The organism is Paraburkholderia sp. SSBN10T, from assembly GCF_056619545.1.
In genome coordinates this window covers 1-57,671 of the sequence record NZ_JBWQQI010000017.1, presented here as the reverse complement: position 1 = coordinate 57,671, position 57,671 = coordinate 1, and the positions used below count along the sequence as shown (strand labels likewise).

Here is a 57,671-nt window from a genome sequence, read left to right as displayed (position 1 = left end):
GCTGTGCCGAGTTGATCAGCTTCTCGAGACCGTAGCGGCCCGGCTCGTTGACGAGCTGGATCGTGCGGCCGTCGAAGGTCGTCGCGGACAGCGTCGCACCCGGCGAGCCGGACGGGTTCGGCCAGACGAAATTGGTCCACTGCGGCGGCGTATTGCGGTAGCGCAGTTGCTGGCCGTCGATTGCCAGCGTGTATTCGGTCGTGCCGCTGCTCGGTTGCGGCAGGATCTGGAACACCGTCTGCGGTTCCGACGAGCCGCCCTGCGCCGCGCCCGCGGCGCCGCCCGACAGCGGGGCCACCCAGCGTGCGAAGCCGCTCGTGAAGTCGGGTGTCAGCGCCAGCCCCATATCGCCCCACGTGCGTGCCGTCAGCGTATCGCCGCGGCGCACGGCGAGCGGCCCGAGCGTGGTGCCGACAAACTTCGCGACCGAGCCGTCCGGGCCGAACACCTGGGCGATCTCGTTGGCCCCGGCTTCGACCTTCGCGTCGCCCGCGAACGGATACTTGCTGGCGAGCGAGCTCTGGAACGGTTGGTACACCTGCGCATTCCACACCTTGTTGACTTCGACGCTGGCCGGCTGGATCACCACCGCGAACGCCTGCATCAGCGGGCGCACCAGCAGCGGGCGCAAGCCCTTGCGTTGCGAGTCGGTCAGGCCCGTCAGCATCTGCTCGTCGACGTACTTCAGCGAATCCGCGAGTTCGGAGCCGTTGCCGTCGAGCGTCTGCTGCATCAGTGCGCGTGCGCCCGGTCCCGGGTCGCCCTGGTTCTTGATCACGTTAAAGCGCGTGCGGACCTTCGACAGCGTGTCCATATAGCCTTGCAGCATCGAGCCGTTGTCCTGCTTGGCGACGATCCGGCCGAGCCCCGCGAACTCCTGGCCGATCGGCCCCATCGGCAGGTCGACCGGGTTGCCGTTGATGTCGATGTTCGCGGTGACCGGCGCGGCCGGCGTATGCGAGAACCATTGCTTGACCCAGTTCGTCACGCCGCCTTGCACGCCCTTGGCGGCCGCGCCGGCGAGCGACGGGTTGTCCCACGATGTCTGGTCGTAAGCGGTTTCCAGCACCTTGCGGATCGGCGAGTCCTGCGGGTCGCCGAGGCGGTTCATGGCATCCACCGCCTGGTTGAAGGTGCCGAAGTTCTGCACCGCAATGCCTTGCATGAACTTCTGCCAGTGCATCGCGTACTCGGTCTTGTACATCGTCACCAGCGCTTTCTGGATCTGTTCGGGGCTGCCCTCGAGCGTCAGGTCGTCATGCGCCGACGTGTTGAGCACCCAGTCCTTCGCCTGCAGCTCCTTGGTCGCGGCATCGCGGATCGCCGGCTGCACGTACTGGAACCATGCGTCGCGCGTGAACGTGCCGGGGATCGCGTAGCTGCCCGCAATCAGGCCGGTGTTGTTGTCGCCGACAATCCGGGCGATCGTCATCGGCGCGAAGCGGGTCGAGGCGCGTGCCTTGATTTCTTCGTAGACGCGTTGGCGAGCCGGCATGCCGCGCACCACGCGGCGCAGATTCTCGCGGGTCTGGTCGACCAGCGCGAGGTTCTGGTCGATCATCGGCCAGTCGTCGTCCGAGACGCGCGACAGGTAGAACGTGATCATGCGCTCGGCGCTGCGAATCATCTCGTCGCGCGGCATGTTGCCCCGGTTGGTCTCGAGCCAGCCGCGCCAGAAGCGGGCCACCTGATCGGTCAGGTGGGCCGTTTCGACGTGGCGCTTGTCGCCGAGCATCAGGTAGGTCTTGAGCGCGTTGTAGGCGTCTTCCACGTTGGTGGGGGAGGCGTCGCTATACAGGCCGCCCTGGCTCGTGGCGACCATCGCGGACGGTCGCGAAGACACCGGAATTGCGCCCGAGTCCGGCGTGCGCGTCATCGGCGCGAGCTGCTCCGGATGCGTGTTGACGTCTTTCAGGAAGCCTTCGAGATTCTGCGCGACCGGGTCCAGCATGATCTGGCGCACGCCGTTGTAATACTCGGTCAGCAAATGCTGCTCGAGACGGTCGCCCTGATAGAGACCGAGCGAAACCGCCAGCGGCCGCTCGCGGCGGAACTGCTCGAGCTGGTCGATGCGGTCTTCGAGAATATCCATGGCCTGCAGGCGCGATTGCAGGTCGTTGCGGTTCTGCTGCAGACGCACCACGTTGTCGAGGTCGGCCTGCACGTTCGAGGTGAGCTGCTGATTGTTGACTGTCGACCAGGTCCAGCCGCCGAGCGCCAGCGCGAGCGCGGCGACGAAGCCGAAGAACGTCGCATAGCGCATGCGCGTCTTGGCCGGGCTGGCGAACTGCTTGACGGTTTGCCGGTCGGCAAAAATGACCTTGGAGAACAGGTCGCGCAGGAAGAAGCCGTTCTTCGAGAACGCGCTTTGCGGCTGGGGAAGGCTCGCACCGTCGAGGCCGAAGCGGGTGGCGATGCGCTGCGCCGCGGCGCTGCTGGTTTCGCCTTCCTGCAGCGCGCTCGTGAAGTAGAAGCCGCGGAAGATCGGCTTGTACTGGAACGGATTGGTTTCGAACAGCGTGGCGAGGAACGAGCGCAGCGCGGGCTTGATGGTCGAGAATTCGAGCGGGAAGCTCAGTTGCCCCGGCGACAGTTTGTTGCCGCGGCTGATCGACATCTGCGCGACGCTGATTTCCTTCAGGCCGTCATACAGCTCCTCGAAGCGTTCGTCGAACAACGCCACCACGTCGCGCTTCTCGTCGGGCTCGTAGGGCAGGGTGGCGCCCCACACGCGGTCGTACTCGTGGCGCTCGCCGCCGCTGAAAAATTCGGTGAAGCCCGTGATCAGGTCGGTCTTCGTGAACATCACGTACACCGGCGCGAATACTTCGAGCTTTTCGGTCAGCTCCTGGACCCGCTGGCGCAGGTTCTTCGCCAGATTGATGGCGAACTCGGGGCGGCTGCCGGTCAGCTCGGCAATGCTTGCCGTGACGATGATGCCGTTGATCGGCGCCTTCGGACGGTGGCGCTTGAGCAGGCTCAGGAAGCCCAGCCATTCGGTGCGGTCTTCCTCGTGCACCGAGTAGCGGCCTGCGGTGTCGAGCAGAATGCCTTCGGTGGTGAAGAACCAGTCGCAGTTGCGCGTACCGCCAATGCCGTGAATCACCGCGTTGTTCTTGTCCGCGAAGGGGAACTGCAAGCCTGAGTTCAGCACCGCGCTGCTCTTGCCGGCCGCCGGGTTGCCGATCACGATGTACCACGGCAGCTCGTAGAGTGCCGCGCCGCCCGAGACCTGGCCGATCTTCGAGGTCTTGATGGTCTTCACCGCGTCGACCAGACGGGTACGCAGCGCGTCCAGCTCCGCCTGGCGGGCCGGCGTGGCAGTGCTCGCCGCCTCGGTTTGCTTTTCGGCCTGCTGTTCGAGCATCTCGCCGAGCTTGCGGTTGGCGCGCCGCGCGGCGAGCCTGCGTACCAGCCAGATCAGGAACCACAAGACCAGCACTGCGCCCAGCGCGACCGCGGCCCAGATCGGATCGATCCGCAAGGTGTCGGCCGCGATGAACAGCACGGCGGCTAGCGCGATCAGCCCGATGATCGAGAGCGTGCGAGAGTGGGTCAACCCGTTGAGGAAGCGTTGCATAGGCCGTTCAGGTCTGGATGTTATGGGTAGCGTGTGGAAGGACGATCAGCGCTGCGCGTGCGCGGATGCCGGCAAGCGTGGGGAGATTCGGTTCGATTGGGAGTGGGGCGAAGCGCTGCGCCGCGGGCTGTGACGAAAGGCCCGCGCAGCCATGATCGGTCTTGTCGCCGTGAAGATTATATGAATGCGCCATGCAAACCCCATTATTTGCCGCTTTGTGCCGCTTAATGCCGCCCGAGTACGAAACCGGGTTTGTGATATTCGACGTGCCCAAGATCCATCAATTTCCAGCGGCCTCCCCACACCAGGCCGCACTGTTCGGCGACCTGGCCGTATAACTGATAGCCTCGCATGGCCCACGGATCTTTTTCTGTAATCACAAGCTTGCCGTCACGCAAAAACGCATTGTCCGCCGCTAGCCCGTATTGGTGATAGCTCTGAAAGGCTGCGGCATTGGTGACACCCCCCAATTGCGCCAGCCGGTTTTGCCGCTCCGGGCTGCGATAGCCTTCCAGTAAAGCCATGTCATAGCCGTATTGTTCGTGCATGATTTTGTAGACGAGCAATAAACGGGTTCTGAAGTCGGCATCGAGCAAATTCCAGTCGCGGCTCGCATCCTGTAGCGCGGGGCGAACCTGCTCCACTTCCTGCGTTGCAAATACCTCGGGCGGCAATGAGGGCGGTGGGACGAGCTGCTCGCCGTTCAATAGCGCGGCAATTTTCTCGTCGGGCACCCGTACTGTATCGTCGTATTGGAAAAACTGACGACCGCGCAATGCGATCGCCACCAATGGCGGCGTCGCAAGAATACCTGTGGTAGTTAAAATCAGCAAGCGCCGCTTTACCAGTAAATTTTGCATATCGACTACTGTCGATTGCGAAATTTTTGCCGAGCGACTTAATTGATCGCGCGCACGTGTTGCACCATAAGATGCATTGCGCATAAATCGGCCTTGTAAATCCTGCACAATGGCCAGTATTGAAGCGCGTACCGGCGGCAATAGCAGCATGGCCGCGATCAGCACCGCGATGGCGAAATAAGCGACGAGTACGATGGCAATCAATGGTAAGTCCGGAAAATTGGAAACAATTGTATTTTGTAATGCTTGCTCTTAGAATCAGGCCTGCTCGAAGACGAGCCGAAACGGTATTATCACGGCGAAATAAACCAGGATTCAATGAGACAGTGAATGAGTGCGCCGGACAGCTCGAATTCCAAAGCCCCACCTAGCCTGCTAGCCGATACGGCACAAGGCTCACAAGCCAACGGCTCGCGGATTCTCGCGAACCTCGAAGGCCGCGTTGCCCCGCCTACCGACAAGCCGCGCCGCTCGAAGGCGCCTGCCGTGCTGGTGGCATTGCTGGTGCTCGCCGCAGGCAGCTGGGGTGCGTGGCACCTGCAGCAGCGCGCCCGTAGCGAACACACCGAGGTGGCCGCGGCGTCGGCTCCCGCGGCGGTGCCGGCGGCCGCTTCGGCAGCAGGCGCCAGTTCTGCTCTGGCGACGGCCAAAGCCGCGCCTGCGGCGGGCGCCTCCACGCCGCAACCGGCAACCATCGTGGCGGACGACACCGATAACAAGGATGCCAAACCATCTGCGGGAGCGGCCGCCTCGGCGGCTGGTGGGATCGACGACAATCGCCTCTCGCGGGCGCTCGCGAATGGCGCCGAGGTGAGCGGTGCGTCGGCGCCAGCAACGGAAGCGACCAGCAACGAGAAGCCGGCTGCAACGGCAGCCAACCATGCGCATCACGAGCGTGAGACAGCGGCGGCACGCGCGAAGCACGATGCAGCCGGCAATCGTCATGCGAGTGCCACGGAAGTTGCGCAGGAGAAGAAAGACAAGCAACGCCCCACGGCGCATAACGCCGCTGCAACGAAGGATGATCCGGATGCCGACCTGCTGGCGGCGCTGGTGGCGCGCACCAAGCCGGCAAATCCGAAGGCGGGCGTCAACGGCGATACGACCAAGGTCAGCGCCGCCGCGAACCCGGGCAATCCGAAGCTGGCCGAGCGGGTGAAGGAGTGCGGCACGCGTGGCTTCTTCGAAGACCAGTTGTGCCGCTGGCGTGTGTGCGACGGTCATTGGGGCAAGGATCCCGCCTGCCCGGGTGCGGCCACGCCGCCTAAGGAACCGTAAAGCTGCGGGCGGCGGCGGGTTGGGGGCTGTTAAGTGCGCCACAGTCCTCCAACCCGCTTGCTACCAGTGTGGCTGGCTCATCGCCTCAAGCCGGATGCAAGCCGCGCAGCAACTGCCGCACTCGCGACAGATCCTGGTCGACGTGCTCGGCCTGTTCGAACAGCACCGCCAGCCAGTCGACGAAAGCCCGCACACGCGGCGAGACGACGCGGTTCTTCACGTACGCCACGGAAACGGTCATCGGCACTGGCTTCCATTGCGGCAGGATTTCGCGCAACTGGCCCGAATCGAGGTACGGTTGCGCCGCGATGCGCGCCGGCTGGATCAGCCCGAGTCCTTGCAGGCCGCAGGTCAGATAGGCCTGCTCGTCGCTGACCTTGACGAAGCCATCCACCTTGACGTTGAGCGCACTGCCGCCGACTTCGAAATCGAAGTCCACCGCGCGTCCGTTGTGCGGCGACATGCAGTTGACGGCGACGTGCCGCGCCAGATCGTCCAGATCGGCAGGCATCCCATAACGTTCCAGATAATCCGGGCTCGCGCACGTCACGTGTTCGAGCGTGCCGAGCCGGCGCGCCGCGAGACCCGAATCGGGCAGCTCGCCGAGCTGGATGCTGCAGTCCACCGCTTCGCCGACCAGATCGACCGCGCGATTGCTGACGCCAATCGCGAGATCGATGTTCGGATACAGCTCATGAAAATCGTCGAGTGCCGGCAACACCAGCGCAGTCGCCACCGCGCCCGGCATCTCTACACGCAGGCGGCCGCTCAGGTTGTCGGTGGAATGGCGCAGGCTCGCTTCCATCTCGTCGATGTCGGCGAGAATCTGTGAGCAACGTTCGTAATACGCGGCGCCTTCCGGCGTCAGGCTGAGGCGGCGCGTGGTGCGCACCAGCAGCGCCGTGCCGAGCAGGGCTTCGAGATTCTGAACCAGCGTCGTCGCCGTGGCGCGCGGCATGTCGAGCGATTGCGCGGCGCGTGTGAAGCTATTGGTATCGACGATACGGATAAAAGTGCGCATCGCCTGAATACGGTCAATCACGGGCAATCTCCTGTACAAACGGGACAATCCGAATAAAGGACGTACAGCCAACGTGCCTCGTCCCGTTGGGGACGCCCCGTTTGGGGAGGCGCGTCGGCATGACGATGCAAGGCGGGAGCAGGGCAGGCCGCCGCAGCGGGCGCGGCCTGTGCATCACGCGTAGCGGGCGTTGAGCCCGCCGGCGTGACGACCTGTGGAACTACCGGGGTGAAGCCTGGAGTAAAGCGACCGGCAGTTACTTCCGGAGCGAGTCGAGATCGATCACAAAGCGATACTTCACATCGCTCTTCAACATCCGCTCATACGCATCGTTAATCTTTTGCATCGGAATCAGTTCGATATCCGATGTAATGCCGTGCTCGCCGCAGAAATCGAGCATTTCCTGGGTTTCAGCAATGCCGCCGATCAGCGAGCCCGCCAGACGGCGGCGCTTGAAGATCAGGTTGAACACCTGCGGCGACGGGTGATCGTGTTCCGGCGCGCCGACCAGCGTCATCGTGCCGTCCCGGCGCAGCAGGTTCAGGAACGGGTTGAGGTCGTGCTGGGCCGCCACTGTGTTGATGATCAGATCGAAGCTGTTCGCATGCGCTTCCATCTCTTGCGGATTCTTCGAAATCACCACCTCATGTGCGCCGAGACGCTTCGCATCTTCGATCTTCGATTGCGAGGTCGTGAACAGTACGACGTGCGCACCCATCGCACGCGCGAGCTTCACGCCCATGTGGCCGAGGCCGCCCAGGCCGACGATGCCGACCTTCTTGCCGGGACCGGCGCCCCATTGGCGCAGCGGCGAGTAGGTGGTGATGCCGGCGCACAGCAGCGGCGCCACGCCGGCCGGATCGAGATTCTCCGGTACGCGCAGGACGAACGCTTCGTCGACGACCAGTTGGGTCGAATAGCCGCCGAACGTGATGTCGCCGCTCACGCGGTCCACGCCGTTATAGGTGCCGACCCAGCCGTTTTCGCAATACTGTTCGAGGCCTTCCGCGCAGCTCGGGCAGGTGCGGCACGAGTCGACGAGGCACCCCACGCCGACGAGGTCGCCGGTCTTGTAGTGCGTCACGTCGGGCCCGACCGCCGTGACGCGGCCGACGATTTCGTGGCCCGGCACCACCGGATAGATCGAGTTTTTCCATTCGTTGCGGGCCTGATGCAGATCCGAATGGCAGACGCCGCAAAACAGCACTTCCATTTGCACGTCATGGTCGCGCAGTTCGCGGCGCTGGAATTCGAATGGGGCGAGCTTCGACTGCGCATCGCTCGCTGCATAGGCATAAGTCGTGGTCATGAGTGCTCCTGCAAATAGAGGGGTTGCTTCAGGCGTCGACGCAAGCGGGACTTCGCTCGGCCTTGCGGGCGTCGGTGCGGGAATGGGATGGTCCGGCAGGGTTCCCATCGTAGGCGGCGGCCCTTACCTGGGGAATACCTGAATATCTCGAAGGTTTGCCTATTTCTACTGAGGGCGAGCGCTATAGGCGGTTTGGTGCTAGATTTCAAGCCTTATTCTCTGCCGAATAGATAGGCATTGTCATGCAAACGACTCATTCATCCCGTCCACCCGTCAGCGCGGCTCAGCAGCGCATGGTCGAACTGTTCGACATTCTTGCGCCGTGCGAAGGCTTTACGCCGTCGTGTCTGGAGGGTGTCAAGCTGATGCGCGCGAGCCGGCCCATGCCGCGCATGCCGGTGCTCTACGAGCCGAGCATCGTGATTGTTTGCCAGGGCCGCAAGCGCGGATATCTGGGCGAGCAGACCTACCTGTACGACGCTCAGCAGTATCTGGTGTTGTCCGTGCCGCTGCCGTTCGAGTGCGAAACCGAGGCGAGTGCGGAGGAGCCGTTTCTGGGCCTCTCCGTGCAGGTCGACCTGTCGGTGGTCGCGGAGTTGCTGATGACACTGAACGAAACCCATGGCGCCGCGCATACCGTGCCGCGCGGCATTTATTCCACGCCGCTCGATCCGGTCATGAGCAACGCGGTGCAGCGCCTGCTCGAGGCGCTCGCTGCGCCGGTCGATGCGCGGATTCTCGCGCCGGGCATCATGCGCGAGATCTGCTATCGCGTGCTGACCGGCGAGCAGGGCGATGCGATTCGCGCGGCGCTCACGCATCAGCATCACTTCGGCCGCATTGCCAAGGCGCTGCGGCGCATTCATGCGGATTACCACGGCGATCTCGACGTCGATACGCTCGCACGCGAAGCCGGCATGAGCCTCGCGGTGTTTCACTCGCAGTTCAAGGGCGTGACGTCGACCTCGCCGATGCAATACGTGAAAACCACCCGGCTGCATCATGCGCGGCTTCTGATGGTGCAGGACGGTTTGAGTGCGGGCGCGGCGGCGGCGCGAGTCGGTTATGAAAGCGCCTCGCAGTTCAGCCGCGAGTTCAAGCGCCTGTTCGGGCTGAGTCCGGTGGACGAGGTCAAGCGCATGCGCGCGGCGTTCGATTCGCCGCCGCGCGTGGCGCCGCCCGCGCCGAAGTATGTGACTGCCGGTTGACGGCGCTGGGGCGACGCGGTTTGCATGGCGGTTCGCGAGCGGTCGCCGCGTGCCGCGGTTTAAACGCGCGCCGGTCTATTCCGGCTCGTGACAGCACACGCAGAGCTTGTTGCCGTCCGGATCGCGGAAGTAGGCGCCGTAATAGTGCTCGTGATATTGCGGCCGCAAGCCCGGCGGCCCTTCGCACGAACCGCCGTGGGCAAGCGCCGTGGCATGTGCGCGCTCGACACTCGCGCGGTCCGGCGCCAGCAGGGCGAGCATCTGCCCGTTGCCGGCGCTTGCCGGATTGCCGTCGTAGGGCCGGCCGATCAAAAAGAGCGGCCGCGGCTGCCCGGGCGTCATCCAGCCGGCCCAGCCCGTCTGCCCATCGCGGAACTTGAGCTTGAGGTTCAAGCCGTCCAGCAGCGCGGCATAGAAGCCGAAGGCGCGTTCGAAGTCGGTAATGCCGACGAATACATGGGAAAGCATCTGCTCGCTTGCTCCTGTAGAGATACTTCATTCACTGCAAGACCGGTAATGGCGATACCGGGATCGCCGGGCAACTGGTTAGCCTTCAGGCACAAGACTAGGATGGTGCCACTTACCCCTTGTCGAGACATAAAACATGAAGCGCTTCCACATTGCTCTTGCCGTTGCCGACCTCAACGCATCGATTGCCGACTATAGCGAGCGTCTCGGCCAGCCGCCCACCGCGCTCGTGCACGGCCTCTATGCCATGTGGCGCACCGATCTGCTCAACTTCTCGATCAACGAAACGCCGGACAAGGCGGGGCAGCTCCGGCATGTCGGTTTCGAGGACGATACCGCTGAAGGCTATTCCAGCAGCGTGGACGTCAACGGTCTCGAATGGGAGCTGTTCTCGAGGCAGGAACAGGATCGCCGGATCGCCAGCACCTATGGCGAGGCGGTGTTCACAAAAGATTGACCTTGCCGGTGGCCAGGTCGTAAATCCCGCCGATCACTTTTACTTTGCCTTCCTTAACATAGTGGCCGATGATGGGCTTCGATACGCTCAGGCGGTTGGCATTGAGCCGCACGTTCTCGACGGTGGCGCGGGCTTTCAGGTCGGCGTCGCCGTGCAAGCGGGCGATCGCCACCGCAGGCTTGATCGAGCGCACGAGGTCGGGCAGATGACCGGGCAGCGCGACGCCTTTCTGAATCGCGTCGACGCTGGCGCTGACCGCGCCGCAGTTGGTATGGCCGAGCACCATGATGAGCGGCACCTGCAGAAACTTCACGCCGTATTCGAGACTCGCGAGTCCGTCCTCATTGACGAAGTTGCCGGCTACCCGCACCACGAAGAGATCGCCTGGCCCCTGATCGAACGCCAGTTCCGGAGCGACGCGCGAGTCCGCGCAACTGACGATCGCCGCGATCGGATATTGCGCCGCGACGCGGCTCGCCCGGCCGGCCGAATAGTCCTTGTTGGCCGGCGCATTGGCCGCGTAGCGCGCGTTGCCGTCCATGAGGCGCGTCAGCGCCTCGGCTGGAGCGATGGCGTTGGGGGCGTTGGCGTCGGCGGGCTCGGCGGCATCCGCAGCGTCCGCCGCGAAGCGAGCCAGTGTCAACGACGCAGCACCCGCGAGCAGCAACTGGCGGCGCGCTGCGGACGGCAGAAGGGGGGCGCACATGATTCGTCTCCTTGCAGGAAGGACTACGGTGTTCAGGCGGCAGATGGAACCGGAGTGCGGGTGAGCCGTCGCGCGAGCTCACCCGCCGCGCTACGTGTCAGTCGTTCGGGCCGGCCGGCCCCTCGCTCGCATAGTGTGCGCGTTTTTCCTCGTACATGAGCAGGTCGGCACGTTGTACGGCGGCTTCGAGCCGCTCGCCCTGCTGGCAGGTCGCCGCGCCCATCGCAAAGCTCAGCAGCGAGCCTGGGTAGAACTGATTGTTGAGTTCGACCAGTTGGCGGACCGTGTCGATCATCGCCGCGCCGCCGCGTTCGTCGGTGCTGGGCATCAGGATGGCGAATTCGTCGCCGCCGATCCGCGCCGCGTGAAACGGCGATTCCATCGCCTTCGCGAGGACTTCGCCGGCGCGCCGCAACAGCGCATCGCCGGCTGCATGGCCGAGCTGGTCGTTAATGCGTTTCAGGCCGTTCAGATCCGCCATGATGACCGTGACCGGAAACGGGCCCTTGCGTTCGAGGCGGTTCAGCTCGTCCACGTAGAACGAGCGGTTGCGCAGCTTGGTCAGCACATCGTGCTTGCCGAGAAACTCCAGATAAGCCTCGGCTTTCTTGCGCGCGGTGATGTCGGTGAGCGCCACCAGCACCAGGTCCCAGTCGCGCTCATGTTCCGGCAGCACGGAAAACTGCAGATGCACGTGCACCTCGTTGCCGTCCAGCGAGTAATTGAGGACCTCGCGTTGCTGGAACAGCTTGCCGTCCCACAGATCGATGAGCTGCTCGCGGAAATGCGGCCGCATGTCGTCGCGGAATACTTCCGGCAAGCGGGCCAGCAAGGTCGGCTTGTCCGGTGCCGCGAACAGATCGAGCGTGTGCCGGTTCACGTCGAGGACATGAATTTCCTGCATGCAGCGTTCGACGAACTCGGGATGCACGTCGGTAAACGTGCGGAAATCCACGATGCCCGCGGCCCGGGCGTCATTCAGCAGACGTTTGACTGCACTGAAATCCTCGACCCACAGCGACACCGGCGAATCTTCGAACAGGCCGCGCGCATAGGCTTCGGCCTGGACGAGGCGATGCCGCGCGCCTTCCAGTTCGCTCACGTCCTCCAGCGATACCAGCACCCGGTCCCAGCGCGCTTCGTGCCCCGGCAGCACGGCGCCCTTGAGGAGCACGTCGAGCCGCCTCCCGCTGAGCGTGTAGTTGACCGTCTGGCTCATGAAGCTGCTCTGGCCGGACCACAACTGGCAGAGCTCTTCGAGGTGGGTCTTCAGCATGTCGTCGCGGAACACCGCGCCGAGATTGGCGGTGAGCGTGGCGAGACTGTCCGCCTCGAACAGCGTCAGGGTCTTGCGGTTGACCTTGACGACCCCAATGCTGTGCGCGCATTCCGCGACCCGCTCCGGATGGTCCCTGAAATGCGCGCGCAGATCGGTCACGCCCTCGGTTCGCCAGGCATCGAATAACGCCCGCACGCCGCTGAAATCTTCGAGCCAGAGCGACACGGGCGCGAGCTCGAACATCTCCGAGTCGTCGCTGGACGGCGCTTCGTTGCGAGGCTGGTCTGGGGCACTGAGGTTATCCAGCATGACGGATCCGTAAACAAGAGTGCGGTTATTCTAAGACGCCTTGGGGCTGTGGAGCAGGGACTTCAATCAGGGGGGCGGCTAACCATGTGGTGTGCGGCGCCGGCCACGCAGTCCGCGCCCGTCCGCACGCCGCCGTGGAATGATTGCGCCCCTTTGCGAAGTAACGGCAGGCGATGCGCGAACTTGAGCCGACGGCACCCCGCGGGAGCGCCGGCCGAGGGCCTTCTGCACCGCTCCGGCGGCCTTGTTACACTTGCCGTGTCGCAGTTTCCTGCCCCAGAACGCGTCCAACCTGCCCATGAAACCTTGCCTGCTGGTTCTGATTGCCCTGAAGGATGCGAGTCGCGCGAGCATCGCTGAAGCCTTCGACGTTATCTACGCCCCCGATCCCGCTGCACGTGCCGCCGCTATCGCCGCCCACGGTGCGACCGTACGGGCGGTACTGACCAACGGCACGACCGGCCTGCAAGCGGCCGAAATCGATCAGATGCCCCAGCTCGAACTGGTCAGCGCGCTGGGCGCCGGCTACGAGAACCTCGCGCTCGACCATGCGCGGGCCCGCCATATCGTGCTCGTCAACGGGGCGGGGACCAACGACCACTGCGTGGCCGATCATGCTTTCGCGTTGCTGCTCGCCGTGGTGCGCGACGTCGTGCAACTCGATCAGGCGACGCGCCAGGGTGTCTTGCGCGATTCTCTGCCGATGCACCCCAACGTATCGGGCAAACGCCTCGGCATTCTCGGGCTGGGCAATATCGGCCAGAAGGTGGCGCGCCGCGGCGCTGGCTTCGACATGGAACTGGGCTATCACAACCGCAAGCCGCGCGAAGGCGAGCCGATGCGCTACTTCGGGAGCGCGAGAGCGCTCGCCGAGTGGTGCGATTTCCTCGTCATCGCCACCCCAGGCGGTGCCGGCACGCGGCATCTTGTCGACGCGGCGGTGCTCGATGCGCTGGGGCCGGACGGCTTCGTGGTAAACGTTGCGCGCGGCAGTGTCGTGGATACCACGGCGCTTGCCGCCGCGTTGCGGGCAGGAACGATTGCCGGCGCCGGACTCGATGTCTACGAGGGCGAGCCGCATCTGCCGGAAGCCTTGCGCGAGTTGCGCAACGTCGTGCTGACGCCGCATGTGGGCGGCCGCTCGCCGGAGGCGATCACCGCCTCGGTGCAGAACTTCCTCGCCAACGCCACCCGGCATTTCGCCGGCGAGAAAGTATTGACGCCGATCTGAGCTGGTTTAGTGTGTCCCCGCCACAGTCGGCGCACCGCCCGCCTGGAGAGGGGGCCAGCGCCTCGCTCCTGCATTTCCCTTATGACACGAATGACGCCCTCGCATCGGCCGGGGCGTCCCCGGCAATGCCAGTGATTGAGATAATTCGCGTTTTGCGTATTTCATTCATCAGGCAAATCAGAAAGTATCGAAAGGCTTCCTTACATTAAATTACTTTCTGTCGTTTATCTAATAAGTGTTAAATCGATATGTCGATGAGCAGTGATTGAAATCATTGTTTAATGACCCAAAGGTAAGTCCGATCGATTCGCGCAGATGCCCTTCCAGCTTGACAAACCGGGGAAACCCTGGGTTTGGGGATGTATTATTTACCGCTCAAACGTTAAATCCCGATCAATTGAGAAAAATCAAAAAAATAAAACACGCGCAAACCTTTGCGCGATTAATGAATGTCGTGCCGCTGCCGTTAAAGCGCTGAGATGGCAGGCAATGCCACAACCGACCGTGGGCGTCGGAATTTGAGAGAAAAGCGCTATACAACGAACTATTTTTCTCGACTCGAACGATGGGAGCGGAAAGCTATGAACCTTAGAGACCTGTCCGTAAAAGCCAAGCTGTACAGCGCTTTTGGGACGTTAACAGTAGTGGTGATGGTGGTGGCGGGGATGTCGGTGAAGGCATTGAGCGACTCGAATGCGCGTTTCTCCGGCTTCGTGTCCGGTATCAATGCGCGTGCGATTGCCTCCGAGCAGGTGAGAACCGCGGTCGACCGGCGTGCGATCGCAGCCCGCAACATGGCGCTGGTGACGCGGCCGGACGACTTCCAGATGGAAAAGGACGCTGAGGCGCAAGCGCAGCAAGATGTCCAGACGAACCTCGCGAAGCTCAATCAGATGATGGCGTCGGCCGGCGATACCACCGCCGAGGCTCGCGACATGGTGAAGGAGATCAACCGGATCGAGGCGGACTACACGCCGGTGGCGCAGGCCATCGTCGCGCTGGCCGTGGCGAACAAGCGCGACGAAGCCGTGGCGAAGATCGACAACGATTGCCGGCCGCTGCTTGCCGCGCTGGTCAAGGCCACCGACGCCTACCAGGCCTACACGCTCAGCCGTGCGAATCAATTGGTCGAGGCCGGCGCTGAACAATATGCGGTGCAGCGCACCATCCTGATCGGCACCTGTGTTGTGGCCATCGCGCTTTCGCTGCTGCTCGGCTTGCTGATCGCTCGCGGCTTGATCCGCTCGCTCGGCGCCGAGCCGGGCGTGCTCGGCGAGGTTGCCCAGCGCGTCGCCGGCGGCGACCTGCGGGTGGTCGAGGGCGCCGCGCAGGCCCCGGCGGGCAGCGTACTTTCGTCGATGGGACGGATGCAGGCCAGTCTCGTCGACCTGATTGCGCGCGTGCGCACGGCAGCGGACAGCATCGCCACCGGTTCGAGCCAGATTGCCTCGGGCAATATCGACCTGTCCGCGCGTACCGAGCAACAGGCCTCGTCATTGCAGGAAACCGCTTCGAGCATGGAAGAGCTGACTTCGACGGTCAAGCAGAACGCCGAGAACTCGCAGCAGGCGAGCGTGCTGTCGGCGAACGCTTCGGACGTGGCCGTGAAGGGCAACCAGGTGGTGAGCCAGGTCGTGCAGACGATGGGCGAGATCAGCGCCAGCTCGACCAAGATTGCCGATATCACCAGCATCATCGAGGGCATTGCGTTCCAGACCAACATCCTCGCGCTCAACGCGGCCGTGGAAGCCGCTCGCGCAGGCGAGCAGGGCCGTGGCTTCGCGGTGGTGGCGAGTGAGGTGCGCAGTCTCGCGCAACGTTCGTCCAGCGCGGCGAAGGAAATCAAGGACCTGATTGCCGAATCGGTGAACAAGATCCAGGGCGGCTCGGAGCGTGCGACCGAAGCGGGCAAGACGATGGCGGAAGTCACCCAGGCGGTGGCGCGTGTCACCGACATCATGGGTGAGATTGCCTCGGCTTCGATCGAGCAGAGCCGCGGGATCGAGCAGGTCAATCAGGCGATCACGCAGATGGATTCGGTCACGCAGCAGAACGCGGCGCTGGTCGAGGAGGCGGCTGCGGCTTCCAAATCGCTGGAGGGGCAGGGGCACCAGTTGAATCAGGCGATTGCCTTTTTCAAGCTGTAGGCGGCAAGCGGCTTGCATGCCGGATCGGTTGGGCGCTTGGGTGCGGATGCGGCCGCTTGAGGTTGAAGCGGCGTCGAAGCAACGTCCAGCCGACGCTCAACCGATCAGCTTGAGCCCCGGCGGCAGCGACTCGCCGAATACACGACCCTCGTCGGCCTCGTCGAGTTCGACGGCCTCGCGGATCATCGTGATCCAGTTGGCCGGCGCATGGGCGGATTCCAGCCGCTTGACGACGCTCGCGCGCACCTCGTCGGCGAGGTCGCGCGAGCGGTCGCCGGTCATCCGCGCAATCTGCACGGCGGCAAACGCAGCCGGTTCGACCTTCTTCCAGTCGAGCGCGAGAATCGTCTCGAGCCACTGCGTGGCGACCGGCGGCGGCACCACGCTGTGCGCGCTGCCGTAGAAAGGCCGGCGCGCACCGATGCGGCCGACGGCCCACCAGCCCTGATGACTCTCGGCAGGCTTCCTGAGCCGCGCGATCAGCCGCTCGCCGAGTTCGATCTTGCGCTCGGCCGGCACGCGTTCCAGCGACGCTTCGAGGCGCACCATGTCGGCATAGCCGGATTTCGCGGGGTCGAACGGCAGTTTGGTGCGCGATGCGGCGGCGGACTGCATGAAGGCCACCGCGTCGAGCACATCGAGCTGTTCGCGCTCGCCGAGGCCGCCCGCCGCGCGCCGCCACAGCGTCCACCATTCCGACCAGACCTGGCTGTCGTTGATGTATTGAATGCCGTCGTCGAACAGCGTCCACAGTTGCTCGACGCGCCATTCGTCGAGCGGATAACCGAAGCCCGGGCGCACGCAATAGCCGGCCAGATTGAGCCAGAGGCGCTCGTGGTCCGCGGAACGGCGCCGCCGTCTCGCGCGTTCCCACAGCGCATTGAACAGCTCGCGCAGCAGCGCGCTATTCCAGTTCGCGCGTGGACCGAGAATCTGCTCCAGTTCGGCCCGCGTGCGCTTGACCTCTTTGGGGTCGACTTTTTGCGAGCGCGAACCGAAGCTGCGGTCGATCAGTTCGAGCGCCTTGGGCAGGGCGGGATGGGGTGCCTCGCCGGATACGCTGACCTTGGCCCCGCCGCGGCGCAACTGGAACTCGAGCAGCCAGCGCTGGGCGGTGTTCGCTGCATCACCGGCTTCAGCGGCGGCGATGCAATGCACCTCCAGCGTGCCCACTTCGGTGAGCGAGGCGGCGAGCTGCACCGGCGTCTCGGCGGACTGGCCGGCTTCACGCGGCGCCACGACCGTGGCGATCGGCGGCAGGCGCACGAATTCGCCCAGCGCCAGCGCGGCCAGCTCGCCCGCGTGCCAGCGCGTATCGGATACAGAGGACACCAGATGAAATTGCACCGGTTGCCCGAGCTTTAGTGCGAAAGTGCGGTCCGCGAGATGGATCTCGCGGCCTTCTTCGGTGCCGCGCGGCAGCACACAGACGCCTCGCAGGGCCTGCGCGTCCTCCTCCAGCACGAGAAAATAGCTGCGTGGCGAACCGCCGCCGATTCGCGGTGCGCGGCCGGCGCGCGCGAGTGCGTAGGCCACTGCGCCGCGCGCCACGGCGACGTCGGGATTATCGTTATGCAGGACATGCAGCGGCTTGCCTCGCCATGCCGCCAGCGTCTCGGCGAGTCGTTCGCTGAGCGCTTCGGCGCGAAACACGCCGCCGTTGAGCAGCAGCGTGTCGGGCACGGGCAGCACGTCGTCGCCGTCAGCGGCGGCGGACGAACCGAGCGCATCGCGCGATTGCGCCGCCAGCCGGCTCAGAAACGCGGCGGCGTGCCGGGTGATCGCCGGATCGCTCGCATACGGCAGGCCAAACTCGACGATGGCGCCGCGCGGGCGGCCCGGCCGCGCAGCGGCGGCAACGAGCGGGAAGAAGCCGTCGACGATGATCTGCTCGACTTCCTCTCGCGTGATCTCCGTGGTCCGTGCCCCGCCGATCAGCTTCGAGCCTGCGCCCAGCAGCGTGACCGGCACCGAGGCCGGCGCGTCGGCGCCGAGCAGTTGCTCTTTGGCCACCCGGCAGCGCTCGACGAGTTGCGAGAGGCTCGCCGCCGAGAGACGCGCCTGCGGCGTCGACAGCCGGCTCTCGGCCAGATGCGCGAGTGCGAGGTCCATGTTGTCGCCGCCGAGCATCAGGTGGTTGCCCACTCCGACGCGCGTCAACTGCGGTTGACCGCCTTGCATCTGTACCTTGATCAAGGTGAAGTCGGTGGTGCCGCCGCCGACGTCGCAGATCAGCACGAGCCGCGTCCCGGCGAGTTCGGCGTCAAGCGAGCCGCGATGCTGAAACAACCAGTCGTAGAAGGCGGCCTGCGGTTCTTCCAGCAGCCGCAGTTTCGGCAACTGCGCCATGCGGGCCGCTTCGAGCGTCAGCGCGCGAGCGCCGTCGTCGAACGAGGCGGGCACCGTGAGCACGACATCCTGCTGTTCGAGCGGGGCATCCGGGAGGCGCTGATTCCACGCCGAGCGCACGTGCGCGAGATAGCTGGCGCTGGCCGTGACGGGCGACACCTTGTCGACCTCGTCGCTGGCGCCCCACGGCAGAATCGGCGCGGTGCGATCCACCGACACATGCGAGAGCCAGCTCTTGGCGCTCGCCACCAGCCGGCCCGGCACCTGGGCGCCGAGGCTGCGCGCGAGCCGCCCGATCACCACCGGGCGCTCGCCGGATTGCGAACCTTCGGCCTGCCGCTTATCGGATCCTGGCAGTGATCCGGACCACGGCAACGACAGATCGCATGGGCTCAGTTCCCCCTGCGCCGCGTGATAGCGCACCGAGGGCAGCAGCGGCCGCGCCGCGACTTCGCCGGGACTGACGAGCTGATCGATATCGAAGACGCGGATGTCCTCGGTGCCTGCCTCGGTGTACGCGACGACCGTGTTGCTGGTGCCAAGATCGATCCCGACGAAATACTGCTTCATCGCGCTCAAGCGTTGCCGTGGCCGCGCACGTCGAATTCGACTTTCCAGCGCTCGCCGGTGCCGCGCGGAATGGCTTCCAGTTCCAGCGTACCGGCTTCGGTGACGCGCGCATGCAGTTTCACCGGCACGATCTCACCGGGGCTGCGGCCTTCGGGCGGCAGCGTCGCCTGGATTTCGTCGAGTTCCTGCAGTTCCTCGGGCGTCCAGTAATCGAGCAGCGTGCCGACCTGATCCTGGCGCCGCACCGAAGAGCCGAAGAAGCGGAACTGCACCGGTTCGCCGACCACCAGGCCGAACTCCTGGGCCGGCAGCGCCGCCTCGCTGCCTTCTTCCATGCCGAACGGCGCCACGCAGAGCGCCTGCACCGGCGGTTCGAGCCCCGGCACGGCGGGCATGGCCGATTCCACGGCGATATAGAAGGCTTGCGCAATGCCGCCGCGAATCCGCACGCCCTGGCCGCGCTTCACGTAGCCGTAGTAGGCCGCACCGCGCGCGACCGCGAGATCGAGATCCGCGCCTTCGAGCAGACGCGCGGGCGCGGCGCCTTCCGCGGCGAGCCAGCCGTTGAGCGTCTGCAGGATGCGCTCGACCAGCAACGGCGATTTGAACACGCCGCCGTTGAACAGCACCGCGGTGGGATGCAGGAAGCTCGCGCTTTGCGGTTGCGTGCCTTGCAAGCCTGCGAGTTCGGCGAGCGCGCCCACCTGACGGCCGAGGAAAGCAGCCAGATGGCGCGTCACGGCGGCGTCCTGCGCATACGGCAGGCCGAGCTGCGTCAAGCCGGCGCGCGCGCGGCTCAGCGGACGCGCTGCGCTGTCGACTTGCGGGAAAAAACCTTCGAGGATCGTCTGCGTGAGTTCGGCGCGCGTGAGTTCGGTGCGGATCGAGCCGCCAATCAGCTTCGAGCCGCGGCTAGGGATGACGAGCGGCACGGCATCGGCGGCGGCGTCGCTCAGCAGCGTTTCCTTGGCGGCGCGGCAGGCGTAGGTCAGCGCGCGCAGTTGCCACGGATCGGCTTGGGTGCCTTGCGCGGCCAGCTTGCGGGCCACCACGTGGGCCAACGCGAGGTCCATGTTGTCGCCGCCGAGCAGGATGTGCTCGCCCACGGCGACACGGTGCAGTTCGAGGTTGCCTTCACGCTCGACGACCGCGATCAGCGACAGGTCGGTGGTGCCCCCGCCCACGTCCACGACGAGGATGATGTCGCCCACTTGCACCTGCTTGCGCCACTGGCCGTTGCTCTTCTGGATCCAGCTATACAGTGCGGCTTGCGGTTCTTCCAGTAGCGTCATGCCGGTATAGCCGGCGCTTTGCGCGGCTTCGGCGGTCAGTTCGCGGGCGGCCGGATCGAACGAGGCGGGAATCGTGACGGTAATTTCCTGCTCGCCGAAGGGCGCCTCCGGATGCGCATGGTCCCACGCTTCGCGCAGATGCGTGAGGTAGCGAATCGAGGTTTCGAGCGGCGACACGCGCGCCACTTCGGGCGGCGCATCGTTGGGCAGAATCGCCGCACGACGGTCGACGCCGGAATGGCACAGCCAGCTCTTGGCGCTCGACACGAGCCGGATCGGCGTGGCCGCGCCGCGGCTGCGCGCCATTTCGCCGACTGCGAAGTCGCGCCCACCGGTCCACGGCAGGCCCAGGTCGAACGGCGCGAGTTCGCCTGGATGCGGCAGATAGAGGAACGAGGGCAGCAGCGGCAGGTCGTCGATGGTGGCCGGCGCGGTGAGCTGCGTGACCGGCTGGACTTCCAGAGTGGTCTTTTCGCCGTCGCTGCCGGCGAGATCGACATACGAGAGGGCGCAATGTGTCGTGCCCAGGTCGATGCCGATCGAATAGCGCGGCATGCTCATAGTTCCACCTCGGCCGCAGCGATGACCGAGGTGTCGTGGCTCGCGGCCAGCTTCGGCAGGCGCACCTCGTCGACGCGCCAGCCGCGATGGCTCAGGCTGCCGGTAAACGGCGCCTTGCCGACCACGTTGCCGGTGAGCCGGACGGCCGTGGCGTCGAAGCCTTCGGGCAGCGTCACGCGGCTGCCTTCCGCTTCCTCGCGCACCGGGCGGATCGTGAAGTGCTCGCGCAGCACGGTGCGGCAGCCGCCATGCACGACGCGGGCGGCGGCGCCGATGTCGGCGTCCGAGTAACCGGCCACGTCTTCTTCGATGAAGTCGATAAAGCGCGCGTCGCGTTGCAGCAGGCCCAGCAATTGCAGCGCAGCGTCGGGGCTTGCCTGTTTCAGCACGGCTGCGGCCGGCTGCGGTGTGGGTGCCGGCGCGGGCGCTGCAACGGGTGCCGCCGCCGCTGCGGGCGTCGCCGCGAGCGGCGCGCCGCTGCGCAGACGCTGTACGCGGGCGGCGAACTCGCCGTCGCCCAGAATGCTGAAGAACGTCCCGACGGCCAGCGATATGCGGCCGAGAAAAGACACGTTCGTGTCGGTCATGTGTAGCTCCTGAGGGGCTCTGTTCAAGGACGAGCTGTCCTCGGGCAACGCCGGTTCGAACCGGGGTCGCCGCGGGTTGTACGGTGGCGGACATCGATGCGTGAAGCGGCGCCGTGGGTCGGCTCAGTTCGGCATCGGTTGGCCTCGCGGCCCGGTCTGGGCACGGCCCATCCGGGCCTCAGCGCGTATTTTACCTTTCGGGCGAGGCGCGGCCTAACGAGGGCCGCAAGCGGGTTGCGAGGAGTGATTGCAGGAAGGAGGGCCGGGCGCTCAAGAAGCGCGGCAAGTGCCGCACAGGTTGCGTAATGCTGCATCGCGGTGCACGGAGCGCGCGGCGGCGCAGCGAGTCGTCAAGACCGGGAAATTACTCATGAAGCATTGATAACGCTAGCCGATATCATGAGAGCGTACTCGTGACTGGCTGGGTCACGCGGCGGTCGGCGCCGCAGTTCACACCCGGACCATGCCGGTAGCGGATGCAACCGGTCGCAGGCTTGACCGGTACCTCATTGCGAAGCTCGCCTGCGCTGCACGATGGTGCACGAGGCGAACTTCATTTCGCCAGGCTATTGCACCTGGCGCATTTCACCGGACTTTGCGGCGCTCAGCGCGCGTCGTCGACAGCGACCCGGTAGCCTGGCGCAGCCTCGGGCGTCTCGTGCGACGCGAGCGATTCGAGCGCCAGTCCCTTCGTTTCGATTCCCATCACCCAGACCGCGAGCGCGGCCACCGCGAACGACAGCGCGCCCAGCGTGAACACACCGCCCTGGCCGAACACCGGCAGCACCACGCCGACGGCATACGGCCCGATCAGCGAACCGACCCGACCGATCGCCGACGCAAAGCCCGAACCGGTTGCGCGCGCACCGGTGCCGTAGAGCTCGGGCGTGTAGGTATACAGCACGGCCCACATGCCGAACAGGAAGAACTGCATCAGCAGTCCGGCACAGATCAGCAAGCCGACGCTGTCCGCATGCAGCGCGGTCTGTCCGTAGAGAAACGCCATGATCCCGCCGCCGGCGAGCGAGACGATGCAGGTCGGCTTGCGCCCCCAGCGCTCGACCAGCCAGGCCGCACACAGGAAACCGGGCACGCCGCCGAGCGAGATCAGCATCGTGTACAGCACGGATTTCGTCACCGCGAAACCGGCTTGCTGCATCAACGCACCGAGCCATGAAGTCAGGCCGTAGAAGCCGAGCAAGGCGAAGAACCACAGCAGCCAGACCATGATGGTGCGGCGGCGATACGCAGTGCTCCAGATTTCGCGGAATGCGCCGTGCCTGCCGGTAGAGGCGGTTTCGGCCAGCAGCGAAGGCGTGGGCAGCCACCTGAGCCCATTCGACTTCATCACCTTCGCTTCGATGCGCGCGAGGACCGCATCGGCCTCGGCAGGCTTGCCATGATGTTCGAGCCAGCGCGGCGACTCCGGTACGACACGGCGCACGATCAGCACGAACACGGCCGGAATCGCCAGCAGCGCGAACACCGTGCGCCAGCCGAACTGCGGCAGCACGAAGTACGACACGAGGCCCGCCGTGATGAAACCGAGCGGCCAGAAGCCGTCCATCAGCGCGACAAGCCTGCCGCGCGAAGCCGCGGGCACGAACTCGGAGAGCAAGGTCTGCGCAATCGGAAACTCCATGCCCATGCCGATGCCGAGCAGCACGCGATAGACAATCAACGCGTCGACCGAATGCGCGGTCGAACACAGGTACGAGGCGACGCCCCACAGCACCATGCTCCACTGGAACACCGGGCGGCGTCCGAAGCGGTCGGCGAGCAGGCCGGCCACGGCGGCGCCGAGCACCATGCCGAAGAAGCTTGCGCTTGCAACCAGTCCGGCCATCGCACTCGAGAGTCTGAATTCGGTCTTGATCGAACCCAGCACGAAGGTCATCGTGCCGAGATCGATCGAGTCGAAGAAAAACGCGGCGGCAATGATGATGAAGATGGTCCGGTGGTAGCCGGAAAACGGCAGGCGCTCGAGACGCGCAGCGGCACTGGGGCGGACAGGAGACGGTGAAGCGGCGCTCGGCATGGCATCCTCTGGATGGATGGTTCGAAGACCTGATTACCGGTTGGGCTTCGAGGTCCGGTTCCATTCAGTAGACTTGACCATTAATGACCGACATAGAACGAAATCGGCATTCGGATGGAACGGGTGCGCCATTTCGAGCTGGCCCGCGTCATTGGGCGCGGCTGCGGATTCGCACCCGGAGGCTCAAGCGGCGGGCACAGGAGCTGCTGGCGGCGCGGTTGTCGTCGAGCGTGCAGATATGCCGCGTGCGGGTGCACCGTTTGCCACGAAGTAGGGCGTATCGACCCGCGCCAGTGCAGCACGGCGGCGAATCCGGTCGGCGATCTTTTCGGCCAGCATGATGGTGGGCGCGTTGAGGTTGCCGGTGGCGATGCGCGGCATGATCGAAGCGTCCACCACCCGCAGCCCTTCGAGACCATGTACGCGGCCTTCGTTGTCGACCACGGCCATTTCGTCATAGCCCATCGCGCAGGAACAGGACGGGTGATAAGCGGTTTCGGCCCTCGCTCGCACGAACGCGTCGATCTCCGCGTCGCTTTGCAACTCGGCGCCCGGGCTCAGCTCACGGCCGCGGAAGCGGTCGAGCGCCGGCTGGCGGATGATCTCGCGGGTGATCCGGATGGCGTCGCGGAATTCGCGCCAGTCGAGCGCCTCGGCCATGTAGTTGAAGAGAATCGACGGGTGTTCGCGTGGATCGCGCGAGCGCAGCTTGACGCGCCCGCGGCTTGGCGAGCGCATCGAGCCGACGTGGGCCTGGAAGCCGTGCATCTTGATGGCGTTGGTGCCGTTGTAGTTGATCGCCACCGGCAGGAAGTGATACTGGATGTTCGGCCACGGATCGTCGTCGCGCGTGCGGATAAAACCGCCTGCTTCGAAGTGGTTGCTCGCGCCGATGCCGGTGCCCCTGAGCATCCATTCGAGCCCGATGGCCGGCTGGTTGTGCAGCAGCAGCGCCGGGTAGAGCGAGACCGGCTCCTTGCACTCGTACTGCATGTACATCTCGAGGTGGTCCTGCAGATTCTGGCCCACGCCAGGCAAGTCGAGCACGAGTGGAATGTCCAGTTCGCGCAGCCATGCGGCGGGACCCACGCCCGAGCGCTGCAGGATCTGCGGCGAGGCGATCGCGCCGCCGCACAGCAGCACTTCGCGGCTTGCGTAGGCGGCGAGCGAGGTGTTGCCGTGCAGATAGGCGACACCGGTGGCGCGCTTGCCGGTGAACAGGATGCGGTCGGTGGTTGCGTGTGTGACGATGGTCAGGTTGGGCCGTTGCCGCGCCTGATCCAGATAGCCGCGCGCCGTGCTGGCACGCCGTCCGTTGGCCGTCACCGTGCGGTCCATCGGCCCGAAGCCTTCCTGCTGATAGCCGTTCAGGTCGTCGGTGCGTGCATAGCCGGCCTCGACGCCGGCTTCGACCATCGCGCCAAATAACGGATTCGCGCCGGGTTTACTGGTGGTGACGTGCACGGGGCCGTCGCCGCCGTGATAGTCGTTCGGACCGATATCGCGCGTTTCCGCTTTGCGGAAGTACGGCAGGCAGTCGAGATAGCTCCAGTTTTCGAGGCCCTCGCGTTCGGCCCAGCCGTCGTAATCGAGTGCGTTACCGCGGATGTAACACATGCCGTTGATCAGCGATGAGCCGCCGAGGCCCTTGCCGCGCCCGCATTCCATCCGGCGGTTGTTCATGTGCGGCTCGGGTTCGGTTTCGTAGGCCCAGTTGTAGCGGCGGCCCTGTAATGGATACGCCAGCGCCGCCGGCATCTGCGTGCGGAAATCGAAACGGTAGTCGGGGCCGCCCGCTTCGAGCAGCAGCACGGTGACGCCCGGGTCCTCGGTCAGCCGCGTGGCCAGCACGTTGCCCGCCGAGCCCGCGCCGATCACGATGTAGTCGTACTCCTTCGCTGCCATGCTGCGCCCCCTCAAAACACCGGCTGGTACCGGCCCAGTTCGACCTGGATGGACTTGATGCGCGTGTAGTGTTCGAGCGTCGTGAGGCCGTTCTCGCGGCCCACGCCCGACTGCTTGTAGCCGCCCACCGGCATTTCGGCCGGCGATTCGCCCCATGTGTTGATCCAGCAGATGCCGGCTTCGAGGCGGTGAATCACCCGGTGTGCGCGCGCGAGGTTCTCGGTCACCACGCCCGCGCCAAGGCCGTAGATCGTGTCGTTGGCGCGAGCGATCGCTTCGTCCTCGTCGCTGAAGGTGAGCAGGCTCATCACGGGGCCGAAGATCTCTTCGCGGACGATCTTCATCTCGTCGCGGCAGTCGGCAAACACGGTGGGCAGCACATACTGGCCGCGGGCGAAGTCGCCCTCGACAAGCCGCGCGCCGCCGGCCACGAGGCGTGCGCCTTCCTGTTTGCCGCTTTCGATGTAGCCGAGCACCTTGTCGAGTTGCACCGCGCTGGCGAGTGGGCCGAAGTTGGTCGCCGGGTCCGACGGCTTGCCGATGCGAATGCGCTTGACCCGTTCCAGCACCTTTGCTTCGAAGGCCTGCTGCACCGGCTGATGGACGAACACGCGCGTGCCGTTGGTGCAGACCTGGCCGGCGCTGAAGAAATTCGCGGTGACGGCGATGTCGGCCGCGCGGTCGAGGTCGGCGTCTTCGAAGACGATCAACGGCGACTTGCCGCCGAGTTCCATCGTCACTTCCTTCAACGACGAAGCTCCCGCGAGCGACATCACTTTCTTGCCGGTTTCGACGCCGCCGGTAAACGAGATCTTGGCGATGCCCGGATGCGCGGCGAGCAGCGCGCCGACTTTGCCGTCGCCTTGCACGACGTTGAAGACGCCGGGCGGCACGCCCGCTTCCAGATAGATTTCCGCGAGCTTTGAGGCGGACAGCGGCGTGACTTCGCTCGGCTTGAAGATCATGGCGTTGCCGGCGGCGAGCGCCGGTGCGGACTTCCAGCAGGCAATCTGCAGCGGATAGTTCCAGGCGCCGATGCCGGCTGTCACGCCCAGCGGTTCGCGCCGCGTATAGACGAACGATTCGGCGCGCAGCGGAATCTGCTCGCCTTCGATTGCGGTGGCGAGCCCGGCGTAGTACTCGATCACGTCCGCTCCCGTCACGACATCCACCGTGCGGGTTTCCGCAAGCGGCTTGCCGGTGTCGCGCATTTCGAGCTCGGCGAGCGCGTCGTTGCGCTCGCGCAGCAGGTCCACCGCGCGGCGCAGGATGCGCGAGCGTTGCATGGCCGTCAGCGCGGCCCATTGCCGCTGACCGTCGCGGGCGGATTGCACGGCTCGCTCGATATCCTCAGCGCTGGCTTGCTGCACGGTGGCGAGCTTTTCGCCGGTGGCGGGATCGAAGGTGTCGAAGGTGGCGCCGCTGGTGGCATCGACATACTCGCCGCCGATGTAGAGACGTTGCAGGCCGTGCGCGGGTAACAATGACATCGGGATTCTCCTTGAAAGCGGGTGACGCGGTTTGACGCAGCCTCAGGCATCAGGCCTCGGGTGCGAGCAGCATGTCGATGTAGTCGTTGGCGAGCCGCAGGGTCGCCCTGGTGTCGAACGGGTCGCCCGAGAGCGCGCCGCGCAGCCAGAGTCCGTCGATCATCGCGGCCAGTCCGCTGGCCGCGCGCCGCGCTGCGGCACGCGGCAAAACCCTCGCGAACTCCGCACACAGATTCGAGAACAGTCGCCGCGTATTGACCCGCTGCAGGCGCCGCAGTTGCGGTTCATGCATGCTCTGCGTCCAGAACGCGAGCCAGGTTTTCATCACCGGGCCGCTGACCTGGCTGACGTCGAAATTGGCCGCCACGATGGCGCGCAGACGGGCGCGCGGTTGCGGCCTGGCAGCCGTTCTGCGGCGTGTCGTCGCCGCCCACAGGTCGCGCAGGATATGGCGCATGGTGGCTTCGAGCAGGCCGTCCTTATCGCCGAAGTAGTGGCTGACGATGCCGGTCGAAATATTCGCGCGCTGCGCCACCGACGCCAGCGTCGTGCCCGCCAGCCCCGCCTGGTCGATGGTGAGCAGGGTGGCGTCGATCAGTTGTGCGCGGCGCACTTCGCGCATTCCGACTTTCGGCATGGTTCTCCTAGGTTCTGGTCGTGCTTGCGGCTCGGCGAAAGACCCCACTCTAGTGTGTTTTTATTGATCGTTCAATCAACAAAAACCGTGTTGCAGGTTGTGTTGTCGGTTTGGGCCAAGCTCATGTCGGGTTTTGCACACTTGTCGCAGGGGCTCAAGGCATACGCTCGAAGCAGCGGCGTTCGCCGGGTACCGTGGCGCGACCCGCTATCAACCGGGCAGTGAGACGAACATGGAGACGAGACAATGAGCAGCAATCGCGGAGTCGTGTATCTGGGGCAGGGCAAGGTCGAAGTGCGGCCGATCGATTATCCGAAGATGGTCGATCCCAGCGGCCGGCAAATCGGCCACGGCGTCATTCTGAAGGTGGTATCGACGAACATCTGCGGCTCCGATCAGCACATGGTGCGTGGCCGCACGACAGCGCAGGTCGGGCTGGTGCTCGGCCACGAAATCACCGGCGAGGTGGTCGAGCTGGGCCGGGACGTCGAGACGCTGAAGCTCGGCGATCTCGTCTCGGTGCCGTTCAACGTGGCGTGCGGCCGCTGCCAGACCTGCAAGGAGCAGCACACCGGCGTGTGCCTGAACGTGAACCCCGCGCGTGCCGGCGGCGCGTACGGCTACGTGGATATGGGCGGCTGGATCGGCGGCCAGGCCGAATACGTGCTGGTGCCGTATGCGGACTTCAACCTGCTGAAGTTTCCGGACCGCGATCGCGCGATGGCGAGGATCCGCGATCTGACCTGCCTGTCCGACATCCTGCCGACCGGTTATCACGGTGCGGTGATGGCGGGTGTGAAACCGGGCGCCACGGTGTATATCGCGGGGGCGGGACCGGTCGGGATGGCGGCGGCTGCGTCGGCGCGCCTGCTGGGCGCGGCCTGCACGATCGTCGGCGACATGAACGCCGAGCGTCTCGCGCATGCGCGCGCGGTGGGCTTCGAAACCGTCGATCTGTCGCTCGATGCGACGCTCGGCGAACAGATCGCGCAGATTCTCGGCAAGCCGGAGGTGGATTGCGCGGTGGATTGCGTGGGCTTCGAGGCGCACGGCCATGGCAGCCATGGTCACCAGGAGGAAGCGCCCGCGACGGTGCTCAACTCGCTGATGGATATCACGCGGGTGGCAGGGGCAATCGGCATTCCCGGTCTCTATGTGACCGACGATCCGGGCGCGAGCGACGCCGCGGCGCGCAAGGGCAGCCTGAGCATCCGCTTCGGCCTTGGCTGGGCGAAGTCGCACTCGTTCCATACCGGGCAGACGCCGGTGATGAAGTACAACCGCAATCTGATGCAGGCGATCTTGTGGGACCGTCTGCCGATTGCGGAGATCGTCAACGTGACAGTGGTTTCGCTCGATGAGGCGCCGGAAGGCTATCGCAAGTTCGATGGCGGCGCGCCGCGCAAGTTCGTGATCGATCCGCATGGCTTGTTGAAGGCCGCCTGAGCGGACGGGCGACGGGCGCCCGCGCCGGCTCGCTTTATGTATCTTTCGCCACAGGACGGCGCCTCGGGTTGGGTTTCAGCGAGGCGTCCGGAGGCGGGCGGCGCCGCGCCCGCTTGTGCGCTTAGAAGAGCTTAGCAGACCGAATCGGCGACCTCGTGCTCGTGCGCGCGTCGATCTTCGCGTTCGGTCTGCGCCGCTCCGTCGGCAGGTGTGTCCGCAAACACGCGGCGATACCACGCATGGAAGTGGCGCATGCCGTCCTCGAGCGGCGACTGATACGGGCCCGCATCGCTCACGCCGCGGCGGTGCAACCGCAAGCGCCCGGCGTCCATGCGCTCGGCGATCTCGTCGTCTTCGAGCATGGTTTCCAGATACGCTGCGCGCTGCGCCTCGATGAACTCGCGCTCGAAGGCCGCGATTTCCTCGGGATAGTAGAACTCGACCACATTGAGCGTTTCCTGCGGGCTCTTCGGATAGAGCGTCGAGATTACCAGTACGTGTGGATAAAGCTCGATCATTTGCGTCGGGAAATACGCGAGCCAGATCGCGCCGAACTCTGGCGCCTCGCCGCCGCGATAGTCGAGCAGCCGGTCGTGCCACGCGCGATAGATTTCCGAGCCGGGCTGCGCGAGCGCCGCGTGCACGCCCACGCGCTGCATGCTGTACGTCTGGGCGAATTCCCAGTCGAGGTCCTCGCAGGTCACAAAGCGTCCGAGGCCCGGATGAAACGGTGCGACGTGATAGTCCTCCAGATAGACCTCGATGAAGGTCTTCCAGTTGTAATGGCAGGTATGCGTTTCCACGTGATCGAGCACGTAGCCCGAGAAGTCGAACTCGGGTCGCGCGAACACGCGCGCCAGGTCCTGCGCCGGTTCGCGCGGGCCTTCATAAAGGAGTCCGTGACAGTGGCGCAGCGGGAAGCGTTCGAGATTGCGGCACGGCTTGCGGTCGAATTCGGGCGCGCCGATCAGTTCGCCCTTGCCGTCGTAGGTCCAGCGGTGCAGCGGGCAGACGATGTTGCCGCCTGTGGCCGCAAGATTGCCGCGCGTGAGCGAGATGGTTTGCACGCTGCCGCCGTTGCCTGAACCGGTCGCTTCGTTGCCGACGGCGCCCACGTTGCCCGCCTCGCCGCCCAGCATGAGCGCCTGGCGATGGCGGCAGACATTGGAGAGCAACTGCACGCCCTCGGCGCCGCGCACCAGCACGCGGCCGCCTTCGTCCTGCGGCAGGCGTCGCCAGTCGCCGGGACCGGGCACCGACTGCTCGTGGCCCACATAGAGCGCTGAGCGGGCGAAGATGCGCGCCATTTCCCGCTCGAATTGCGCCTCGTCGAAATATGCGCTCGCGGGCAGTTGGACTTGTGCGTCCTCTGCATCGGGCGGCGGCGCGAGATGCGTCAGGTTGCTGATATCGTTCATCTATCGATTCCTTTCGGTTGGACCGCACTTGCGCGCGCCGGATTTTGCGTTCGCGCTCACGCTTCGGGCGCAGCGTCTTACTCCATGTTCAGGCGCACGATGCGTTCATGCATCGACAGCCGCGGGCACGTGCGGCAAAGCTCGCCGTCGCGGCGGCGATAGTGGTAGCAGCAGGTCTGCCGTTCGAGCGCGAGCGCGCACGAACCGTCGCTGCGCGCGAACTGGAAGAAGCCGCCGCATCTTTCGAGACCGAGCGCGGCGAGCCATTGGCGGCCAAGCGCTTGCACCTGCGCGTCGCTCCATTCAGGCTGTGCCTTGCGCACGGCGAGCAGCGCCGCGAGCACGACGTCGGCCTGGGTGCTGCGCGCGATGGCCGGGTTCAGGCGGATCACGGGCGTGAGTTCGTCGTACATCTGCGCGCAGCACGCGGCAATTTCACGCGCGGCGCGCGCGATCAACTCGGATGTGTCGCCTTGCGCGGTGGCGTGATCGGGCACGCGCACTTCGCTCGTCCAGCCGAGCACGATGGGTTGCGCGATGCGTTCGAGCGACAGCACGGCTTGCGACGCATGCACGCCGATCACGCTCAGATAGAGCGGCTGCCAGATCAGGATGCCCCAGCAGCGCGACGACCAGTAGGGCCGCCCCGCTTCGGGATAGGTGCTCTGCCAGTAGGCGAGCAGGGCGTCGAGCGCCGCGCGGTTGCCGCCGCCCGCGCACGGCACGGGGCGGGCGTGCACGGCTTCCTGCGTGTCTTGCAGGAGAGGCGAACGTGGCACGTTCGCCGACACTACGCCGTTCAGGCCGGGCACGAGACGCGCGGCGAGCCGCAGCAGATCTTCCAGCGTGCGGTTCGCCGCCATGCTCAGGCCTCAACGGTTTCCGCGAGCGTGTGCTCGGCCGTGTTCCGCGAAGCCTGCAGCGCGTTGCGGCGTCCCGCGAGCGGGTTCTGCAGATTGCCCGCCATCTTCAGGTTGCCGGCGGGGTCGGTGAGATTCACCATCTGCAGATTATTGCCCAGTTGCAGGCGGTTCAGGCACGAGTGCAGGAACTCCGGCGCGAACAGGTCGTACTCGGCGAACTTTTGCGCGAATTGCGGATGCTCGGCCTGATAGCGCGCCACACAACGCGCGACGCTGTTCCAGAACAGGTCTTCGCTGCAGCAGCCGTGCTCGACGAGAATCTGGTTCACATAGCGGAAGAAGCCGTCGAAAACGTCGATGAAGATCGCCAGCAGCTTCACGCGCTCGGGCACGTCCACGGCGAGGCGTTTGACGTTCTCAGGCAGTTGCGCGTCCTTGTTGAGGATTGCCGATTCTTCGGCGATGTCCTTCATGATCGCGCGCACCGGCACGTGATTCTCCAGCACCAGAATCAGGTTCTCGCCATGCGGCATGAACACGAGATCGTGCGCGTAGAAGCAATGAACGAGCGGCGCGAGATAGGCCTCCATATAGCGTTCGAGCCACGTCTCTACCGAAAGGCCCGACGCTTCGATCAGCGCGGGCAGCAGCGCGCGGCCGTGGCGGTCGGTGTGCAGCAGCGCGGCCATGGTTGTCAGGCGCTGGCCTTCGTCGACGAGCGAAAGCGGGTTCTCGCGCCACAGCGCAGAGAACATCTTCTTGTAGGGCGTGTCCACCTGCACGGCCGCTTCGTAATAGCGATTGCGAAAACCCATTGAAGCCACTTCGCGCAGGATCGTGAAGCCCTTGCTCCGCAGATACGGATCGTTCGCCACCATGCCCTTGATGAAGTCGTTGATGGCCGGCGTGCCCGACATGTAGTAGGGCGAGAGCCCGCGCATGAAGCCCATGTTCAGGATCGAGAGCGAGGTTTTCACATATCGCTTCGAGCGGTCCGAGACGTTGAAGAACGTGCGGATCGACTGCTGCGCGAGGTAGCGGTCGTCGCCGTAGCCGAGGCAGATGATGCGGTTGGTGGCCACATAGGCGGCGAACGCGATCGAGAGCTTGTTGAACCATTGCCACGGATGCGCGGGCATCAGGCGGTAGTCGTCGAAGTCGCAGCCGCGCGCTTCCACGATGGTCTTGAAGTGCGCGATGGTTTCCTCGCCCAGTTCTTCATTCATGAGGCGCTCGTAGTCGAGATCCTCGGCGCTGTGGAACGCGGCGTTTTCCTTGTGCACGGCGAGCCAGACAACCTGGATGACCGAAGCCGCTTCCGGCGCGAAGGCGCGATAGTCGCCTGCGTCGAAGCCGAGCCGTCCGTTGTTGGCGACGAAGCCCGGATGGCCTTCGCTCATCGCCGTTTCGACGGTCTGGAAGTCGGCCGTGAGCAGATCGGGCGTGTCCGGGCCTTCCTTGACCGCCTTGTAGGCCGCGCCATAGAGCGTGCTGCTGATTTCGTCGAGATAGATCGGCAGCATCTCTTCCTTGATGCCGAGGCGCGCCTTCACGTCGAGAATGAAGGCCAGCGCATCGAGCGGCTGCTCGATACCGTCCTGCGTGCAGACGATCGTCGCGGGGCGGATGCTCCAATGACGCAGCGCGAGCAGGCACGCCTCGAACGCATAGACGCGCGTGCCGTCGTCGGATTTCAGCGCGTAGCGCGCGTAGCCTTCACTCTGCGCTTCGTCAATGCGTTGCGGCTCGACGATCAGCTCGTGCGCGTATTCGGCGATGGCCTTGCGCACCAGCATGCGGTTCGCGTTGCGCCACACTTCGGGCGTGAGGTGCGTGGCGGCCTGCTGCGGCGCGAGCAGGGTATGTTGCATCGATTGTTGCAGGTTCGCTTGTGCGGTCGTGTTCATGGCGTCAAAGTCCTTCGGTAATCCGGTTGGTTGTCCTGCTGAATAGCGGTGTAAAAGTCGGCTCGTGTGCAGAACGCGAGTGAAGCGGTTTTCTCACGGAACGCGACATCCTTCGCGTACACGAATCCCATCGCGCGATTGAGCGCGTGAATGCGCGTGTTGCGCGCATCCGGCTCCACGACGATGCGCTCGGCATCCAGATGCTCGAACAGGAACCTCATGAGCGTCTGGAACACGCGGCGCGTGTAACCGGGAATGGGCGTCGCGCCCGGCCCCACGAAGAAATGCATGCCCAGGTCGCCGGGCTCCACCGCGTAGTGTTCGCCCACTTCCTCGTGCGCCGGGTCGTAGCTCTCGATGAGAAACGCGGGTGCGCCCTGCTGCGAGGCGAGCCACGCTTGCGCATGGTTCGAATCTTCGATGGCCTGATAGAACGTGGCCACTTGCGCCACGTTCCAGTCGCGCATGTTCCAGAACGCGGCGCGCTCTTCGACGAACCAGCGGTGCAGCGTGGGCGCATCGGCTTGCGCGTCGAGCCGGCGGATATGGAATCCGCCGAGCGTGGCGGCAAGCGTTTCCCGGCGCAAGCCGGATGCGTGAGCGGCGCGCTGCGCAACGGCGGGGGCAAGGCTGTGGCGCAGCGCGATTTCGTCGGCGGCGATATCAGTTCGCACGGGCGGTGACTCCTGTTTCGGTAAGGTTGTTGGGCAGGGCGGCATCGGCGGGCGTGGGCGTCTTCAGATCGCCGGCGTGCGGCCGTTCGTGCAGCCAGACGCTCAGCAGCACGGTAAGCACGAGGCCCGCCGAGCCGATGAGAAAGGGCGCGCGCAAACCCGTCATGTCGACAATGGCGCCGGCCGCGAACGAGGCGAGCAACACGCCCAGGTTCTGGAAGAAGTTGATCACGCTGTAATCGGCGGCATACGAGGCGGGCGTGCTCAGCGCGAACATCGTCACGTCGAGCTTCACGACGATCTGGAAAAACGCCCAACCGAACATCACGCGGCCCAGCACGATCCATAGCGGCGCTTCCACGCCTTGCAGCAGCATGCCCACTGTGCACAGCAGCAGGTTCGCGATCATTTGATCGGGCAGGCGCTTGCCCTGCGAGGCGATGCGCTTGTTGATGCACAGCGCGACGAGCGCGACCATGCCCGGAATCGCAAACACGAGTCCCGAAAGCAGCTCGCTCGACGAACCCGTCACGTCCTGCCAGTACAACGACATGAACGGCCGGATCAGATAGACGCAGAAATCGAATGCGAGCATGAGCAGCGCGAGGCGCAGGATCGGCAGACGCTCGCGCAGGCTGCGCCGCACCGTTTGCGCGTGCGCTTCGTCGGCGAAACGGCAGCGCCGCGTGATCCGATGCGAGCGGATCAGGCTCATGCAGATCGCCATCTGCACGAAGTCGCCGGCGGCCATCGCGAAGATGCAGCTATGCGCGTTCCACACCTGCATGACGAAGCCGCCCGCCACCGCGCCCGCGATCGCACCGAAATGCACCACCACGGAGAGCACGCCGATCGTATGAGGGTGCGACTCCTTCGGCTCGAGCCGCATCATGTACGGATACATCAGCAGATAGCTGCTCTTGCACATGAACATCGCGAGCGAGAGCACCCAGAAAAGCGGCACCGTGGGCGCGAAGTAGCTGATGATCGAGAGCAGGCCCGCCGCGCACTGCGTGTGGACGAGCAGATGCATGGCGTCGACGCGCTTTGCGATGCGCGCCCACAGCGGCAACGTGAGCATCACGACAATCGAGATGAACGCCACGTAGGCGCCCGCATGCACAGGGCTCGTCACGCCATAGCGCGCCGCGAAGAACTGCGGATAGAACGGAATCAGGATCGCATCGCTGATGACGGCGAAGGTCGTCATCGTGATGATGGTGTTGCGCAGATTCATTGTGTCTCCAGCGGCGCTTTCACGAACGCATCCGTATCGGGCACCGAGAAGTCCTGCAACGCGATGCGCCGCTCGATCTTGTAGTGCTCGACGCCGGTCAGCTCGCGCAGGATGCAGGAGTTGCGGTAGCAGCTCATGCCCAGGTCGGGATTGGTGAGGCCGTGGCTGTAGAGGCCGGCGTTCTGCACGAAGATGTCGCCGCCGTTCACGTCAATGGCGTAGTTGCGCGAGAGCCGGTAGCGGCCCTTGTCGTCCCAGCGGATGCGCTCGCGAATGCCGTCGATGAAGCCCGGCACGTTCTGGCCATAGCCGGTGGCGAAGATCGCGCCGTCGGTCACGTGGGTGTACTGCACGCCTTCGTCGCGCTGCACGAAGCGCAGATGGAAGCGCTCGTCGATGCGGTCGTGGTGGCAGGCGGTCAGCTCGGAATTGGTGATGAGCCGCGCGTTGCTGCTGCCGCGGCTGCGGCGGTCATCGAGCAGGTCGTAGATCTGGTTGATGAGCGACGCGTTCACGCCTTTGTACAGGCTGTCCTGCTTGGCGATGATGCCCTCGCGCACGGTATCCGGGAGGTTGTAGAAATAGTCGATGTAGTCGGGCGAGATCATCTCCAGCGTGAGCTTGGTGTTCTCCATCTGGAAGAAGCGCGGCGAACGCGTGATCCACGTGAGCGTGTAGTCGTGGTCGTCGCTTTCCTTGAGCAGGTCGTAGAATATCTCCGCCGCGCTCTGGCCGCTGCCGATGACGGCGATCGAGCGCTTCTGCTGAAGCTCGCGCTTGCGCGCCACGTAGTGCGCGCTGTGGATGCAGTGCTCGCTCACTGCGTCGCAGCAAGACGGCAATTGCGGCACCGAGCCCACGCCGATCACGATCCGCGCCGCGCGATGCGTAAAGGGTTCTCCCGTGCGCACGTGGCGGCCGCTCACGACGTAATGGCCCTGCTCGGCGTCGTATGCCACCCGCTCCACGTGCGAGCCGAAGGCGATGCTCGATAGCTGACCGATCGCCCATTTGCAGTAGCGGTTGTACTCGGCGCGGCTCAGGTAGAAGCGCTCGCGAATGTAGTACGCGTAGAGCTTGCCTTCCTGCTTGCAGTAGTTGAGGAAGCTGAACTTGCTCCTGGGATCGGCGAGACTCACGAGGTCTGCGAGAAACGGGTTCTGCAGCGTGGTGTCGTCGATCAGCATGCCCGGATGCCAGTCGAAGTCCTCGTTGCGCTCGAGGAACAGGCCGTGCAGGTCGCGGATCGGGTCGGCGAGGCAGGCGAGGCTCAGGTTGAACGGGCCGAGACCGATGGCGACGAAATCGAGCACGGCGGGGCTTGGCGCCGCGCGTGCACGGCGCGTTCCCGGGTCAGGCATGACATTAGTTGTACTCATGATTGAGCTTCCTATTGGGCCGGACAGGACCATGTTGAGATACCTCATCGACGGACGAAAACGGGAAAGTTGGTCACAAAACTGACGCAAAACCAGTTGCGGCGTACGCGGGATGCAGTCGCTCGCGGGCCGCCACGATGCGCGGTGGATCGTTTGCGCATCACGGTAGTGGATAAACACAAATGAGAGTTATTCTCATTGGCGGATCATAGGGTATTCATCCGGACATCGCAAGGACGAATCGGATGATCGTCAGGATGCCAAAGCATCGTATCTGTCCGGTGTGCATCACGCGGCGAAAGCACGATTGGGCGGCAAAGTCCTGGTGCATCGGGGCGGCAGCGGATTCGAAGGCAAGACACGGAACGCCCAAAAAGAGGGCATCGCCGGGCGCTTTTTTGGCGGAATTCCTCATACGAAAAACCCTACAGGATTTGGGGGGATAGCCGTGGGCCGGCGCGACTCTGGCATGTGGCGGCGCGAGCGTCGGAAAGTGGGCTTATGCCGCGCGCATCGCCAGCCGTAGCGGGTTTGCGGGCACCGGCGAGTGCGCTTCTAGCGGCCTGCTCAACCTTGTGCCTCGCTCCCAACCCTGTCGGATTTTTTCTTATTGCTTTCAAACGACTAAAGCCTTTGCTAATATGCGCTCCCTATAGAAATGAGAATAATTCTCATTAACAACCTGGGGCGGAAGGTGCCCCGATCCTTGGCCGCCATGAACAATCAACATCAAGAAACCGCACGCCGTACCGAGCGCAAGCTCCCTCGTCCTTTGCAGATCGCCGTCTGGCTGACTTTTTCCGCCGCGGCCCAATCCGCTTTTGCCCAGACCACGAACAGCGCAACCTCCTCGCCGAAGGCGGACGTCGCGGCGCCTGCCAGCGGCACAGCCGCTGCTTCCGGCAGCGCCGCCGCGAAGAGCGCCGACCGGGCGCTGCCCGCCGTGAAGGTGAGCGCCGCTGCCGAGACCGACTCGCCGCTGCATCTGGAGACGCCGGTTTCGAGCGGCGCGCTCGGCACGCGTTCGCAGCTCGACACGCCGTTCTCGACCACCGTGGTCACGGGCGAAGATCTCGCTGAGCGCCAGGCCAACAAGCTCGGCGACGTGTTCGCCGGCGACGCTTCGGTCACCGACAACAGCAACGCCTATAGTGCGTGGGCGACCTACATCACGATCCGCGGTCTGCCGATCGATTGGCAGAACGGCTTTCGCATCGACGGCAATCCGTTCATTTCGTACGGCATTACGATGCCTTACGAGAACCTCGAACGCGTCGAGCTGCTCAAGGGCCTGGGCGGCTTCATGTACGGGTTCGCGCAGCCGGGCGGCATGGTCAACTACGTGACGAAGACGCCGGGCAAGGATCCCGTCACGAGCTTCGATTTCGGCTATCGCATGGACGGTGTGCTGAGCCAGCACGCGGATCTGAGCCGGCGCTTCGGCCCGGACGGCATGTTCGGCGCGCGCATCAACTACACGCACGAACAGGGCAAGACCTACAACGCGGGCGACATCAACCGCAATTCGGTGGCGCTCGCGCTCGATGGCCAACTCACGCGCGACCTCGACGTCTACTTCAACGCGATCTATCAGACCAGCCGTTCGAGCGGCCAGACGCCGGCCATCTACATTCCGAGCAGCTATGTGGGCACGAGCCTGCCCGCGACGATCAGCGGCGGCAGCAATCTGCTCAACAGCGCCGGCCAGCACCTGAACACCAACCTGCAGCTTTACACGGTTGGGGTGAGATACCAGATCACGCCGGACTGGTCGTTCAACACCTCGGCGAGCTACAGCAAGTCGGCGCGCGACCGCAACGAGAGCACACTCACGCTGCTCAACCAGGCCGGTGATTATTCCGATTACCGCTGGAACGGAGACGAAGGTCATCAGGACATCTACTGGCAGGGCATGTTCGAGGGCAAGGTGAGGACCGGGCCGTTCACGCATCAGCTCGTGCTGGGGGCGGCGGTCCAGCGTCAGACCAACGACTATGGCACGGCGGCGGGCACCGTCTCCGAGACGTTCGGCGACGGCAATCTCTACCAGCAGAATCCGTACAGCTACTACTCGGGCAGCGGCTTGCAGAAGTACCGCGCGAGCGAGATCAACCAGAAGGCGCTGTTCCTGAGCGACACGATGCAACTGACGAGCCGCTGGTCGGTGCTCGCGGGCCTGCGCTACACGAACTACGATCAGGAAACCTTCTCCGAAGCGGGCGCGACCACGGCGTCGTATGGGCAGAACGGCGTCCTCACGCCGACTTTCGCGCTCATGTACAAGCTCGATCCGCAGACCACGCTTTACACGAGCTATGTGGAGTCGCTGGAAGCGGGGCAGGTTGTTTCGGATATCTATGCAAATGGCGGGTCGGTGCTGCGTCCGCTACGCTCGCGCCAGTATGAAGTGGGCATCAAGAGCGAGCACGCGCGCTGGAGTGCGAATGCGGCGCTGTTCCGCATCGAGCGCGGCGCGACCTATGCGAACAGCCAGAACGTGCTCACACAGGACGGCAACTCGATCTATGAAGGTATCGAAGCGGGCGGCAGCGTGCGCCTTGGCCGCAGCTGGCAGGTTGCGGGAGACGTGATGTTGCTCGACACGTGGTACGCGAAGGGCCAGCAATACAACGGCAAGCGCGTAGCCGGCGCGCCGCAGTTCACGGCAGCCGCGCGCGTGACCTACGACGTACCGTTCGTGCAGGGCCTGCAACTGGGCGCCGACGCCAAGTACACGGGCAATACGGAGGTGCGTCCGGCAGGCGATCTGGAAACGGGCGGCTATATGCTCGTGAACGCGGGCGCGAATTACTACACACGCATTGGCGGCCACGACGTCACGCTGCGCGCGGCCATCAACAACATCACGAACCGCCGCTACTGGATGTTCCAGTACGACAGCTACATCGCGCCGGGCGATCCGCGCACGGTCAGCCTGAACGCGAAGATCGACTTCTGATCGCTCGTTCCATACCGGGCGGACGCCGGATGAAGTACAACCGCAATCTGATGCAGGCGGTCTTGTGGGACCGCCCGCCGATTGCGGAGGTCGTCGGCTAGCGCAGATTCAGCGTCTTGCGGCACCGCCATAACGCAAACAGGCTGATGACGCCGAGCAGCGTCAGGTAATAGGCCGGAGCCAGTTTGCTGCCGGTCGCCTGAATCAGCGACGCCACGATGAGCGGCGCAAAGCCGCCGAAAATGGTCACGCCGATGTTGTAGCTGATCGCCATGCCGGTTGCCCGCGTTTCGACCGGGAACGTTTCGGCCATCAACGCCGGCAAGGCCCCGAAATAGACCGCTTTGAGCAAACCCACCCACGCCATCATCGCCATGAGCCCGGCAAGGCTGGCATGTTCGCCGAGACTCCTGAAAACGGGGTAGATGGTCAGCGTGAAGACGATGCCGGCCCAGCTCATCACCCGAATCCGCCCGATCCGGTCGGAGAGGTGGCCGACGAACGGCGTGACGAACGTGAGAATCGCGCCCGTGAGCGCCGTCGCGGTGAAGCCGAAGCTCTCGGGCAGATGAAGCTGGCGAACCGCGTAGGTCGGAATGTACAGAATGACGTAACTGGTTCCGGTCGAAAGGACCAGCGCGCCAATCGCGAGGAGCATCCGGCCTTTCTGCTGCGCAAACACGGTGCTGATTGGCGACTCTTGCGTTTTCGCTTGCTGGAAGCTGTGTCCTTCGTGAACGTGCTTGCGTAGATAAAGGCCTACGGGTCCGATCAGGATGCCGAACAGGAACGGCAAGCGCCAACCCCAGGATTGAAGCGAGGCCGTATCGAGGGTATTCGTCAGGACGGCTCCGAACCCGGCCGCGAGCAGGTAGCTCAAGCCTTGGCTCGCGAACTGGAAGCTGGCGATGAAGCCTTTGCGCTCGGGCGCCTGCTCGACCATGAAGGCGGTCGTGCTGCCGAATTCGCCCCCGGCGGAAAAACCCTGGATCAGGCGTGCGCACACGACCGCTATCGGCGCCACGACGCCTATCGTGGCGTAGCCCGGCATCAGGGCGATCATGGCCGTGCCGAACATCATCATGACGATCGAGACCATCATCGACGCCTTGCGGCCGCGCCGGTCCGCGTAGGACCCCAGCACGAGCGCGCCGACCGGTCTGACGAGATACGAAATGCCGAACGTGCCGAGCGTCACGAGGAGCGAAACAGTGGCATTCGAAGCAGGGAAGAACGTCTTGGCGATGGTCGTGGCGAAAAATCCGTAGATCAGGATATCGAACCATTCGAGTGCGTTGCCGATCGAGGCGGCCATGATGATCCAGTAGAAGCTGGAACGCCTGGTCTCGATCGATACGGTATCGGTCACAGTCGCGGCGGTATGCATTTGACTCTCCTTGAGATAGGGGGAGTATTCGCTTGGGCTAAGGGATTACGTCGTTTCGCTGAAGATGTTTTGCTGGCGGCGGCGATTGCGAACCATGGAGCCTGTTTCGCCGAGATCCCAGAAGAGGCCGGCCATGATCTGCAGCGCTTCGCGCGCCACGCTTGCGAGCAGATGTTCATTCGGCGCATGCTGGGAGCAGGCGCCATACGAATGGGGAATCCAGATCGTCGGCATGCCCAGGGTGTCCGTAAAGACGTTGTTGGGTATTGAGCCGCCGAGATTCGGCAGCAGATCGGGCTTCTTTCCAGTCGTTCGCCGCAGCGACTCGAGCGCCCATTCGACCCACGGGTCATCGGGGGACAAGCGTGTCGCTCCCATCTGTTCGCCGATCTCGACCTCGACCATGTCGAACCCGAGTCGGTCGAGGTGACTTCGCAGCAGCGCGCCGATCTGCTCGCAGTCGGTGCCCACCACATATCTAAGCTGGCAATGCGCGCGAGCGGTTGGCGGAATGGCGCCGACCGGGTTGGCGGGGTTGCCTGTCGTGAACGCCAGCACTTCCAGCGCGTTCCAGCCGTAGACGCGTTCCAGGGCGCTCAGGGATGCTTCGCCCCAGTCGGGATCGATGGCCGGATCGTTTGGCCCGCCGCCTACGACGATATCTTTTAGCGCATCGCGTACCGCTTCCGGAATGCCTTGCGGCCGCAACGGTTCGACCAGTATCCGGCCACGCATGTCGACAATCGATGCAATCGCGTTCGCGAGCACGGTGCCTGGATTGCGCAGCAAGCCGCCCCAATTGCCCGAGTGATGGGCGCCGTCGCGCAGGTTGATCGAGAGGGTGAAGTTGACGAGCCCGCGCGAGCCGAGGAAAACGCAGGGCGTGGCGGCGCTGGCGCGAGGGCCGTCGGAAGCGATCAGCAGATCTGCAGCGAGTGTTTCCTTGTGCTGTTCACAGAGCGCCTGCAGTCCGGGGGACCCCGCTTCTTCGCCCATTTCGATGAGCAGCTTCACGTTGAAGCCGAGGCGCTGGTTTCTGGCGCTCATGACCTGTTCCAGCGCGGCCAGGTTGATCGTATGTTGGCCCTTGTTATCCGCGGTCCCCCGGCCATACCAGCGGTCACCCTCGATGGTGATGTCCCACGGGCACATCTGGTTCTTCCACTGGCCTTCGTATCCTCGCACTACGTCGCCATGCCCATAGATGAGGACAGTGGGAAAAGCCGGATCTTCGATGCGGCTCGCGAGCAGGAACGGGCCGCCGCCTTCGACCGGGTTCGCCACGATGCGCGCTTCGAACCCGAGCCGTTCGACCACAGGGGTAAGCTCGCGGCCCAGATAGTCCCAGAGTGCCGGCATAGCCGAGACTTCCTGACTCTCGGTCGCCATGCGGACCCTGCGCTCCAGGTCGCGCAGAAATTCACCCGAGTCGAAATATGAAATGGCGTTGTCGATCGCTTTACCGCGTGTCATCATGTTCCTCGCCAACAGGCTGGTGCGTTGCTTGCGATTGCTTCGATGAACCAAGCGTACGAAGCCAAAAGCCGCGCCACAATTGACTTATTTGCGGCCTCCCTTTTCCAAAAGCGCAAACCAGCGCATCCTGCATGCACAGCGTCGCTCTTCGTTACTTTCTGGCCGTTGCAAATGCGGGCTCGCTGGGCGAAGCGTCCGAGCAATTGCACGTGACGATCTCGGCGATCAGCCGGCAGATTGCGAAACTGGAAGACGAAGTGGGGTATCCGCTATTCGAGCGGCAACCGCGCGGCATGGCGCTCTCCAAGGCCGGCGAACTGCTGGCCGCGCATGTGCGCAGAACCCTGCTTGAAGGCGAGCAGGTGCTCGAAGAAATCAAGGCCCTTGCCTCCTTCGATCGAAGCACGATTCGTCTCGCTTCCTCCGAAGCTTTTGCGCGGGACATGTTGCCGCGCGCCATCACACGCTTCCTCGAGAAATCGCCGGGCACGCGCTTCGAGCTGACGGTGACTGCGCCTCAGGACGTGACGCTGCGCGTGCGCAACGGCGATGCCGATATCGGCTTGACCTTCAGTGTGGCTCGAGACCCGGAGATCCGCGTCGAATACGCGCGTAGCGCGCCGATCTATGCGTTGATGCGGCGTACCCATGAACTGGCCACGCACACCGACGTGTCGCTCGCCGACCTGCAACGCTTTCCGATTGCGTTGCTCGACCGGGGCACGACGATCCGGCAAATGTTCGACGTGACATCCAGTCTTGAAGGTCTGTTGTTCGATCCGGTTTTGACCTGCAATAACTCGAGTACGCTGTGTGTTTTTACCCAGCTCTCAGGCGCCGTGTCCCTGACGAGCCGGTTCACGGTGCAGGCGCGGCTGGAGGAGGATGGTCTGGTGGCAATCCCGATCGACCATCCAGGCATGGCGCTGCGCAGCGTGCAGATTCAGACCTTGTCTGGGCGCATGCTGTCGGCCGCATTGAAAGAGTTCGTCCTGCAGTTGATCGAGCAACTGCAGGACGAATTGTGAGTCGTGCAGCACGCGAGGCGCTTTAGCGGCCTCTCGTGGTGCCGGCAACAGTCAATAGCTGTCTCCCCATTTTTCCGTCAATGACGCGCGTAACGCATCTTCCACCGTACTGGTCATGACTGTGAGTTGCAGCTCCTCGTCTGCGCCGGGACGGTAGTGGGCGAAGAAGACCCGCTGTCCGATCACGCCGCCCAGCCACTCCAGCGCAGCCACATCCTGTGAGCATAGCAACAGGCGGCTGTCGCGTGGGAGACGGTCGATGGCCTGTTCGAGCGCGTTTTCCGCTCCGCGCGCTCGGGTTTGACTACACTCGCGCGAGGCAAGCCATTCGGCATGTGCCGCCGCGGGATTGGAGAGGCGCAGCAAGGCCACTTGTGGTGAATCGCCTGAACGCGCCACCAGGGCCTGCTCAAAGCTGTCCGCCACGCTACCGTCGGTGACGATGCAGACTTGCGTGAGCCTTGAGGGCTCGCGACGCCAACGCCAGGCGTGTGTTTCACCACGCGATTGCATAACGTTCTCCATTGCCCGCCTCAGACACGAGTAAGCGTTCCGCCTTCTGCCGTATCAACCGTTGCGGAACAGGAAGCTGTAACCGTTCAACGCCGGCACGCCGCCCAGGTGAGCGTAGAGTACCTTCGAGCCAGCGGGGAATTCGCCGAGCCGTACCTTGTCGATCATGCCTTGCATCGACTTGCCTTCGTATACCGGATCGGTCAGCATGCCTTCGAGCCTCGCGCACAGGCGGATCGCTTCCATCGTCCCTTCATTCGGCAAGCCGTATTCAGGGCCGCCGTAGCGTTCGTCGAGCACGATATCCTTGGCGACAATGTCGCGGCCCAGTTCGACCTTCTCGGCGGTTTGCTTGGCGATCCGGAAGATCTGGTCGCGCGTCTTCTCGGGTTTGGCCGAGGCATCGATACCGATCACGCGCTCGGCGCGGCCGTCGGCCGCGAAGCCGACCACCATGCCCGCCTGCGTGCTGCCCGTCACCGAGCACACGACGATATAGTCGAACTTGAAACCCAGTTCGGCCTCCTGCTGCCGCACTTCCTCGGCAAAACCCACAAACCCCAGACCACCCAACGGATGATCCGAGCAGCCGGCCGGAATCGCGTAAGGTTTGCCGCCCGCCTGGCGCACGCTTTCCAGTGCGTCTTCCCAGCTCTTGCGAAAGCCGATATCGAAACCGTCGGAGACGAGACGCACGTCCGCGCCCATGATGCGCGACATCTGAATGTTGCCGACGCGGTCATACACCGCATCGGAGTAATTCACCCAGTTCTCCTGGACGAGTACGCACTTCATGCCCAGATGCGCGGCGACTGCGGCCACCTGGCGGGTCTGGTTCGACTGGATGCCGCCGATCGAAACCAGCGTGTCGCAGCCCTGCGCCAGCGCTTCGGGAATCAGGTATTCGAGCTTGCGGGTCTTGTTGCCGCCGAACGCGAGGCCGCTGTTGCAATCCTCGCGTTTCGCGTACAGCTCGACTTTGCCACCCAGATGTTGGCTCAGGCGCGGCAATGGCTGGATTGGTGTCGGGCCGAAGGTGAGCGAATGGCGAGGGAATTTCTTCAGATTCATGCGAGGCTCCGGTGAGAAAAAGAGTCTCAGCATGGGCTGCCCCAGCATCGACTCGCCCCGGGCGTTCGAATTCCGGGAGCTTTCTGCCGACGCTGTGGCAGTCGGTGCTGGGGCAGCCCATGCTGCGATGAAGTCTATGGTAGAAAAGTTTGGAAGAAACTTGGTTGCGAAGATATTGATGAATTGTGGCTTTAAATAGGTTGATGGTATTTTTGACCTACGTTTACTTCTCCTGAGTCGCCATGCCCGCAAGAAAATTTCGTGGCCATGCTTCCGAAGCCCGCCAGTCAAGCCTTGAGATCGATCGCGTCGATCGGGCCATCCTGCGTCAACTGCAACGCGACGCGTCGATCTCGAACGTGGCGCTCGCGGCCAAGGTGAATCTGAGCGCACCGGCCTGTCTGCGCCGGGTCGAGCGGCTCAAGGAAATGGGATTGATTCGCGGCGTGGTGGCGCTACTCGACGCGAAGGCGCTCGAGGCCGGCATGCTGGTGATGATCGGCGTGGTGCTCGATCGCTCGACGCCGGAGTCGTTCGCCGACTTCGAAAAAGCGGCGCAGAAAGTGTCGGGCTGTATGGAGTGTCACGTCGTAACGGGCGAGTTCGACTACTTCATGCTGGTGCGCACAAAAGACAGCAATAGCTTTAACCGGCTCCACGCGGAGCAATTGCTTTACCTGCCGGGTGTGCGGCAGATCAGGAGTTTCGTGGTGCTCAAGGAGATTCTTTCGACCACGAGTATTCCGCTCTAGGCGTCAGGCGCGCAACGCGAATCCTCTGGCACGCTACGCGTCACGCCCGTTCACCGTTAGCGCCAGTCGGTCGCCACATCGTCGGGATCGACCAGCGTCAGCCCCGACGAGGGCAGCGGCAATGCCGTTTTGTAGCGCACCTGCTTGAGCGCGAAGCTGGAACGGATGTTCGACACACCCGGTATTTTCGTCAGATGTTCGAGGATAAAGCGCTCGAGGGTCTGCATGTCGGGCATCACCACGCGCAGCAGGTAGTCGGCATCGCCGGTCATCAGATAGCACTCCATGACCTCCGGGCGCGCCGAGATGGCCTGCTCGAAGCGCTGCAAGGCCTCCTCGACCTGCTTTTCCAGACTCACCTGAATAAACACGTTGATTCGCAGACCCAGCGGCTCCGGATTCAGCAGCGTGACCTGTTGCTTGAACAGCCCGAGTTTCTCGAGCGCCCGCACGCGGTTGAAGCAGGGCGTCGGCGACAGGTTGACCGCACGCGCCAGCTCGGAATTGGTGATGCGGGCGTTTTGTTGCAACTGGCTGAGTATCCCGATGTCGATGCGGTCGAGCCGTTTCGGTGGCGTCGTCATAGATGACATATTCCGTAAATGAGGTCATACGCAGAATAAATACACTACGCCGAGGCGACACGGCAAGCAAATGAGAGGCCTATTTTGCGGCTTGATGGTTAACATCTATCCATCCATTTGTGAACCGAATGCCTCCATGCGGGAGTGATGTCATGACGGATTTGTCGAGCGGCGCGTTGCAGTTGCGGTCATCAGAGCGGGTTCAGGACGACAGCGATCCCGCGGAAACCGCGGAGTGGCTGGAGGCGCTCGAGGGCGTCGTCGCGCATGTCGGGCATGAGCGCGCACAGTATCTGTTCGACCGGCTTGCGGCCCATGCGCTGTCGCTCGGTGTCGAGTCGTCCCGCATGCGTGTCACGCCCTACGTCAATACGATTGCGTTCGACCAGCAGCCACGTTATCCGGGCAATCTCGAACTCGAAGAGCGGCTCGCTGCGGCGCTGCGCTGGAATGCACTGGCAATGGTGGTGCGTGCCAACAAGGCGTATGGCGAACTTGGCGGACACATTGCGAGCTACGCGTCGGCGGCGGATCTGTTCGAAGTCGGCTTCAACCATTTCTTTCGCGCGAGCGGCCCCGCAGCAGGCGAGGGCTCGGGCGGCGATCTCGTGTACTTCCAGCCGCACTCGTCGCCGGGAGTCTATGCGCGAGCCTACCTCGAAGGCTTCCTCGACGAGGAACACCTGCAGCATTACCGGCGCGAAATCTCCGGGCCGGGCCTGTGTTCGTATCCGCACCCGTGGCTGATGCCGGACTTCTGGCAGTTTCCGACCGGCTCGATGGGCATCGGCCCGATCAACTCGATTTACCAGGCGCGCTTCATGCGCTATCTGCAGAACCGTGGGCTCGCGCACACCGAAGGCCGCAAGGTGTGGGGCTTTTTCGGCGACGGCGAGATGGACGAACCGGAGTCGCTCGGCGCGCTTTCGCTGGCGGCGCGCGAAGGGCTCGACAATCTGGTGTTCGTGATCAACTGCAACCTGCAGCGGCTCGACGGTCCGGTGCGCAGCAATGGCCGCATCATCGACGAACTGGAAGCGCATTTCGCCGGCGCGGGCTGGAACGTGATCAAGGTGGTATGGGGCTCGGACTGGGATGCGCTGTTTGCGCGCGATCGCACGGGGGCCTTGATGCGTGCGTTCGCCCATACGGTGGATGGCCAGTTCCAGACTTTCTCGGCGAACGACGGCGCGTATAACCGCGCCCGCTTCTTCGGCCAGAACCCGGAACTCGCCGCACTTGCCGCACAACTCAGCGATGACGAGATCGACCGTCTGCGCCGCGGTGGCCACGATGTGCGCAAGCTGCATGCGGCCTACGCCCGCGCGCTTGCGCATCGCGGCCAGCCCACGGTGATCCTCGCGAAGACCATGAAGGGCTTCGGCATGGGCGCCTCGGGCCAGGGCCGGATGACGACGCACCAGCAGAAGAAGCTCGATTTCGACGACCTGAAAGCGTTCCGCGACCGTTTCCGTTTGCCGCTCTCGGATGAGGATGTCGAACAGGTGAAGTTTTACAAGCCAGCAGCAGACAGCCCGGAAATGCAGTACCTGCATGCACGCCGGGCGGCACTCGGGGGCTATCTGCCCAGAAGGCGGAGCGTCGCAACGAAGGGGCTGATCGTGCCTTCGCTGCAGACCTGGGGGCAATTCGCACTGGAGGCGAACGGCCGTGAAATGTCCACGACGATGGCGCTGGTGCGCATGCTGACCGCGCTGCTCAAGGATGCGCAGATCGGCCCGCGGGTGGTGCCGATCGTCGCCGACGAGGCGCGCACGTTCGGCATGGCCAACATGTTCCGCCAGGTCGGCATCTATTCGCCGCTGGGGCAACTGTACGAGCCTGAAGACCTCGGTTCGATGCTCTATTACCGCGAGGACACCAGCGGGCAGATTCTCGAAGAGGGCATTTCGGAGGCGGGTGCGGTGTCGTCGTGGATTGCAGCGGCGACTTCGTATAGCGTGCACGATCTGCCGATGCTGCCGTTCTACATCTACTACTCGATGTTCGGCTTCCAGCGCATCGGCGACATCATCTGGGCCGCTGCCGATCAACGCGCACGCGGCTTTCTGATCGGAGCCACGTCCGGCAAGACCACGCTGGGTGGGGAAGGGCTGCAACATCAGGACGGCACTAGTCATCTGGCAGCCTCGACGATTCCGAACTGCCGCGCGTACGATCCGGCGTTCGCTTATGAGGTCGCGGCGATCGTCGACGCGGGCATGCGCGAGATGGTCGAGCAGCAGCGCGACGTGTTCTATTACGTGACGGTGATGAACGAGAACTACGCACAGCCGTCGGTCCCTGATGACGGTTTGCAGGGCGTGCGCGAGGGGATTTTGAAGGGGATTTATCCGCTGCCTGATGGATCTCGTGAAGCGGGATCGCATGAAGCAGAACCGCGCGAAGCAGCGCGTGTGCAGCTTCTCGGCTCCGGTGCGATTCTCGGCGAGGTGCTCGCCGCGCGGCAGATGCTGAAGGACGAGTGGGGCGTCGTCGCCGCCGTGTGGAGCGTGACCAGCTTCACCGAATTGCAGCGTGACGGCATGGCGGCCGAGCGGCTCGAGCGTCTTGGCGAGGCCGCGCATGTGCCGGATGTGCCATATGTCACCTCGGCGCTTGCTGCGTCACATGGGCCCGTAATCGCGGCGACGGACTATGTGCGGGCGATTCCCGAACTGATCCGCGCGTATGTGCCGCGCCGCTATGTGACGCTCGGCACCGATGGCTTCGGGCGCAGCGATACGCGTGCGGCGCTGCGCGAATTCTTCGAGGTCGACCGCGCGTCGATTGTGCTCGCTGCGTTGAAGGCGCTTGCGGATGAGGGTGAGATCGAGGCGAGCGTGGTCGTCGAGGCGCGGCGGCGTTATGGCAAGGGCACGCCGGCTGCGACGGCGCCTTGGGAGCGGTAAGCGCCGTTGACCACGCTGCGCCACGAGCCAACTATGCTGCTCGCCGGCCCGCACCGATCATGGTTGCTGGACAAGCCGGAACGACGAGACAGCCGCCTCCAGTTGACGAGCCTGTGCTTCAAGGGACCCCGCTGCGGCGGCTGCCTGTTCGACGAGCGCCGCATTTTGCTGGGTAACCTGCTCCATCTGCGAGACAGCCTGACCGACCTGCACGATGCCGGTGGTCTGCTCGGCTGACGCCGCAGCGATTTCCTGCACGATTTCCGCGACGCGGCGCACGGCCGCAACGGTTTCGCCGATCGTGCTCCCGGCCTGCGCGACGAGCGCATTACCTGCTTCGACCTTGCCGAGCGAATCGTCGATCAGTGTTTTGATCTCTTTGGCGGCGCTCGCGCTTCGCTGCGCCAGCGCGCGCACTTCACTTGCGACGACAGCGAATCCACGCCCTTGTTCGCCGGCGCGCGCAGCCTCTACCGCGGCGTTCAGCGCAAGGATGTTGGTCTGGAACGCGATCCCGTCTATCACGGCGACGATATCGGCCATCTTCGAGGAACTGGTGCTGATGACGTTCATCGTCGCCACCACGCCGTGCACGACTTCGCCGCTGCGAATCGCAAGATCCGCGGCGTTGCTGGCGAGCGATTCGGCCTCGCGCGCGTTCTCCGAGTTATGGGTGACCGTGGAGGTCAATTCCCCCATGCTGGCGGCGGTCTCTTCCAGCGCGGCCGATTGTTGCTCGGTTCGCGACGACAGGTCCAGATTGCCGGCCGCGATCTCATGGGCGCCGAGGTTAACCGCATCCGAGCTGATCCGCACCTGCCGGACCGTGCGCGTGAGCCCCGCCTGCATGCGAGCAATCGCAGCGAACAGACGACCCACCTCGTTTTCCCCCGCGACGGTCGTCGCGCCGATGGTCAGGTCGCCGTCGGCAACCCGGCCCAGCAGGCTTGCCGCTTCGGTAAGAGGGCGAATGACGTTGCGCCGCAACATATAGTGAACCGCGACGATCAGGCCGAGTGCGCACAATACGCCCGCTGCGACCAGCTTGACGATCAACGCGTAACGGTCGTGTTCGGCGTCCGACTCCTGCTGAGCCAGCTCGTTGGCCTGCCGCTGGAATTTCTCCACCGCCGCCGAGTACGCGGCGCCGGAGTTCGTCACGTCCTTTGCGTTAATCGCCGCGTAGGCCCCGGGGTTGTTGGCGCGTAAGGCGTCAAGCGCACGCTGCACCGTCTGCGCGTGCTCGCGGGCAGACTGCACGATGGTTTGCTGAAGCGCTTCATCCTGGCCGGCGAAGTGTGGCGAGTCTGCGAAGGCTTGCATCTGCGCGACCGAGCGCTTGAAGCTTGAGGTGGCACTGTCGATGGCGCCTGTATTCACGCCGGCGGAAGGATTTTCCCGCGCCGTGCTATAGGCGCGTGTCAGGGCAGAGCGGGCCCGCGTCATGTCCTTATAGGCGTCGTTGAGCAGGATGCAGCGCGCCGAAATCGTATGGACGCGCGCTGTCGAAGCGTTGGCGGCGCCCAGCGAGACAATGCCGGCGATCCCACCGCCGACGATCATGGCGGCGAAGGCGGCGAGGATCGCCAGCAAGGCTGTGCGTATGCTTAGGTTCTTCATGTTCGGATCACCGGAAAAGGACTTCGGGCCCATCGGCCGGCGCGGGCGCAGCGGGGCTGCGGCGGCTGCCGGTTGCAGCCGTGGTGCTTGCCCGAGCCGGGTACCTGCTAGTTGAGGTCGACGATCTCGACCCAGGAAGGATTCTTGCCGACGAGAAACGAGCCGAGCCGGACCAGTTCGCCGCTGCCTGGATCGATGCGGTGGACACTCACTGCATTCGATAATTGGCCTGCCGACAGAAGATAGCGTCCCGATGAATCGATTGCAAATGCTCGCGGCTGCGTCTCGGTCGGATATTGACCGAACTTGCTCAGGATACCTTCCTGACCGGCAATGCGATAGCCGATCAGGGTACTCGAGGTGCGCTCCGAAACATAGAGATATTGGCCGTCGGGCGTGGTGTGGACATCCGCGGCCCACGGTGTGCCGCTAAAGCCCGAAGGCAAGGCGGAGATAGTCTGTTGAATGGCGAGCGTGCCCTTGTCGGGATCGAACGATAGACGCTCGAGCTTGCCGTCAAGCTCGTTGACCACATAGACGACACGTCCATTCGGATGAAACACGAAATGGCGCGGACCGGCCTGGCTGGCGAAATTCAAGGTCGGCGATTCGTTCGGTGTAATCGCGCCTGTCGTTGCGTCGAAGCGGCACTGCATGATGATGTCGCCGCCCAGATTGGTCGCGAAGAGCCAGCGGTTCGATGGATCCGTCTTGATCGCGTGCGCTTTGGGTTTGGTCGGAATCACGAGATTGGCGGGCGCGACTAGGCCGTCTGCGCCAATGCGGCTTTCGCTGATCAGATTGCCGCCATACGATGCGGCAAACAGGTAGCGCCCGGAGCGATCGGTGGACAGGTTCGCCATGCTCTCCGGCAAGGGACTCGTGCCGATCGGCGTGAGCTTGCCGTCGCCCGGGGCGATGCGGAAGCTCTCGACCGAGTAGGGTTTCGAGCGCAACGAGGCAAACAGGTATTGACGGTCCGGACTGACCGCAAGCGGCATGACCATGCCGGACACGGGCACGTCCTGGATCGTCGACAGCTTGCCGCTGTCTTCATTCAGTTGCAGTACCGAGATGGTCCGGCTATCTGCGTTCGAGACGTAGACGACGGTGGCGGCAGAGACTGCCCCGGTGGTCATGACCAGACCTGCCGCGATAGCGGCGCCTCGCTTGATGACGGATTGCATGTATGGATCTCCAGACGCAGTTTGTTATGTGAAGCGGATTGCCGGCCGCGAATCGGGTGAAGCGGGGCCGCGCAAGGTAATGCAGATTCGTATGGATCAACTCGCGACGCGCAGTTCGACCCGCTTGATATCTTTCACGATCACCAGATAGCTGAACACCGTCAGGAGAGCATGAGCGCCGACAAAAACCAGCGCGCCGTCGAACGAGCCGGTCATGCTGAGGATGTAGCCGATCACGATCGGAGTGACGATGCCTGCCACATTGCCGAACATGTTGAAAATGGCCCCCGACAGGCCGATTGCGTCGCTTGGCGCGGTGTCCGCGACCACCGCCCAGCCGAGCGCGCCGACGCCTTTGCCGAAGAAGGCCAGCGCCATCAGGCACACCACGAGCCAGTCGGCGCTGACATAGTTGCAACCGATCATCGTCACGGACAGCAGCATGCCGCCCACGATCGGAATCTTGCGCGCCATGGTCAGCGAGCAGCGCCGCTTGATCAGCGCGTCCGAGAACACGCCGCCGAGTACCCCGCCGGCAAAACCGCAGATAGCCGGTATCGACGCGACGAAGCCTGCTTGCAGGATCGACATGCCGCGTGCCTGGACGAGATACAACGGAAACCAGCTAAGGAAGAAGTAGGTCAGCACGTTGACGCAGTACTGGCCCAGGTACACGCCGAGCAGCATCCGGTTGCTCAGCAACTCGCGTATGCGTGCGAGGCTCGCCGTGTTGGCCGGCTCGCCGGCCGCCTGCGCGATATGTTGCTTCGGCATGCGAATCATGCCACCACCTTGCTCGATATGGTCGAGTTCGGCCTGATTGATGCGCGGATGGTCGGCGGGACTTCGCATCACCTTTAGCCAGATCGCTGCCAGCGCGATGCCGCCGATGCCCATCGCCACGTAGACCTGCTGCCAGCCGAACCGGTGCGTGAGCCATGCCATCAACGGCGTAAAGACGACGGCCGCGAAATACTGGGCCGAATTGAAGATGGCTGATGCCGTGCCGCGTTCCGCGGTGGGAAACCAGCTTGCGACGACTTTGCCGTTGGCGGGAAACGCCGGGGCCTCGGCTACCCCAACGGCGAAACGTAACGCAAACAACGCGACTACCGCGGCGGCGCTACCCGCGATGCCGACACAACTTTGCAGCAGAGTGAAGAACGACCAGATGAAGATACTGGCCGCGTAGACGCGGCGCGCGCCGAAGCGGTCGAGGAGCCAGCCGCTCGGCAATTGCGACAGCACATAAGCCCAACTGAATGCGGAGAAAATGTAGCCCATCTGCACCGGGTCGATGCCGAATGCCTTGCGCATCGCGGTTCCCGTGATCGACAGGGTGGCCCGATCCGCATAGTTGAAGGTCGTGATAATGAAGATCATTAACAGGATTCCGTAACGGACCCTCGTGCGCGCTGTGGCGCCGGCAATATGGCTGATTTCCATCGTGGTTCCTGAAAGTCGCAGATTCGGGCGCAATCGGTGCCTGGTCGAGTGTCGTGGCGCGGGGGCGCGCGGTAGCGGCACACGAGCGCCGATGCTCTCTATCTTGTAAAGCAACACGAGGGTACAGATAAAGTTGTCTGTCAACAAACCTTGATCGTTAGGTATTTACCCCTATCGCGTGAAATCCCGCGCCGGCTGTGCGAGTGCAGCAGATTGATGCGAAATCAGGCGCGTAAACGGCGCACATGACCGACGAACGTTAGCGGGATGACAGGGCTCCGTCAGGTGATAGAGCGATCCGAGGTGCATTCTCGTGTGTTTGTTGTTTTACAACTATACCGACCTGTGTTTACGACCAGCGAGGATGAATCTGAAGGCAGAAGTGAATCTTTTTTAGCGTTAGAGCGGGGAATTTCCAGTAAATGGAGATTTACTAGGGGTTTTCTTATTATTTGGTAGGGGAGTGACTACGTTAATTCTGGGAACGCCATACTTATTCGCGCGACTCGCTCGACGTGGAAGTGGTGCGCCATTACTTCTTAACTGCTCTAAATATTCGCGTAACCGAGCAAGTGGTGGATCCACTATCTACGATAGTTGGCAATCTGCGAATCGACGCAATGCCGGGCGATGGGAGTTTTTTCGCAGGACAAGATTGAGAGGGCGAACGGATCTGCTATTTGTCGTCGGAGGATCGGACTTTGCTGGCCTGCCTGAGTCGGACCAGGGTGCGTGGGTGGACGTTGAATTTCTTTGCTACAGCTGAGGCTGGCAGGGTTTCGAGGAGCTTGAGCGCCTGTACCTGCTGCTTCGCCGTAAGTGCGTGCCTGCGTCCCAGGACGGTGCCCCTTTGCCGTGCCGCCGCCAGGCCAGCCTTGGTTCGTTCGCTGATGAGCGCGCGCTCAAACTGAGCGAGGGCTGCCATCATATGAAAGATCAACGTGCCTCCGGGTGATTCGGTGGAGATTGCTTCGGTCAGTGATTCAAACTGTACCGCCCGTTCTTCGAGCGATGTGACGAGATCCACGAGTTTCGGGAGGGAGCGGCCCAGACGGTCGAGTCTCCATACGACTAGCGTGTCGCCGGGTTTCAGGCGACGAAGAGCCCGGTCAAGGCCTGGTCGTTTAAATATGATCCCGGAAATACCTTTGTCGGTGTAGACGTGAGCGCATCCCGCGTGCCGCAGCGAATTCTCCTGAAGACTCAAGTTTTGTTCATCAGTCGATACGCGTGCATAGCCGATTTTCATATGCATCCAATGCGAGTAAGGTCCCTGCCGTCCGCCAAAGCAAGCCGGGATTCCAAGGTGGGTGTCGTGACTGCCCAGGGCGCTGGGAGCGAGAGCCTGTCCGGAATGCGGCTCTTCTGTGGTTTTTGCTGTGAATGTTGGGCATAGATCAGCGTGCACCTGACACCATGTGCGGGACACTAATTTTCTGCCACCACATCGGGATACCGTTGATTGTCTTGTTTTGTTAGGCATTGTTAAGTTGTGCGCATTGTACTGGACAGAAACGTCCCTTTTTGTCCAGCGACTGACGTGCTCAACCAAACGCTTGCCACACAAGGCGCTCCGCGGAATACCCCTTCAACAATTACAGCATTGCGCAAAGGGACGTTTTTTTCCTGGAATTTGTCCCCGTTTATCTGGATTGAAATTGCTCGGTGCTGTTCGAGGGGTTTTGACTTTATCTGCCTTTGGGAGAGGGCTTGTGCGCGGATGTCCGCGTGACGGGAGCTCCTTGTGGCATTTTGCTTGCGTATAAAACGAGGTCCGCAATGAGCAGAAAAGACAATTTCGTCACCTGGCTTAACGAAGCTGGTGAATCGGAACAGGAGCGCGAGTTGATTCTTGCGCGTCTTTTCCTGGGGGAAATTGACGGCGAGCGGATCGATATCGGACCGGGTTTGCATCGGCGCAAGCCCGCGGACAACACGGCGCAGCTTCTTTCGACTTTCAGGGGGCTTGTCGGTTATGTCCTTGAGGCTCAACTTGATCCGAGTGCGCATGACGTTTATCTGATGGCGTATGACGCCGGGGTGACTGAGGGGTTGTGTGGGGAAGATTCCGCCGCGTCAAACGGCATGCGCAAGGGTCTGGAAGATGCTTTGCATGTTTGCCCTGCAGAGGTGTCTCGTCGCATCGTCGGTAAATCGACTGAGTTAGGGCGACGTCACGGCATGCTGGTTCGTCAATTGATTCAGGGTGACGTTGCATTGGGTGATTGATGGGTGTGGTGATCTTGCTGCACTGTCGATAAGTACGATTCAGAACATCTGGTGCCGATCTCTCTCGATGATAATTTGTAAAATAATTAGGATCATTAATTAACATATTATTTTAATAAAGATAATTGTTTTATCTGTAAATATTTGAATGGTGTGAACTGGCGCGACATCCGATGCCGAAGCGTTCTGTTCTGAAAATAATATACGACTGGATATCGAATTGTGAATCGCATATACCGAACTGTATGGAATGAAGCTCTCGGGGCGTGGGTTGCAGCTTCTGAACTGGATTCGTCACACGGCGGTCGCGGTCGCTCCGCCGTGGTTAAGCTGGCTGCCGGGGTGCTGTTGGCGGGTTTTGTCAGTGCCGCAAACGCAACAACGTATCCACCAAACGGAGTTGGTGCCAATATCTGCAGTACGGGAGCAGGAACCTGGTCTGGGCGGTCGTTTTCCGCAGAAGTGAATCCAATCGATGGATCAGGAACTTATTCTAACGTTATTGGATGTGGCGCTAACGGTGGCGGATATTTGGGGCCTTACACAGGGGTGACACTGTTTGGCTCATACACCACTGCGTCTGGTAATGGAGCCGTGGCGGTTGGCTTGGCGGGGCTGGCTGGTGATTTCGGAACCGCGGTTGGTACCTTTTCAACAGCTTCAGGACAATCGAGTTCCGCCTTCGGCGCAAATGCCACTGCATCCGGTAGTTACGCATCCGCATTTGGAGCCGCTGCTTACGCGACGAATACTGGTTCCATTGCTATCGGCAGCAACTCGACCTCAGGAGCGAACTCGGCCGCGACGAATGGCATTGCGATTGGAGGTCAATCATCGGTTGCGGCCGGTGCAACCTCGGGTATAGCGGTTGGTCGCGGTGCCACCGCTAGCGGTGCATATGGCATTGCGCAGGGCGATGGCACGATTTCGGGTGCTACCGGCCAAAACGTGGCAATTGGCTCGAGCGGCACGACGGCCAACAGTACGACAACTGCTGGCGGTGCGGTCGCGATTGGCCTCGCGCAGACAGCGACCGGCAACGGGGCGGTTGCCATTGGCGATCCCAATAGTTCTATCGGCACCGGCGCAGTGTCGGTAGGCGCGAACAACTCAGCGAACGGTCAGGGCGCCGTTGCGCTAGGTAATGCGAACTCGGCGACCGGACAAGGCGCCGTCGCCTTGGGGAACAGTAGCACGGTGTCAGCGGCTGGCGGGGTTGCTCTAGGCGACACCGCCGTCGCAAGTGCCACCAACGCGCTCGCACTCGGCTCCGGGTCGACGGCGAATGTATCAGGCTCGGTTGCGCTTGGTAAGGGATCGGTGACTGCGGGCACGGCGACCACGGCAACCGGTGGAACGGGCACGGTTAGTAGTACGAGCATTGGAGGTACGACGTTTGGCACGTACGCCGGTACAAGTTCTGCAACCGGCGTGGTGAGCGTCGGAGCGCCCGGCTCGGAACGTCGTATCCAGAACGTTGCAGCAGGCCTTATCAGTGCGACGAGTACGGATGCGGTCAATGGTAGCCAACTTTATGCAGTAGCGAGCACAACTGTATCGAGTATCGCTAGTCTCTCGACCTCAACTTCGACGGGCGTGAGCTCGCTGTCCACTGGCGTCAGTTCACTATCGACGTCCACGTCGGCAGGTATCAGCTCGTTGTCGACGGGCGTGAGTTCGCTGTCCACCGGCATCAGTTCACTGTCGACGTCCACGTCGACGGGTATCAGCTCGTTGTCAACGGGCGTGAGCTCGCTGTCCACTGGCGTCAGTTCACTGTCTACGTCCACGTCGACAGGTATCAGTTCGTTGTCAACGGGCGTGAGTTCTCTGTCCACTGGCATCAGCTCACTGTCGACGTCCACGTCGACGGGTATCAGTTCGTTGTCAACGGGCGTGAGTTCGCTGTCCACTGGCGTCAGTTCACTATCGACGTCCACGTCGACAGGTATCAGTTCACTGTCGACGTCCACGTCGACGGGTATCAGTTCGTTGTCAACGGGCGTGAGCTCGCTGTCCACTGGCATCAGTTCACTATCGACGTCCACGTCGACGGGCATCAGCTCGTTGTCAACGGGTGTGAGTTCGCTGTCCACCGGCATCAGCTCACTGTCGACGTCCACGTCGACGGGCATCAGTTCGCTGTCAACGGGCGTGAGCTCACTGTCCACCGGCATCAGTTCACTGTCGACGTCCACGTCAACCAGCATCAGTTCACTGTCGACCGGTCTGTCGACCACACAAAGCAGCGTCGCTTCTTTGTCGAGTTCATCGTCGACCGCCATCCAGGCGGCGAAGACC

Annotated in this window: 41 protein-coding genes and 1 pseudogene (1 of these 42 running past the window's edge); 12 read left to right on the top strand and 30 right to left on the bottom strand. The window is 63.4% G+C overall.

From position 1 onward, the window contains the following. Both tssM and AC1ECK_RS24140 read right to left on the bottom strand, forming a co-directional pair. Nucleotides 1–3,580: the 5' portion of a type VI secretion system membrane subunit TssM gene (tssM, locus tag AC1ECK_RS24145; protein WP_480323529.1), read on the bottom strand. 341 nt of this gene lie to the left of the window's left edge; only the first 3,580 of its 3,921 coding nucleotides appear in the window; its start codon is at nucleotides 3,578–3,580; the stop codon falls past the left edge of the window. A 224-nt stretch (nucleotides 3,581–3,804) separates the two neighbouring features. Beyond that, nucleotides 3,805–4,644, bottom strand: coding sequence for a M15 family metallopeptidase (locus tag AC1ECK_RS24140; RefSeq protein WP_480323527.1), 840 nt, complete (start codon nucleotides 4,642–4,644; stop codon nucleotides 3,805–3,807). Nucleotides 4,645–4,770: 126 nt separating this feature from the next. Here AC1ECK_RS24140 and AC1ECK_RS24135 point away from each other — a divergent pair, with 126 nt between their 5' ends. Further along, entirely contained in the window at nucleotides 4,771–5,718 is a 948-nt protein-coding gene (locus AC1ECK_RS24135; protein WP_480323525.1) for a hypothetical protein, read from the top strand. A gap of 85 nt (nucleotides 5,719–5,803) precedes the next feature. Here the strand turns inward: AC1ECK_RS24135 and AC1ECK_RS24130 are convergent, their stop codons facing one another. After that, the gene (locus tag AC1ECK_RS24130; RefSeq protein WP_480323523.1) at nucleotides 5,804–6,760 is read right to left on the bottom strand and encodes a LysR family transcriptional regulator; all 957 of its coding nucleotides are present in this window, start codon (nucleotides 6,758–6,760) and stop codon (nucleotides 5,804–5,806) included. A 235-nt stretch (nucleotides 6,761–6,995) separates the two neighbouring features. After that, nucleotides 6,996–8,048 carry an NAD(P)-dependent alcohol dehydrogenase gene (locus AC1ECK_RS24125; protein WP_480323521.1) on the bottom strand — a complete coding sequence of 351 codons (1,053 nt, stop codon included), beginning with the start codon at nucleotides 8,046–8,048 and terminating at the stop codon, nucleotides 6,996–6,998. 242 nt (nucleotides 8,049–8,290) lie between these two features. Here AC1ECK_RS24125 and AC1ECK_RS24120 point away from each other — a divergent pair, with 242 nt between their 5' ends. Then, nucleotides 8,291–9,256, top strand: coding sequence for an AraC family transcriptional regulator (locus AC1ECK_RS24120; protein WP_480323519.1), 966 nt, complete (start codon nucleotides 8,291–8,293; stop codon nucleotides 9,254–9,256). Between the two features lie 75 nt (nucleotides 9,257–9,331). On the opposite strand, the gene AC1ECK_RS24115 is transcribed toward AC1ECK_RS24120, so the two are convergent. Beyond that, nucleotides 9,332–9,724, bottom strand: coding sequence for a VOC family protein (locus tag AC1ECK_RS24115; protein WP_480323517.1), 393 nt, complete (start codon nucleotides 9,722–9,724; stop codon nucleotides 9,332–9,334). Between the two features lie 136 nt (nucleotides 9,725–9,860). Between AC1ECK_RS24115 and AC1ECK_RS24110 the strand changes: the two genes are divergently transcribed. After that, a complete protein-coding gene (locus AC1ECK_RS24110; protein ID WP_480323515.1) occupies nucleotides 9,861–10,181 on the top strand; it encodes a VOC family protein in 321 nt (106 codons plus the stop codon). Here the strand turns inward: AC1ECK_RS24110 and AC1ECK_RS24105 are convergent. Beyond that, nucleotides 10,168–10,887, bottom strand: a complete 720-nt coding sequence (locus AC1ECK_RS24105; RefSeq protein ID WP_480323513.1) for a carbonic anhydrase — start codon at nucleotides 10,885–10,887, stop codon at nucleotides 10,168–10,170. The two genes, AC1ECK_RS24110 and AC1ECK_RS24105, sit on opposite strands and share 14 nt — an antisense overlap. A gap of 97 nt (nucleotides 10,888–10,984) precedes the next feature. After that, nucleotides 10,985–12,475 carry a sensor domain-containing diguanylate cyclase gene (locus tag AC1ECK_RS24100; RefSeq protein ID WP_480323511.1) on the bottom strand — a complete coding sequence of 497 codons (1,491 nt, stop codon included), beginning with the start codon at nucleotides 12,473–12,475 and terminating at the stop codon, nucleotides 10,985–10,987. A 298-nt stretch (nucleotides 12,476–12,773) separates the two neighbouring features. Between AC1ECK_RS24100 and AC1ECK_RS24095 the strand changes: the two genes are divergently transcribed. Both AC1ECK_RS24095 and AC1ECK_RS24090 read left to right on the top strand, forming a co-directional pair. Beyond that, nucleotides 12,774–13,706, top strand: coding sequence for a 2-hydroxyacid dehydrogenase (locus AC1ECK_RS24095; protein WP_480323509.1), 933 nt, complete (start codon nucleotides 12,774–12,776; stop codon nucleotides 13,704–13,706). A gap of 581 nt (nucleotides 13,707–14,287) precedes the next feature. After that, nucleotides 14,288–15,853, top strand: a complete 1,566-nt coding sequence (locus AC1ECK_RS24090) for a methyl-accepting chemotaxis protein (RefSeq protein WP_480323507.1) — start codon at nucleotides 14,288–14,290, stop codon at nucleotides 15,851–15,853. Between the two features lie 96 nt (nucleotides 15,854–15,949). Here AC1ECK_RS24090 and AC1ECK_RS24085 read toward each other — a convergent pair whose 3' ends face one another. The 7 genes from AC1ECK_RS24085 to betI all read right to left on the bottom strand — a co-directional run bounded on the left by AC1ECK_RS24085 (nucleotide 15,950) and on the right by betI (nucleotide 27,282). Then, a complete protein-coding gene (locus AC1ECK_RS24085; protein ID WP_480323505.1) occupies nucleotides 15,950–18,781 on the bottom strand; it encodes an Hsp70 family protein in 2,832 nt (943 codons plus the stop codon). Further along, complete coding sequence (locus AC1ECK_RS24080; RefSeq protein ID WP_480323503.1) at nucleotides 18,778–20,625, bottom strand: Hsp70 family protein; 1,848 nt, start codon at nucleotides 20,623–20,625, stop codon at nucleotides 18,778–18,780. Before AC1ECK_RS24080 ends, AC1ECK_RS24085 begins: the two co-directional genes overlap by 4 nt. Continuing rightward, nucleotides 20,622–21,212: a DUF2760 domain-containing protein gene (locus AC1ECK_RS24075; RefSeq protein WP_480323501.1), complete on the bottom strand. Its 591-nt coding sequence runs from the start codon at nucleotides 21,210–21,212 to the stop codon at nucleotides 20,622–20,624. Before AC1ECK_RS24075 ends, AC1ECK_RS24080 begins: the two co-directional genes overlap by 4 nt. Nucleotides 21,213–21,816: 604 nt before the next feature. Continuing rightward, the gene (locus AC1ECK_RS24070; RefSeq protein WP_480323499.1) at nucleotides 21,817–23,250 is read right to left on the bottom strand and encodes an MFS transporter; all 1,434 of its coding nucleotides are present in this window, start codon (nucleotides 23,248–23,250) and stop codon (nucleotides 21,817–21,819) included. A gap of 183 nt (nucleotides 23,251–23,433) precedes the next feature. Continuing rightward, nucleotides 23,434–25,155, bottom strand: coding sequence for a choline dehydrogenase (gene betA / locus AC1ECK_RS24065; RefSeq protein ID WP_480323497.1), 1,722 nt, complete (start codon nucleotides 25,153–25,155; stop codon nucleotides 23,434–23,436). Nucleotides 25,156–25,166: 11 nt separating this feature from the next. Then, nucleotides 25,167–26,645: a betaine-aldehyde dehydrogenase gene (gene betB, locus AC1ECK_RS24060; protein WP_480323495.1), complete on the bottom strand. Its 1,479-nt coding sequence runs from the start codon at nucleotides 26,643–26,645 to the stop codon at nucleotides 25,167–25,169. A 49-nt stretch (nucleotides 26,646–26,694) separates the two neighbouring features. Next, nucleotides 26,695–27,282: a transcriptional regulator BetI gene (gene betI / locus AC1ECK_RS24055; RefSeq protein WP_480323493.1), complete on the bottom strand. Its 588-nt coding sequence runs from the start codon at nucleotides 27,280–27,282 to the stop codon at nucleotides 26,695–26,697. A gap of 246 nt (nucleotides 27,283–27,528) precedes the next feature. On the opposite strand from betI, the gene fdhA reads away from it, so the two are divergent. Next, nucleotides 27,529–28,728 (top strand): formaldehyde dehydrogenase, glutathione-independent, encoded by a 1,200-nt coding sequence (fdhA, locus tag AC1ECK_RS24050; RefSeq protein WP_480323490.1) that lies wholly within the window; start codon nucleotides 27,529–27,531, stop codon nucleotides 28,726–28,728. Nucleotides 28,729–28,859: 131 nt separating this feature from the next. Here the strand turns inward: fdhA and AC1ECK_RS24045 are convergent, their stop codons facing one another. From AC1ECK_RS24045 to AC1ECK_RS24020, 6 genes are all read right to left on the bottom strand, one after another. Then, nucleotides 28,860–30,146 carry an aromatic ring-hydroxylating oxygenase subunit alpha gene (locus AC1ECK_RS24045; RefSeq protein ID WP_480323488.1) on the bottom strand — a complete coding sequence of 429 codons (1,287 nt, stop codon included), beginning with the start codon at nucleotides 30,144–30,146 and terminating at the stop codon, nucleotides 28,860–28,862. A 77-nt stretch (nucleotides 30,147–30,223) separates the two neighbouring features. After that, nucleotides 30,224–31,009, bottom strand: coding sequence for a siderophore ferric iron reductase (locus AC1ECK_RS24040; RefSeq protein ID WP_480323486.1), 786 nt, complete (start codon nucleotides 31,007–31,009; stop codon nucleotides 30,224–30,226). Nucleotides 31,010–31,011: 2 nt separating this feature from the next. After that, entirely contained in the window at nucleotides 31,012–32,916 is a 1,905-nt protein-coding gene (locus AC1ECK_RS24035) for an IucA/IucC family protein (protein ID WP_480323484.1), read from the bottom strand. Next, the gene (locus AC1ECK_RS24030; RefSeq protein ID WP_480323482.1) at nucleotides 32,913–33,590 is read right to left on the bottom strand and encodes a GNAT family N-acetyltransferase; all 678 of its coding nucleotides are present in this window, start codon (nucleotides 33,588–33,590) and stop codon (nucleotides 32,913–32,915) included. Before AC1ECK_RS24030 ends, AC1ECK_RS24035 begins: the two co-directional genes overlap by 4 nt. After that, complete coding sequence (locus AC1ECK_RS24025; RefSeq protein WP_480323480.1) at nucleotides 33,580–34,827, bottom strand: MFS transporter; 1,248 nt, start codon at nucleotides 34,825–34,827, stop codon at nucleotides 33,580–33,582. Before AC1ECK_RS24025 ends, AC1ECK_RS24030 begins: the two co-directional genes overlap by 11 nt. Then, nucleotides 34,824–36,206, bottom strand: coding sequence for a lysine N(6)-hydroxylase/L-ornithine N(5)-oxygenase family protein (locus AC1ECK_RS24020; protein ID WP_480323478.1), 1,383 nt, complete (start codon nucleotides 36,204–36,206; stop codon nucleotides 34,824–34,826). The genes AC1ECK_RS24025 and AC1ECK_RS24020 overlap by 4 nt, the downstream gene beginning before the upstream one ends. Nucleotides 36,207–36,921: 715 nt before the next feature. On the opposite strand from AC1ECK_RS24020, the gene AC1ECK_RS24015 reads away from it, so the two are divergent. Next, nucleotides 36,922–39,165: a TonB-dependent siderophore receptor gene (locus AC1ECK_RS24015; RefSeq protein WP_480323476.1), complete on the top strand. Its 2,244-nt coding sequence runs from the start codon at nucleotides 36,922–36,924 to the stop codon at nucleotides 39,163–39,165. Nucleotides 39,166–39,262: 97 nt separating this feature from the next. Here the strand turns inward: AC1ECK_RS24015 and AC1ECK_RS24010 are convergent, their stop codons facing one another. Both AC1ECK_RS24010 and AC1ECK_RS24005 read right to left on the bottom strand, forming a co-directional pair. Continuing rightward, nucleotides 39,263–40,552, bottom strand: a complete 1,290-nt coding sequence (locus AC1ECK_RS24010) for an MFS transporter (protein ID WP_480323474.1) — start codon at nucleotides 40,550–40,552, stop codon at nucleotides 39,263–39,265. 45 nt (nucleotides 40,553–40,597) lie between these two features. Continuing rightward, nucleotides 40,598–42,025 (bottom strand): M20 family metallopeptidase, encoded by a 1,428-nt coding sequence (locus AC1ECK_RS24005; RefSeq protein ID WP_480323775.1) that lies wholly within the window; start codon nucleotides 42,023–42,025, stop codon nucleotides 40,598–40,600. Between the two features lie 134 nt (nucleotides 42,026–42,159). On the opposite strand from AC1ECK_RS24005, the gene AC1ECK_RS24000 reads away from it, so the two are divergent. Then, nucleotides 42,160–43,056, top strand: a complete 897-nt coding sequence (locus AC1ECK_RS24000; RefSeq protein ID WP_480323472.1) for a LysR family transcriptional regulator — start codon at nucleotides 42,160–42,162, stop codon at nucleotides 43,054–43,056. Nucleotides 43,057–43,107: 51 nt separating this feature from the next. Here AC1ECK_RS24000 and AC1ECK_RS23995 read toward each other — a convergent pair whose 3' ends face one another. Together AC1ECK_RS23995 and AC1ECK_RS23990 are read right to left on the bottom strand one after the other, a co-directional pair. Beyond that, a complete protein-coding gene (locus AC1ECK_RS23995; protein ID WP_480323470.1) occupies nucleotides 43,108–43,569 on the bottom strand; it encodes a 1-aminocyclopropane-1-carboxylate deaminase in 462 nt (153 codons plus the stop codon). 54 nt (nucleotides 43,570–43,623) lie between these two features. Next, nucleotides 43,624–44,640: a 1-aminocyclopropane-1-carboxylate deaminase gene (locus tag AC1ECK_RS23990; protein ID WP_480323468.1), complete on the bottom strand. Its 1,017-nt coding sequence runs from the start codon at nucleotides 44,638–44,640 to the stop codon at nucleotides 43,624–43,626. Between the two features lie 242 nt (nucleotides 44,641–44,882). Between AC1ECK_RS23990 and AC1ECK_RS23985 the strand changes: the two genes are divergently transcribed. After that, complete coding sequence (locus AC1ECK_RS23985; protein ID WP_480323466.1) at nucleotides 44,883–45,392, top strand: Lrp/AsnC family transcriptional regulator; 510 nt, start codon at nucleotides 44,883–44,885, stop codon at nucleotides 45,390–45,392. A 56-nt stretch (nucleotides 45,393–45,448) separates the two neighbouring features. On the opposite strand, the gene AC1ECK_RS23980 is transcribed toward AC1ECK_RS23985, so the two are convergent. Then, entirely contained in the window at nucleotides 45,449–45,976 is a 528-nt protein-coding gene (locus tag AC1ECK_RS23980; protein ID WP_480323464.1) for an Lrp/AsnC family transcriptional regulator, read from the bottom strand. A gap of 152 nt (nucleotides 45,977–46,128) precedes the next feature. Here AC1ECK_RS23980 and mdeB point away from each other — a divergent pair, with 152 nt between their 5' ends. Beyond that, nucleotides 46,129–48,888, top strand: coding sequence for an alpha-ketoglutarate dehydrogenase (mdeB, locus tag AC1ECK_RS23975; protein WP_480323462.1), 2,760 nt, complete (start codon nucleotides 46,129–46,131; stop codon nucleotides 48,886–48,888). A gap of 57 nt (nucleotides 48,889–48,945) precedes the next feature. Here the strand turns inward: mdeB and AC1ECK_RS23970 are convergent, their stop codons facing one another. The 4 genes from AC1ECK_RS23970 to AC1ECK_RS23955 all read right to left on the bottom strand — a co-directional run bounded on the left by AC1ECK_RS23970 (nucleotide 48,946) and on the right by AC1ECK_RS23955 (nucleotide 54,390). After that, entirely contained in the window at nucleotides 48,946–50,508 is a 1,563-nt protein-coding gene (locus AC1ECK_RS23970; protein WP_480323460.1) for a methyl-accepting chemotaxis protein, read from the bottom strand. Nucleotides 50,509–50,615: 107 nt separating this feature from the next. Next, on the bottom strand, nucleotides 50,616–51,695 hold the full coding sequence (locus AC1ECK_RS23965; RefSeq protein ID WP_480323458.1) for a lactonase family protein: 1,080 nt from the start codon (nucleotides 51,693–51,695) through the stop codon (nucleotides 50,616–50,618). Between the two features lie 96 nt (nucleotides 51,696–51,791). Further along, entirely contained in the window at nucleotides 51,792–53,141 is a 1,350-nt protein-coding gene (locus AC1ECK_RS23960) for an MFS transporter (RefSeq protein ID WP_480323456.1), read from the bottom strand. 676 nt (nucleotides 53,142–53,817) lie between these two features. Continuing rightward, entirely contained in the window at nucleotides 53,818–54,390 is a 573-nt protein-coding gene (locus AC1ECK_RS23955) for a recombinase family protein (RefSeq protein ID WP_480323454.1), read from the bottom strand. A 530-nt stretch (nucleotides 54,391–54,920) separates the two neighbouring features. Between AC1ECK_RS23955 and AC1ECK_RS23950 the strand changes: the two genes are divergently transcribed. Continuing rightward, nucleotides 54,921–55,370, top strand: a complete 450-nt coding sequence (locus AC1ECK_RS23950; protein ID WP_480323452.1) for a hypothetical protein — start codon at nucleotides 54,921–54,923, stop codon at nucleotides 55,368–55,370. 222 nt (nucleotides 55,371–55,592) lie between these two features. Then, nucleotides 55,593–56,903, top strand: a pseudogene (locus tag AC1ECK_RS23945) (ESPR-type extended signal peptide-containing protein); the annotation flags it as partial. On the opposite strand, the gene AC1ECK_RS23940 reads toward AC1ECK_RS23945, so the two are convergent. Then, nucleotides 56,903–57,671, bottom strand: a 769-nt coding sequence (locus tag AC1ECK_RS23940) for a hypothetical protein (protein WP_480323802.1), incomplete at its 5' end; no start/stop codon positions are given. The pseudogene AC1ECK_RS23945 and the gene AC1ECK_RS23940 sit on opposite strands and share 1 nt — an antisense overlap.

Excerpts from the sequence above, each read along its gene's own strand:
- AC1ECK_RS24135 (WP_480323525.1), top strand. The coding sequence starts at position 4,771 with ATGAGTGCGCCGGACAGCTCGAATTCCAAAGCCCCACCTAGCCTGCTA.
- AC1ECK_RS24125 (WP_480323521.1), bottom strand. The coding sequence starts at position 8,048 with ATGACCACGACTTATGCCTATGCAGCGAGCGATGCGCAGTCGAAGCTC.
- AC1ECK_RS24120 (WP_480323519.1), top strand. The coding sequence starts at position 8,291 with ATGCAAACGACTCATTCATCCCGTCCACCCGTCAGCGCGGCTCAGCAG.
- AC1ECK_RS24115 (WP_480323517.1), bottom strand. The coding sequence starts at position 9,724 with ATGCTTTCCCATGTATTCGTCGGCATTACCGACTTCGAACGCGCCTTC.
- AC1ECK_RS24110 (WP_480323515.1), top strand. The coding sequence starts at position 9,861 with ATGAAGCGCTTCCACATTGCTCTTGCCGTTGCCGACCTCAACGCATCG.
- AC1ECK_RS24105 (WP_480323513.1), bottom strand. The coding sequence starts at position 10,887 with ATGTGCGCCCCCCTTCTGCCGTCCGCAGCGCGCCGCCAGTTGCTGCTC.
- AC1ECK_RS24100 (WP_480323511.1), bottom strand. The coding sequence starts at position 12,475 with ATGCTGGATAACCTCAGTGCCCCAGACCAGCCTCGCAACGAAGCGCCG.
- AC1ECK_RS24095 (WP_480323509.1), top strand. The coding sequence starts at position 12,774 with ATGAAACCTTGCCTGCTGGTTCTGATTGCCCTGAAGGATGCGAGTCGC.
- AC1ECK_RS24090 (WP_480323507.1), top strand. The coding sequence starts at position 14,288 with ATGAACCTTAGAGACCTGTCCGTAAAAGCCAAGCTGTACAGCGCTTTT.
- AC1ECK_RS24080 (WP_480323503.1), bottom strand. The coding sequence starts at position 20,625 with ATGAGCATGCCGCGCTATTCGATCGGCATCGACCTGGGCACGACACAT.
- AC1ECK_RS24075 (WP_480323501.1), bottom strand. The coding sequence starts at position 21,212 with ATGACCGACACGAACGTGTCTTTTCTCGGCCGCATATCGCTGGCCGTC.
- AC1ECK_RS24070 (WP_480323499.1), bottom strand. The coding sequence starts at position 23,250 with ATGCCGAGCGCCGCTTCACCGTCTCCTGTCCGCCCCAGTGCCGCTGCG.
- betA (WP_480323497.1), bottom strand. The coding sequence starts at position 25,155 with ATGGCAGCGAAGGAGTACGACTACATCGTGATCGGCGCGGGCTCGGCG.
- betB (WP_480323495.1), bottom strand. The coding sequence starts at position 26,645 with ATGTCATTGTTACCCGCGCACGGCCTGCAACGTCTCTACATCGGCGGC.
- betI (WP_480323493.1), bottom strand. The coding sequence starts at position 27,282 with ATGCCGAAAGTCGGAATGCGCGAAGTGCGCCGCGCACAACTGATCGAC.
- fdhA (WP_480323490.1), top strand. The coding sequence starts at position 27,529 with ATGAGCAGCAATCGCGGAGTCGTGTATCTGGGGCAGGGCAAGGTCGAA.
- AC1ECK_RS24045 (WP_480323488.1), bottom strand. The coding sequence starts at position 30,146 with ATGAACGATATCAGCAACCTGACGCATCTCGCGCCGCCGCCCGATGCA.
- AC1ECK_RS24040 (WP_480323486.1), bottom strand. The coding sequence starts at position 31,009 with ATGGCGGCGAACCGCACGCTGGAAGATCTGCTGCGGCTCGCCGCGCGT.
- AC1ECK_RS24035 (WP_480323484.1), bottom strand. The coding sequence starts at position 32,916 with ATGAACACGACCGCACAAGCGAACCTGCAACAATCGATGCAACATACC.
- AC1ECK_RS24025 (WP_480323480.1), bottom strand. The coding sequence starts at position 34,827 with ATGAATCTGCGCAACACCATCATCACGATGACGACCTTCGCCGTCATC.
- AC1ECK_RS24020 (WP_480323478.1), bottom strand. The coding sequence starts at position 36,206 with ATGAGTACAACTAATGTCATGCCTGACCCGGGAACGCGCCGTGCACGC.
- AC1ECK_RS24015 (WP_480323476.1), top strand. The coding sequence starts at position 36,922 with ATGAACAATCAACATCAAGAAACCGCACGCCGTACCGAGCGCAAGCTC.
- AC1ECK_RS24010 (WP_480323474.1), bottom strand. The coding sequence starts at position 40,552 with ATGCATACCGCCGCGACTGTGACCGATACCGTATCGATCGAGACCAGG.
- AC1ECK_RS24005 (WP_480323775.1), bottom strand. The coding sequence starts at position 42,025 with ATGACACGCGGTAAAGCGATCGACAACGCCATTTCATATTTCGACTCG.
- AC1ECK_RS24000 (WP_480323472.1), top strand. The coding sequence starts at position 42,160 with ATGCACAGCGTCGCTCTTCGTTACTTTCTGGCCGTTGCAAATGCGGGC.
- AC1ECK_RS23995 (WP_480323470.1), bottom strand. The coding sequence starts at position 43,569 with ATGCAATCGCGTGGTGAAACACACGCCTGGCGTTGGCGTCGCGAGCCC.
- AC1ECK_RS23990 (WP_480323468.1), bottom strand. The coding sequence starts at position 44,640 with ATGAATCTGAAGAAATTCCCTCGCCATTCGCTCACCTTCGGCCCGACA.
- AC1ECK_RS23985 (WP_480323466.1), top strand. The coding sequence starts at position 44,883 with ATGCCCGCAAGAAAATTTCGTGGCCATGCTTCCGAAGCCCGCCAGTCA.
- AC1ECK_RS23980 (WP_480323464.1), bottom strand. The coding sequence starts at position 45,976 with ATGACGACGCCACCGAAACGGCTCGACCGCATCGACATCGGGATACTC.
- mdeB (WP_480323462.1), top strand. The coding sequence starts at position 46,129 with ATGACGGATTTGTCGAGCGGCGCGTTGCAGTTGCGGTCATCAGAGCGG.
- AC1ECK_RS23970 (WP_480323460.1), bottom strand. The coding sequence starts at position 50,508 with ATGAAGAACCTAAGCATACGCACAGCCTTGCTGGCGATCCTCGCCGCC.
- AC1ECK_RS23965 (WP_480323458.1), bottom strand. The coding sequence starts at position 51,695 with ATGCAATCCGTCATCAAGCGAGGCGCCGCTATCGCGGCAGGTCTGGTC.
- AC1ECK_RS23960 (WP_480323456.1), bottom strand. The coding sequence starts at position 53,141 with ATGGAAATCAGCCATATTGCCGGCGCCACAGCGCGCACGAGGGTCCGT.
- AC1ECK_RS23955 (WP_480323454.1), bottom strand. The coding sequence starts at position 54,390 with ATGAAAATCGGCTATGCACGCGTATCGACTGATGAACAAAACTTGAGT.
- AC1ECK_RS23950 (WP_480323452.1), top strand. The coding sequence starts at position 54,921 with ATGAGCAGAAAAGACAATTTCGTCACCTGGCTTAACGAAGCTGGTGAA.